This is a genomic window from Pseudomonas sp. NFACC42-2 (assembly GCF_900116055.1).
Taxonomy (GTDB): domain Bacteria; phylum Pseudomonadota; class Gammaproteobacteria; order Pseudomonadales; family Pseudomonadaceae; genus Aquipseudomonas; species Aquipseudomonas marginalis.
On record NZ_FOZO01000012.1, the window covers coordinates 115,059 to 162,003 of the forward strand.

The 46,945-nt window shown below is 62.0% G+C and carries 44 protein-coding genes (1 of these 44 running past the window's edge); 24 read left to right on the forward strand and 20 right to left on the reverse strand.

Going from position 1 to position 46,945, the window contains the following annotated elements; translation table 11 throughout:
* The 4 genes in view from BM416_RS20725 to BM416_RS20740 are tightly spaced (at most 25 nt apart) and all read left to right on the forward strand, a layout consistent with a single transcriptional unit that may run on beyond the window.
* Nucleotides 1-505, forward strand: partial view of a DUF1097 domain-containing protein gene (locus BM416_RS20725; protein ID WP_092489297.1) — the 3' portion only. The gene continues 5 nt to the left of window position 1, outside the view; only the last 505 of its 510 coding nucleotides appear in the window; its start codon lies beyond the left edge, outside the window; its stop codon occupies nt 503-505.
* Between the two features lie 25 nt (nt 506-530).
* Complete coding sequence (locus BM416_RS20730) at nt 531-1,427, forward strand: SDR family oxidoreductase (protein ID WP_092489298.1); 897 nt, start codon at nt 531-533, stop codon at nt 1,425-1,427.
* 17 nt (nt 1,428-1,444) lie between these two features.
* Nucleotides 1,445-1,900, forward strand: coding sequence for a DoxX family protein (locus tag BM416_RS20735; protein WP_256577566.1), 456 nt, complete (start codon nt 1,445-1,447; stop codon nt 1,898-1,900).
* Between the two features lie 2 nt (nt 1,901-1,902).
* Nucleotides 1,903-2,151 carry a hypothetical protein gene (locus BM416_RS20740; RefSeq protein ID WP_092489299.1) on the forward strand — a complete coding sequence of 83 codons (249 nt, stop codon included), beginning with the start codon at nt 1,903-1,905 and terminating at the stop codon, nt 2,149-2,151.
* 3 nt (nt 2,152-2,154) lie between these two features.
* On the opposite strand, the gene betT is transcribed toward BM416_RS20740, so the two are convergent.
* Together betT and epsC are read right to left on the reverse strand one after the other, a co-directional pair.
* Nucleotides 2,155-4,116, reverse strand: coding sequence for a choline transporter BetT (gene betT, locus BM416_RS20745; protein WP_175539087.1), 1,962 nt, complete (start codon nt 4,114-4,116; stop codon nt 2,155-2,157).
* Between the two features lie 392 nt (nt 4,117-4,508).
* Nucleotides 4,509-5,435: a serine O-acetyltransferase EpsC gene (epsC, locus tag BM416_RS20750; protein WP_092489301.1), complete on the reverse strand. Its 927-nt coding sequence runs from the start codon at nt 5,433-5,435 to the stop codon at nt 4,509-4,511.
* Between the two features lie 166 nt (nt 5,436-5,601).
* Between epsC and BM416_RS20755 the strand changes: the two genes are divergently transcribed.
* The 12 genes from BM416_RS20755 (at nt 5,602) to BM416_RS20810 (ending at nt 17,382) form a co-directional block, all read left to right on the forward strand.
* The gene (locus tag BM416_RS20755) at nt 5,602-6,597 is read left to right on the forward strand and encodes a D-cysteine desulfhydrase (protein ID WP_065948523.1); all 996 of its coding nucleotides are present in this window, start codon (nt 5,602-5,604) and stop codon (nt 6,595-6,597) included.
* 217 nt (nt 6,598-6,814) lie between these two features.
* Nucleotides 6,815-7,609, forward strand: a complete 795-nt coding sequence (gene tcyJ / locus BM416_RS20760; protein ID WP_027607832.1) for a cystine ABC transporter substrate-binding protein — start codon at nt 6,815-6,817, stop codon at nt 7,607-7,609.
* Nucleotides 7,609-8,274, forward strand: a complete 666-nt coding sequence (tcyL, locus tag BM416_RS20765; protein ID WP_032884921.1) for a cystine ABC transporter permease — start codon at nt 7,609-7,611, stop codon at nt 8,272-8,274. The genes tcyJ and tcyL overlap by 1 nt, the downstream gene beginning before the upstream one ends.
* Before the next feature lie 3 nt (nt 8,275-8,277).
* Complete coding sequence (tcyN, locus tag BM416_RS20770; RefSeq protein ID WP_027607834.1) at nt 8,278-9,024, forward strand: L-cystine ABC transporter ATP-binding protein TcyN; 747 nt, start codon at nt 8,278-8,280, stop codon at nt 9,022-9,024.
* 305 nt (nt 9,025-9,329) lie between these two features.
* A complete protein-coding gene (locus tag BM416_RS20775; protein ID WP_092489302.1) occupies nt 9,330-10,106 on the forward strand; it encodes a hypothetical protein in 777 nt (258 codons plus the stop codon).
* A gap of 187 nt (nt 10,107-10,293) precedes the next feature.
* On the forward strand, nt 10,294-11,535 hold the full coding sequence (locus tag BM416_RS20780) for an SfnB family sulfur acquisition oxidoreductase (RefSeq protein ID WP_092489303.1): 1,242 nt from the start codon (nt 10,294-10,296) through the stop codon (nt 11,533-11,535).
* A gap of 24 nt (nt 11,536-11,559) precedes the next feature.
* Complete coding sequence (locus BM416_RS20785) at nt 11,560-12,753, forward strand: SfnB family sulfur acquisition oxidoreductase (RefSeq protein WP_092489304.1); 1,194 nt, start codon at nt 11,560-11,562, stop codon at nt 12,751-12,753.
* Complete coding sequence (locus BM416_RS20790) at nt 12,753-14,105, forward strand: LLM class flavin-dependent oxidoreductase (protein ID WP_092489305.1); 1,353 nt, start codon at nt 12,753-12,755, stop codon at nt 14,103-14,105. Before BM416_RS20785 ends, BM416_RS20790 begins: the two co-directional genes overlap by 1 nt.
* Before the next feature lie 49 nt (nt 14,106-14,154).
* The gene (locus BM416_RS20795; protein WP_092489306.1) at nt 14,155-14,970 is read left to right on the forward strand and encodes a MetQ/NlpA family ABC transporter substrate-binding protein; all 816 of its coding nucleotides are present in this window, start codon (nt 14,155-14,157) and stop codon (nt 14,968-14,970) included.
* On the forward strand, nt 14,967-16,082 hold the full coding sequence (locus BM416_RS20800) for a methionine ABC transporter ATP-binding protein (RefSeq protein WP_092489307.1): 1,116 nt from the start codon (nt 14,967-14,969) through the stop codon (nt 16,080-16,082). Before BM416_RS20795 ends, BM416_RS20800 begins: the two co-directional genes overlap by 4 nt.
* Nucleotides 16,072-16,716 carry a methionine ABC transporter permease gene (locus BM416_RS20805; RefSeq protein WP_027607841.1) on the forward strand — a complete coding sequence of 215 codons (645 nt, stop codon included), beginning with the start codon at nt 16,072-16,074 and terminating at the stop codon, nt 16,714-16,716. The genes BM416_RS20800 and BM416_RS20805 overlap by 11 nt, the downstream gene beginning before the upstream one ends.
* Before the next feature lie 39 nt (nt 16,717-16,755).
* Nucleotides 16,756-17,382: a class I SAM-dependent methyltransferase gene (locus tag BM416_RS20810; protein WP_065941080.1), complete on the forward strand. Its 627-nt coding sequence runs from the start codon at nt 16,756-16,758 to the stop codon at nt 17,380-17,382.
* 71 nt (nt 17,383-17,453) lie between these two features.
* On the opposite strand, the gene BM416_RS20815 is transcribed toward BM416_RS20810, so the two are convergent.
* The 4 genes from BM416_RS20815 to BM416_RS20830 all read right to left on the reverse strand — a co-directional run bounded on the left by BM416_RS20815 (nt 17,454) and on the right by BM416_RS20830 (nt 24,998).
* Nucleotides 17,454-19,625 carry a glycoside hydrolase gene (locus BM416_RS20815; protein WP_092489308.1) on the reverse strand — a complete coding sequence of 724 codons (2,172 nt, stop codon included), beginning with the start codon at nt 19,623-19,625 and terminating at the stop codon, nt 17,454-17,456.
* A 161-nt stretch (nt 19,626-19,786) separates the two neighbouring features.
* Nucleotides 19,787-22,852: an efflux RND transporter permease subunit gene (locus tag BM416_RS20820; protein WP_092489309.1), complete on the reverse strand. Its 3,066-nt coding sequence runs from the start codon at nt 22,850-22,852 to the stop codon at nt 19,787-19,789.
* Nucleotides 22,849-23,919, reverse strand: coding sequence for an efflux RND transporter periplasmic adaptor subunit (locus BM416_RS20825; protein WP_092489310.1), 1,071 nt, complete (start codon nt 23,917-23,919; stop codon nt 22,849-22,851). Before BM416_RS20825 ends, BM416_RS20820 begins: the two co-directional genes overlap by 4 nt.
* Nucleotides 23,916-24,998 carry an efflux RND transporter periplasmic adaptor subunit gene (locus BM416_RS20830; protein ID WP_065948527.1) on the reverse strand — a complete coding sequence of 361 codons (1,083 nt, stop codon included), beginning with the start codon at nt 24,996-24,998 and terminating at the stop codon, nt 23,916-23,918. Before BM416_RS20830 ends, BM416_RS20825 begins: the two co-directional genes overlap by 4 nt.
* 239 nt (nt 24,999-25,237) lie before the next feature.
* Here BM416_RS20830 and BM416_RS20835 point away from each other — a divergent pair, with 239 nt between their 5' ends.
* Nucleotides 25,238-25,594: a hypothetical protein gene (locus BM416_RS20835; RefSeq protein ID WP_092489311.1), complete on the forward strand. Its 357-nt coding sequence runs from the start codon at nt 25,238-25,240 to the stop codon at nt 25,592-25,594.
* A 57-nt stretch (nt 25,595-25,651) separates the two neighbouring features.
* Here BM416_RS20835 and BM416_RS20840 read toward each other — a convergent pair whose 3' ends face one another.
* From BM416_RS20840 to BM416_RS20875, 8 genes are all read right to left on the reverse strand, one after another.
* Nucleotides 25,652-26,506: a transporter substrate-binding domain-containing protein gene (locus BM416_RS20840; RefSeq protein ID WP_092489312.1), complete on the reverse strand. Its 855-nt coding sequence runs from the start codon at nt 26,504-26,506 to the stop codon at nt 25,652-25,654.
* Nucleotides 26,503-27,279, reverse strand: coding sequence for an amino acid ABC transporter ATP-binding protein (locus tag BM416_RS20845; protein ID WP_092489313.1), 777 nt, complete (start codon nt 27,277-27,279; stop codon nt 26,503-26,505). The genes BM416_RS20840 and BM416_RS20845 overlap by 4 nt, the downstream gene beginning before the upstream one ends.
* A complete protein-coding gene (locus BM416_RS20850) occupies nt 27,276-27,935 on the reverse strand; it encodes an amino acid ABC transporter permease (RefSeq protein ID WP_027607849.1) in 660 nt (219 codons plus the stop codon). Before BM416_RS20850 ends, BM416_RS20845 begins: the two co-directional genes overlap by 4 nt.
* Nucleotides 27,916-28,581, reverse strand: a complete 666-nt coding sequence (locus tag BM416_RS20855) for an amino acid ABC transporter permease (RefSeq protein ID WP_065941074.1) — start codon at nt 28,579-28,581, stop codon at nt 27,916-27,918. Before BM416_RS20855 ends, BM416_RS20850 begins: the two co-directional genes overlap by 20 nt.
* 510 nt (nt 28,582-29,091) lie before the next feature.
* A complete protein-coding gene (locus BM416_RS20860; protein ID WP_027607851.1) occupies nt 29,092-29,874 on the reverse strand; it encodes a MetQ/NlpA family ABC transporter substrate-binding protein in 783 nt (260 codons plus the stop codon).
* A 149-nt stretch (nt 29,875-30,023) separates the two neighbouring features.
* Nucleotides 30,024-30,944 (reverse strand): sigma 54-interacting transcriptional regulator, encoded by a 921-nt coding sequence (locus BM416_RS20865; protein ID WP_139237767.1) that lies wholly within the window; start codon nt 30,942-30,944, stop codon nt 30,024-30,026.
* Nucleotides 30,945-30,993: 49 nt separating this feature from the next.
* Nucleotides 30,994-31,575 (reverse strand): alpha/beta hydrolase, encoded by a 582-nt coding sequence (locus tag BM416_RS20870; protein WP_024072766.1) that lies wholly within the window; start codon nt 31,573-31,575, stop codon nt 30,994-30,996.
* A 242-nt stretch (nt 31,576-31,817) separates the two neighbouring features.
* Entirely contained in the window at nt 31,818-32,066 is a 249-nt protein-coding gene (locus BM416_RS20875; RefSeq protein ID WP_090401127.1) for a hypothetical protein, read from the reverse strand.
* Nucleotides 32,067-32,525: 459 nt separating this feature from the next.
* Here BM416_RS20875 and BM416_RS30930 point away from each other — a divergent pair, with 459 nt between their 5' ends.
* The 3 genes from BM416_RS30930 to BM416_RS20890 all read left to right on the forward strand — a co-directional run bounded on the left by BM416_RS30930 (nt 32,526) and on the right by BM416_RS20890 (nt 34,997).
* Nucleotides 32,526-32,864: a hypothetical protein gene (locus BM416_RS30930; RefSeq protein WP_256577567.1), complete on the forward strand. Its 339-nt coding sequence runs from the start codon at nt 32,526-32,528 to the stop codon at nt 32,862-32,864.
* A 337-nt stretch (nt 32,865-33,201) separates the two neighbouring features.
* Nucleotides 33,202-34,050, forward strand: a complete 849-nt coding sequence (locus BM416_RS20885) for an EamA family transporter (protein WP_027607853.1) — start codon at nt 33,202-33,204, stop codon at nt 34,048-34,050.
* Complete coding sequence (locus BM416_RS20890) at nt 34,050-34,997, forward strand: LysR substrate-binding domain-containing protein (RefSeq protein ID WP_092489314.1); 948 nt, start codon at nt 34,050-34,052, stop codon at nt 34,995-34,997. Before BM416_RS20885 ends, BM416_RS20890 begins: the two co-directional genes overlap by 1 nt.
* A gap of 85 nt (nt 34,998-35,082) precedes the next feature.
* On the opposite strand, the gene BM416_RS20895 is transcribed toward BM416_RS20890, so the two are convergent.
* The 4 genes from BM416_RS20895 to BM416_RS20910 all read right to left on the reverse strand — a co-directional run bounded on the left by BM416_RS20895 (nt 35,083) and on the right by BM416_RS20910 (nt 38,166).
* Nucleotides 35,083-35,484 carry an ExbD/TolR family protein gene (locus BM416_RS20895; protein ID WP_010565408.1) on the reverse strand — a complete coding sequence of 134 codons (402 nt, stop codon included), beginning with the start codon at nt 35,482-35,484 and terminating at the stop codon, nt 35,083-35,085.
* Between the two features lies 1 nt (nt 35,485).
* A complete protein-coding gene (locus BM416_RS20900; protein ID WP_027607855.1) occupies nt 35,486-36,205 on the reverse strand; it encodes a MotA/TolQ/ExbB proton channel family protein in 720 nt (239 codons plus the stop codon).
* A gap of 54 nt (nt 36,206-36,259) precedes the next feature.
* Nucleotides 36,260-37,075 (reverse strand): energy transducer TonB, encoded by an 816-nt coding sequence (locus BM416_RS20905; protein WP_012721645.1) that lies wholly within the window; start codon nt 37,073-37,075, stop codon nt 36,260-36,262.
* Between the two features lie 224 nt (nt 37,076-37,299).
* The gene (locus tag BM416_RS20910) at nt 37,300-38,166 is read right to left on the reverse strand and encodes a LysR family transcriptional regulator (protein WP_092489323.1); all 867 of its coding nucleotides are present in this window, start codon (nt 38,164-38,166) and stop codon (nt 37,300-37,302) included.
* 108 nt (nt 38,167-38,274) lie between these two features.
* On the opposite strand from BM416_RS20910, the gene BM416_RS20915 reads away from it, so the two are divergent.
* Nucleotides 38,275-39,462, forward strand: coding sequence for a CynX/NimT family MFS transporter (locus tag BM416_RS20915; protein ID WP_092489315.1), 1,188 nt, complete (start codon nt 38,275-38,277; stop codon nt 39,460-39,462).
* On the opposite strand, the gene BM416_RS20920 is transcribed toward BM416_RS20915, so the two are convergent.
* A complete protein-coding gene (locus tag BM416_RS20920) occupies nt 39,433-41,748 on the reverse strand; it encodes a TonB-dependent receptor (protein WP_092489316.1) in 2,316 nt (771 codons plus the stop codon). The two genes, BM416_RS20915 and BM416_RS20920, sit on opposite strands and share 30 nt — an antisense overlap.
* A 155-nt stretch (nt 41,749-41,903) precedes the next feature.
* Here BM416_RS20920 and BM416_RS20925 point away from each other — a divergent pair, with 155 nt between their 5' ends.
* The gene (locus BM416_RS20925) at nt 41,904-42,848 is read left to right on the forward strand and encodes a LysR family transcriptional regulator (protein ID WP_092489317.1); all 945 of its coding nucleotides are present in this window, start codon (nt 41,904-41,906) and stop codon (nt 42,846-42,848) included.
* Between the two features lie 100 nt (nt 42,849-42,948).
* Complete coding sequence (locus tag BM416_RS20930; protein WP_092489318.1) at nt 42,949-44,556, forward strand: alkaline phosphatase family protein; 1,608 nt, start codon at nt 42,949-42,951, stop codon at nt 44,554-44,556.
* Between the two features lie 274 nt (nt 44,557-44,830).
* On the opposite strand, the gene BM416_RS20935 is transcribed toward BM416_RS20930, so the two are convergent.
* Nucleotides 44,831-45,736, reverse strand: a complete 906-nt coding sequence (locus BM416_RS20935; protein WP_065941064.1) for a TauD/TfdA dioxygenase family protein — start codon at nt 45,734-45,736, stop codon at nt 44,831-44,833.
* A gap of 179 nt (nt 45,737-45,915) precedes the next feature.
* Between BM416_RS20935 and BM416_RS20940 the strand changes: the two genes are divergently transcribed.
* Nucleotides 45,916-46,836, forward strand: coding sequence for a LysR family transcriptional regulator (locus BM416_RS20940; protein WP_092489319.1), 921 nt, complete (start codon nt 45,916-45,918; stop codon nt 46,834-46,836).
* The last annotated feature ends 109 nt before the right edge of the window (nt 46,837-46,945 follow it).

The window sequence follows — 46,945 nt, forward strand, 5'->3', positions numbered from 1 at the left end:
CTCACTCGACCGTACTAATCACACTCGCAGTCAATCCAAGTGGATGTTCAACCTGATAACAGCCATCGCGGCGACCACTGCCGCCGTGGCGGCAGGCACCAGCGGGATGCTGACCTTGCCCGTCTGGGCGATGTTTGTCGGCTGGGTCGCCTTCTTCAGTCGCGGCCTGACCCTGCGCGACGGCCTGGCCAACCTCGGCTGCGTATTGCTTGGGATTGTGTTCGGCATGTTGGCGGCCAGGAGCATCGCTGTCTTGGCTCCGATTCTCGGCGTATGGGCATTACCTGCCGTCGTGTTTGTCGTGGCCATGGTCGTGGTTTCCCTGAGGGCCGTACCGGTGATGAACAACCTCGTCAGCTACTTTCTCGGTCTGATCACCTACTTCGCCTCGCACCTCGAGCCATCGTTGGAAACCTTCGCCGAACTGGGCGGTGCCAGCAGCCTCGGGGCCCTCGCCGGCTGGTTCTCCCACGCCGTGCAGCAACGTTTCCACCGCCACGCCTAAGCCCACTTCCGACGAGGTCACCCCCATGAAATCGATCATCCTGATTACCGGTGCGTCCAGCGGTTTTGGCGCGCTCACCGCCCGCGCCTTGGCCGACGCCGGCCATACGGTCTACGCCAGCATGCGCGAAACCCTGGGGCGCAATGCGCCGCAGGTGGCCGAAGTGCAGCGCTATGCCCACACGCATCAGGTGGACTTGCGCAGTGTCGAGCTGGACGTGGCCTACAGCGATTCAGTGGAGGCCGGCGTTGCCAGGATTGTCGCGGACTGCGGACGCCTGGATGTGATCATCCACAACGCCGGACACATGTCGTTCGGCCCGGCCGAAGCCTTCACGCCGGAGCAATTCGCCCAGCTGTATGACATCAACGTATTGAGCACCCAGCGGGTCAACCGCGCCGCACTGCCGTATTTGCGCAAGCAGGGCAAAGGCCTGGTGATGTGGGTGTCGTCCAGCAGCGCTCGTGGTGGAACACCGCCGTTTCTGGCGCCGTACTTCGCGGCCAAGGCGGCGATGGACTCCTTGGCGGTGTCCTACGCCAGTGAGCTGACCCGCTGGGGCATCGAGACCTCGATCATCGTGCCCGGCGCATTCACCAAGGGCACCAACCACTTCGTCCACTCCGGCAAGCCCGCCGACCAGGCGCGGGTGAGTGAGTATGAAGACGGCCCTTATGCCGGTGTGGCGCAAGCTGCCCTGCACGGCCTGGCGGCGCTGGAGCCCGCGGATGCTGATGTGGCTGAAGTCGCCCAGGCCATCGTCGAGATCGTCGACTTGCCCTTCGGCACACGCCCTTTGCGTCGGCATATCGACCCGTCCGAAGACGGCTGCGAAATCGTCAACGGTGTGGCCGACCGGGTACGTGCCGAGTTGTTCTGGAAAGTCGGTCTGCAGGACCTGCTCAAGCCGGTCAACCACTGAAAACACGGAGGCTCGCCATGACCTTGTTGATCCCCGCACTCGCCCCGCTTTACCGCTTCGCCGAACCCCTGGCCTACACGCTGCTGCGCGCAGGCTTTGGGGTGATCATGGTCACCCACGGGCTGCCCAAATTGCTGGGCAACGCCCATGGTTCGATGGCAGACCCGATGGCGGCCTCCATCAACCTGATCCAGAACCGCCTGCACTTGCCGCAGGCGGAGCTGATCGGCCTGCTGGTGGCCTTGCTGGAAGCGGTCGGTGGATTGCTGTTGATCCTCGGCCTGGGCACACGGCTGGTCGCGGCCATGCTGACCGTGCAGATGTTGACCATTGCTTACTTGCTGGGGCCGACGTGGCCGTGGATCGACCGAGGCATCGAGTACCCGGTGCTGCTGGCGCTGCTATCGTTGTACCTGGTGTTTCGCGGTGCAGGCCGCTATTCCCTGGACAACGCGCTGGGCAAGGAGCTCTGAACATGCACACCACCCTGGTGATCACCGCGGGCTTGATGCTGCTGGCCCTGATGCTGTTGATCGGGCAGAAGCTTGGCGTCAGCCGACACATTCTGGCCTACAGCTTTGTGGCGATCTGGTTGGGGGTGGCAGTGATCAATGGCGCCGTGGGGATGGTCACTGCCGGCCAACCCCTGGTGTCGGAGCTGGTGATCGGCAGTGGCGTGTTTGGCGTGCCCTTGGTGTCACTGGCCCTGTACCTCAGGGCCTGAGCCTCAACGCACCAAGTGCAGGAACTGCAGGTGCCGCTCGTACTGGTCGAGGATATCGTTGATGATCTGCTCCTTGGTGTAGCCCACCAGGTCGTAGTCCTGGCTGCCCTCGCTCAAGTGCACTTCCGCGCGGTAGTAGCGGCGATTGTTGAGCTGCTTGGACCCCATGCCGCCGCGTGCAAATGAGGGCGTGAAATAGCCGCGCATCTGCACCTGGTACACGAACGGATGCTCTTCGCCGTGGCCGATTTCCAGGCTGACGCTGTCGTTGGACGGGTCCGGCTGGGTGACGACGTTGAGGCCTTTTTCGACAAACACCGCCGTCACTTCTTCGATCGCCGGACGCACCGTGGCCTCAAGGAAACGGTACACCTCGTCCCGCGACGGGAAATGCACGGCCTGGCTCAAACGCTGGCGCCAACCGCCGGTGCCCTTGCGGGAGCCCGACACCGGCGCCAACGAATGCAACTGCGCAATCTGCTTTTGCGACTCGAGGTAGAAGGCCTTGTGCAGCCCCCACATCATCAGCAACAGGATCAGCGAGAACGGCAGCGAGGTCAGCACCACCGCCGATTTCAGCGAATCGATGCTGCCGGCAAACAGCAAGGCACTGGTGACCAGCGCGGTCATCGCGCCCCAGAACACCCGCAGCCATTTCGGCCCGTCTTCGTCGGCGTTGCCGCCCTTGGACGACAGGGTCGAGAGCACCACGGTGCCGGAGTCGGCCGACGTGACGAAGAACACGAAGCTGATAAACACCGTGACCGCGATCACGGTTTTGCTCCACGGGTAGGTTTCCAGCAGCAGGTAGAGGCTCATCGACGGATCATCGATGGCCGACTGGCCGAGGGCGGCCATCCCGTGGTTGAGCACCTGGTCGATGGCGCTGTTGCCGAAAATCGACATCCACGCCAGGGTGAAGCCCAGCGGGATCAGCAGCACGCCGAACACGAATTCGCGGATGGTCCGGCCACGGGAAATGCGCGCGATAAACAGGCCTACGAATGGCGACCATGCAATCCACCAGGCCCAGTAGAACACCGTCCAGCCGCCGAGCCAGTCGCTCGGTTTGTCGTAGGCGTACACATCGAAACTCTTGGTCGGCAACGCGCCCAGGTAATCACCGATGTTCTGGATCAGGGTGTTGAGCAAGTGCTGGGTCGGCCCGGCGAACAACACGAACAGCAGCAGCGCGCAGGCCAGCAGCATGTTGATGTCGGACATCACCCGCACGCCCTTGTCGACGCCGGCCACGGCGACCAGGATCGCCGCGCCCATCATCAGGGTGATCAGGCCGACCTGGATCCACTGGGTGTGGGCAACGCCGAACAGGTAGTCGAGGCCGGAATTGAGGTGCAGCACGCCAAAGCCCATGTCGGCCCCCAGGCCGAACACCGTGGCAATGATGCCGAAGCCATCCACCGCATAGCCGATAGGGCCGTTGATGCGCTTGCCGATCAGCGGGTACAGCGCCGAGCGCAACGCCAGCGGCAGGTTATGCCGGTAGGCGAAATACGCCAGCGCCATGCCGACAAACGCAAACACGCCCCAGCCGTGCAGGCCCCAGTGCAGGAACAGCACCTGCATGGCCTGGCGCGCGGCGTCGGCATTCATGGCCTCGCCCTGGGGCGGTTGCACCAGGTGCGTCAGCGGCTCGGACACGCAGAAGAAGAACAACGTGATGCTGATCCCTGCGGCGAACAGCATGCCGGCCCAGGACAGGTAACTGAATTCGGGCTCGTCGTGGTCGGCACCGAGTTTTATCTTGCCGTAGCCCGATAGCGCGGTGACCACCACGAAGACCAGATACAGGGTCATCGCCAGCATGTAGTACCAGCCGACCGTGTTGGCCGCCCAGTTTTGCGCCGCCAGCAACCAGGCACCGGCCTGTTGCGGGATAGCGATGACAGTGATGCCGAACAGCAAGATGAAGGTGGCGGCAAAGTAGAAGACCGGCGCATTCATGCGCACCAGGCCGCTGGATGGGGTGGACGATGCACTCATGAACGATGCACCCCGAGGGTGAGGGATGTGGCTGTATAAAACGGACTCAGCAAAGGTAAGCCTCCTGTTGTGAGCGGGCAGCGAACCACCGGGTTTAACTTGAACGAACGTTCAAGTTAAACATGAATAGGCGGTTTGGGGCTAATCGCAGGGCTGAGTGGTATGACGGGTGAGCAAAGGAAATCGTTCAGCGACTGCTGACTGAAATACGGGCTCCGTGTGGAATGCCGTCAAAATGTGGGAGGGGGCTTGCCCCCGATGGCGGTGGTTCAGCCAATTCATTTTTGACTGACACTCCGCTATCGGGGGCAAGCCCCCTCCCACAGGGTTTTGTGTGATTTTTAAGACCGGCGCTATTTTTGCGCCCCATCATCATGCTGCAGATTCGCCTGCGTAATATTCGCCCCCGCCGGCACACTGCGGGTCAGCCACACATTGCCGCCAATGGTCGAACCCTTGCCGATGGTGATGCGCCCGAGGATCGTCGCCCCGGCATAGATCACCACGTCGTCCTCGACAATCGGGTGGCGCGCATGGCCCTTCTGCAACTGCCCATCTTCATCCGCCGGGAAGCGCTTGGCCCCCAAGGTGACGGCCTGATAAATGCGCACCCGCTCGCCGATGATCGCGGTTTCGCCGATCACCACGCCCGTGCCGTGGTCGATGAAGAAACTCGGGCCAATCTGCGCGCCGGGGTGGATATCGATGCCGGTGGCCGAGTGGGCGATTTCCGCGCTGATCCGTGCCAGCAGCGGCAAGCCGGCGCGGTACAGGTGGTGGGCCAGGCGATGGTGAATCACCGCGAGGATCCCCGGGTAGCACAGCAGCACTTCATCCACGCTGCGCGCGGCCGGGTCGCCGTGGTAGGCGGCGAGCACGTCGGTGTCCAACAGGCTGCGCAAGGACGGCAAGGCCAGGGCGAAATCCTGGATCAGCCGGATGGCATGGGCGTCGATCTGGCTGTCATCCTCGCCGCCCTGGCGCGCGGCATAGCGCAACTCCAGGCGCGCCTGGGCCAGCAAGGCATTCAGCGCAACGTCGAGGGTATGGCCGACGTAGAAATCTTCACTTTCTTCACGCAAGTCCGCCGGCCCCAGGCGCATCGGAAACAGCGCACCACACAGGGCTTCGAGAATCTGGGCAACGGCTTCACGGGACGGCAATTCGCGACCGCCATGCTCGCCGCTCAAGCGGCCATTGCGTGTTCGCCACTGGTCACGGGCGCTGCGCAGTTGGCTGACGATGGTCTGTAATTGCCAATGGCTGGAACGCTCACTCACGGTATTCACTCCTGACGTAATGGCCATCACTTTACGGTATCCACCCTGGCCGCCCTTAAGAACCAATGGTGCGATGCTAAGAACCATCAGGCATAAGCGATTGACGGTTGCCCGATGAAAAGTGCCTGCCTATAGTCGCTCCATCCCTTAGCCACCGTGCGTAGCCATGATCAAGCAACAGCTCGACCGTTTTAACCGCCTGGAACTGCTCGGCGGCGCCACCGCCCTGGAAAAACTCGAACGGCTGTCGACCTGGTTGGGACGCGACATCTACGTCAAGCGCGACGACACCACGCCACTGGCCATGGGCGGCAACAAGCTGCGCAAACTCGAATACCTGGCAGCCGATGCCATCGCCCAGGGCGCCGATACCCTGGTGACCGCCGGCGCGATCCAGTCCAACCACGTACGCCAGACCGCCGCCCTCGCCGCCAGGCTCGGCCTCGGCTGCGTCGCCCTGCTGGAAAACCCCACCGGCACCGAAGACCCCAACTACCTGGGCAACGGCAACCGCCTGCTGCTGGAGTTGTTCGACGCCAAGGTAGAGTTGGTGGAAAACCTCGACAACGTCGACGACCAACTCAACGCCCTTGCCGATCGCCTGCGCAGCAACGGCAAGAAGCCATACCTGGTTCCCATCGGCGGCTCCAATGCCCTCGGCGCCCTCGGCTACGTACGCGCCGGCCTGGAGCTGGCCGCACAGATCGAAGACAGCGGTATCGAATTCGCCGCCGTGGTGCTGGCCTCCGGCAGCGCCGGTACCCACAGTGGTCTGGCCCTGGCCTTGAGTGAAGTGCTGCCGCAACTGCCCGTGATCGGCATCACCGTATCGCGCACGGAAGAAGCGCAGTTCCCGAAAGTCCAGGGCCTGGCCGAGCGCACGGCCGAGTTGCTCGGCGTGGACATCCCCGACGCGTTCAAGGTGATCCTGTGGGACGAATATTTCGGCCCCCGTTATGGTGAACCGAACGCCGGCACCCTTTCGGCGGTCAAGCTATTGGCGAGCCAGGAAGGCCTGCTGCTGGACCCGGTCTACACTGGCAAGGCCATGGCCGGCTTGCTGGACGGTATCGGCCGCCAGCGCTTCGAAGATGGCCCGATTATTTTCCTGCATACCGGTGGGGCACCGGCGTTGTTTGCCTATGACTCGGTTTTCAACTGAATAAATGCGGGCTAAATGTGGGAGGGGGCCTGCCCCTCCCATATTAGACTCGCCAAATATTCCTAAATAGAATATCAAATAAGATTTATATTATTTTCAAGTCTTAAAACCCGGCTTTATCATCGCGCCGTAGGCGAAGACGCGCTACGCGCTTTAAGGCAGGATACGACTACCGCGTCACCTGCTTCGCTCAACATAAAAAACACAGGGGCTCTTCATGACTATTTCTGTATTGCGTCGCACGTTGCTCGTTGGCACTTTGGGTCTGGCGCTCGGTGCCGGTTGGCTGGGCCAGGCGGTTGCCGGCGAGCAACTGGGCAACATCAAAAAGGCCGGCGAGATCAAAATCGGCCTGGAAGGCACCTACCCGCCGTTCAGCTTCGTCGATGAAAGTGGCAAGCTCAGCGGCTTCGAAGTCGAGCTGTCCGAGGCCCTGGCCAAAGAGCTGGGCGTGAAGGTCAAGCTGCAAGCCACGCCATGGGACGGCATCCTCGCCGCCCTGGAATCCAAGCGCCTGGATGCGGTGGTCAACCAAGTCACCATCTCCGAAGAGCGCAAGAAGAAATACGACTTTTCCACGCCCTACACCGTGTCCGGTATCCAGGCGCTGGTGCTGAAAAAGAACGTCGACACCATCAAGACCGCCGACGACCTGGCCGGCAAGAAAGTCGGGGTAGGCCTGGGCACCAACTACGAACAATGGCTCAAGGACAACCAACCCAAAGCCATTATCAAGACCTATAACGATGACCCGACCAAGTTCCAGGACCTGCGCATCGGCCGTATCGACGCCATCCTGATCGACCGCCTGGCCGCCCTGGAATACGCCAAGAAAGCCCCGGACACCGCCGCTGCCGGCGACGCCTTCTCCCGCCAGGAAGCCGGTATCGCCCTGCGCAAAGGCGAGCCCGAGCTGCTTGAAGCGGTGAACAAGGCCCTCGACAAGCTGCGCGCCGACGGCACCTTGAAGAAGCTGTCCGAGAAGTACTTCAACGCTGACGTCACTCAATAATGGAAGCAGGTTTCCAACTCGCGCTAGACTCCGCGCCCTTTCTGCTCAAGGGCGCGTATTACACGGTGATTCTCAGCCTTGGCGGGATGTTTTTCGGCTTGCTGCTGGGCTTCGGCCTGGCCTTGATGCGGTTGTCGCGCTTCAAACTGCTGAGCTGGACAGCCCGCGTCTACGTGTCGTTCTTTCGCGGCACGCCCTTGCTGGTACAGCTGTTTCTGATCTACTACGGCTTGCCGCAAGTGGGCATCGAGCTGGATCCGATCCCGGCCGCCATGATCGGCTTTTCACTGAACATGGCCGCCTACGCCTGTGAAATCCTGCGGGCCGCCATCGCCTCCATCGAGCGTGGCCAATGGGAAGCCGCTGCCAGTATCGGCATGACCCGTGCACAGACCCTGCGCCGGGCCATCCTGCCACAGGCAATGCGCACCGCCCTGCCACCGTTGGGCAACAGCTTTATTTCGCTGGTCAAGGACACCGCGCTGGCCGCCACCATCCAGGTGCCAGAACTATTCCGCCAGGCTCAACTGGTGTCTGCGCGCACCTTCGAAATTTTCACCATGTATCTATCCGCCGCCCTGATCTACTGGGTGCTGGCCAGCATCCTGGCGCATTTCCAAAACCGCCTGGAAGACCGGGTCAACCGGCATGACCTGGAGTCTTGAAGCATGATCGTGGTTGAAAAACTGACCAAACAATTCAACGGTCAGGTGGTACTCAACGGCATCGACCTGGAGGTCAAGGAAGGCGAAGTCGTCGCCATCATCGGCCCCAGCGGTTCCGGCAAGACCACCTTCCTGCGCTGCCTGAATTTCCTCGAAGAACCCACCAGCGGCCGGATCAAGGTGGGCGACATCCAGATCGACGGCAGCAAACCGCTCAACCAGCAACAAGGCCTGGTGCGGCGCCTGCGCCAGCACGTGGGTTTTGTGTTCCAGAACTTCAACCTGTTCCCCCACCGCACAGCGCTGGAAAACGTCATCGAAGGGCCGACCGTGGTCAAGAAGATGCCCCGTGAAGCCGCTGTTGCCCTTGGGCGCAAGCTGCTGGCCAGGGTTGGCCTGGCGGGCAAGGAAGACGCCTACCCACGGCGCCTGTCCGGCGGCCAGCAACAGCGCGTGGCAATTGCCCGCGCGCTGGCCATGGAACCGGAAGTGATCCTGTTCGACGAACCCACCTCGGCGCTGGACCCGGAGCTGGTGGGCGAAGTGCTGGCGACCATCCGCAGCCTCGCCGAAGAAAACCGCACCATGGTCATCGTCACCCACGAAATGAGCTTTGCCCGCGATGTGGCCAACCGGGTGATCTTCTTCGACAAGGGCGTGATCGTGGAGCAAGGCGAAGCCAAGGCGTTGTTCGCCAACCCCAAGGAAGAACGCACCCGGCAGTTCCTGAGCAAGTTCCTCGCCCACTGATGTGGCGAGGGAGCTTGCTCCCTCACCACACAATCGGCTCCTACAGGAAATCCTCGCCATCCACGCGTAAACCCGCCGTCTCCCCGATCCAAAAATCCCCCGCCCAGTCAGACCCTTCTGAATCTGCTCCAACCCGCCGTTTAGCCTTTTGCCGCCATTGACGCTCCTTGGCCAACCCTCTTATCTAGCGTCCAGAGGATTGGATCCTATCCCGGCTACTCACTGAATCGTTCCTTTCAGCCCACCTGCGCACCCGCGCCGCGAGGCTGGAACGATTGCTGCTGGCTGCATCAAGGAGATTACTTATGACGCGCACTGCAACCCCGGCCCTGCTCACGGCCCCCACCTTGCCCCAGGCTAACCGGCACGGCATCAACGCACTGGCGGCCAGTCAACTGCAGGTGGACATCGCGCCTTACCCCGGCATGGATGAGGGCGACCTGATCGAACTGTTCTGGAACAACTGCTTTGCCGCCTCACGCAGGGTGAGCGCGTGCAAGGTCGGCTCGCCGACCCATCTGCGGGTGCCGGAAAGTTTTGTGCTGGACGGCCTGGCCCAGGTGCATTACCAGGTCATGCAAGTCGGTCGTGCACCTGCCCGCTCGGCCGTGAAAGGTGTGTGCGTAAAGACCCGATACCCCGGCGGCCAGCCCTCCCCCCTGTACAGCGACGAAAACCACAACCTCGCCCCCGTCGGTTTGCCCGAGACCATCCGTCGCTACGGCGTCAACGGTCGCCAGGTGCGACGGGGTATTCCGCTGACCATCGCGCCTTACCTGAACATGGCCACGGGCGATGCCATCACCCTGCGCTGGGGAGACGTACGCATGGACCTGCCCAGGATCCAGGCCAAAGCCGTCGGGGTGGTCGTGCAGGTGTGGGTGCCTTCGACGGTGATTGTCGAGGCCGGTGACGACAGCCGCCTGGAGGTGACGTACTGCATTCTCGATCGTGTCGGCAACAATTCGCGCTGGGCGCCCACGCGTACGCTGCGCATTGCCGCCTGCGCGCCGAGCCAGCCGGCCGGGACCGCGTGGGTCTACCAACCACGGCCCCTCGGCTCACCCTGTGAACCGGGGTGACAGACCTTCTATGCATATTCCCAAAAGTTAGTTTATTTAAATATTTAACACGCTTAGGGTATATACACCGGACCACCGGACATCTCTGATTTTTCTGTTTTTATTTCATTGAATGCGAGGTCGGTATGGTCAGAATTACCCCGGTGCATAACGCCAGGGCATTACGTGCAGCCAAGGAGCGGCGCTGATGTCTAACTTGGCTCTAACACCCCCCCAGAGTGATCTGGACGTTGCTCCCCTGCTGTTGCCGGCCACCGTGCTGCGCAACGATGCAGAGGCGCTGAAGGCTGCCCACGAACTGGCCCAGGCCGCGCGCCTGCACGCCGCCCAGCGTGACCAGCAACGCAAGCTGCCGTGGGCGCAGATCGAACAATTCACCCGCAGTGGGCTGGGCAGTATTTCCATCCCCCGCGAATACGGCGGCCCACAGGTGTCGTTCACCACCCTGGCCGAGGTGTTCGCGATCATCAGCGCGGCAGACCCTGCCCTCGGGCAGATCCCGCAGAACCATTTCGGCATCCTGCAGGTGTTGCAGGGCGCCGCCACCGAGCGCCAGAAAGAGCACCTGTTCCAGAGCGTCCTCGACGGCTGGCGCATCGGCAATGGCGGACCTGAACGCGGCACCAAAAACACCCTGGAGCTCAAGGCGCGCATCACCGCCCAGGGCGATGGTTACGTGATCAGCGGCCAGAAGTTCTACTCCACCGGCGCACTGTTTGCCCACTGGGTGGCGGTGAAGGCGCTGAACGACGACGGCAGGCAGGTCATGGCGTTTGTACGCCGTGGCACCGCAGGGCTGCGCATCGTGGATGACTGGTCGGGCTTCGGCCAACGCACCACCGCCAGCGGCACCGTCTTGCTTGATCGTGTCCCCGTGGATGCCGAGTTGGTCGTGGAAAACTGGCGCATCGGCGAAAGCCCGACTATCCAGGGCGCCGTTTCGCAACTGATCCAGGCCGCCATCGACGCCGGCATCGCCCGTGGCGCGCTGGATGACACCATCGCCTTCGTCCGTGAGCGTTCGCGCCCGTGGATCGACGCCAAGGTCGAGCGCGCCAGCGATGACCTCTACGTGATCGCCGATATCGGCAAGCTGAAGATCGAACTGCACGCCGCCGAAGCGCTGTTGCGCAAGGCCGGGCAAGTGCTGGACCAGGTCAGCGCCGCTCCGATCACCGCACAGTCCGCCGCGCGTGCGTCGATTGCCGTGGCCGAAGCGAAGGTGCTCACCACTGAAGTGTCGTTGCTGGTCAGCGAAAAGCTCTTCGAACTGGCCGGCAGCCGCGCCACCCTCGCCGAATTCAACCTCGACCGTCACTGGCGCAACGCCCGGGTGCACACCCTGCACGACCCGGTGCGCTGGAAGTATCACGCCGTCGGCGCCTATCGCTTGAACGGCACGTTGCCGGCTCGCCATTCCTGGATTTAACCGACCAGACCTCTGGAGAAACTCATGACCTTTTCTCACCGTGTCGCGGTTATCACCAGCGACGAACAGGCCCTTGTTGTCGCCAGCGACCTGGCCGAAGACTTGTGCCGCGACAGCGCCCAGCGCGACCGCGAACGCCGCCTGCCGCTGCCCGAGCTGGACGTGTTCTCGCGCTCCGGCCTGTGGGGCATTAGTGTGCCCAAGGCATTTGGCGGCGCCGGGGTGTCCAACGTCACCCTGGCCAAGGTCATTGCCCTGATCGCCCAGGCGGATGCCTCCCTGGGCCAGATTCCGCAAAACCATTTCTACGCCCTCGAAGTGCTGCGCGTGAATGGCAGCCCTGAACAGCAACAACGCCTGTACGCCGAAGTACTCGCCGGCCGGCGTTTCGGCAACGCCCTGGCGGAACTGGGCACCAGGACCGCCCATGATCGCGTCACCAAGATCACCCGCGACGGCGACGGCTTCCGCATCACCGGCCGCAAGTTCTACGCCACCGGCGCGATCTACGCCCAGCGCATTCCTACCTCGGTGGTGGATGAACACGGCATCCAGCAACTGGCCTTTGTCCCCCGTGACAGCGAAGGCCTGACGGTCATCGACGACTGGAGCGGCTTCGGCCAGCGCACCACCGGCAGCGGCTCGGTGGTGTTCGATAACGTGTGGGTTGCGGCGCAAGACGTGATCCCGTTCCAGAGCGCTTTCGAGCGCCCGACCACGGTCGGCCCGCTGGCGCAGATTCTTCACGCCGCCATCGACACCGGCATCGCCCGCGCCGCCTTTGAAGATGCGCTGCACTTTGTGCGCACCAAGACCCGCCCGTGGATCGACTCCGGCAACGACAAGGCCACCGAAGACCCGCTGACCCTGAAGAGCTTCGGCCACCTGAGCATTCGCCTGCACGCCGCTGAAGCCTTGCTGGAACGTGCCGGTGTTTACCTCGACCGCGCCCAGGCCGACAGCAATGCCGAGACCGTGGCGGCAGCGTCCATCGCCGTCGCTGAAGTCCGCGCCTTGAGCACCGAGATTTCCCTGGCCGCCGGCAGCACCCTGTTCGAGCTGGCCGGCAGCCAGGCCACCCTCGCCGAGCACGGCCTCGACCGCCACTGGCGCAACGCCCGCGTGCACACCCTGCACGACCCGGTGCGCTGGAAGTACCACGCGGTAGGCAATTACTACCTCAACGCTGAAAACCCGCCACTGCGGGGGACCATTTGATGGCAAAGAAAAAGATCCTGCTCAATGCCTTCAACATGAACTGCATCGGGCATATCAACCACGGTATGTGGACCCATCCACGGGACACGTCCACCCAGTACAAAAGCATCGAGTACTGGACCGACCTCGCGCAAACCCTGGAGCGCGGGCTGTTCGACGGTTTGTTCATCGCCGATATCGTCGGCGTGTATGACGTGTACCAGAACTCCATCGATGTGCCGCTCAAGGAGTCGATCCAGCTGCCGGTCAATGACCCGCTGCTGCTGGTTTCGGCGATGGCCGCCGTGACGCGGAACCTCGGCTTTGGCCTCACCGCCAACCTCACCTATGAGCCGCCGTATCTGTTCGCCCGGCGCATGTCCACGCTCGACCACCTGAGCCGTGGCAGGGTCGGCTGGAACATCGTCACCGGCTACCTCGACAGCGCCGCCAAGGCCATGGGCCTCACCGAACAGGTCGAGCATGACCGGCGCTACGACCAGGCCGATGAATACCTGGAGGTGCTCTACAAACTCTGGGAAGGCAGCTGGGAAGACGACGCGGTGCTCAACGATCCGCAGGCGCGGGTCTATGCGCAGCCGGGCAAGGTGCACAAGGTCGAGCACCATGGCGAGTTCTACCAGGTGGAGGGTTATCACCTGTGCGAGCCGTCGCCGCAGCGTACGCCGGTGCTGTTCCAGGCCGGCAGTTCGGACCGTGGCCTGTTGTTCGCCGGGCGCCATGCCGAGTGCGTATTCATCAGCGGCCAGAACAAGGCCGCGACCAAGGTGCAGGTGGACAAGGTGCGCGCCAGCGCGGTCGAGGCCGGGCGCAACCCGGATGACATCAAGGTGTTCATGGGGCTGAACGTGATCGTCGGCGCCACCGAAGAACTGGCCTGGGCCAAGCATGCCGAGTACCTGAGCTATGCCAGCGCAGAGGCCGGCGTCGCGCACTTTTCGGCGTCCACCGCGATTGATTTTGCCCAATACGAACTGGACGAACCGATCCAGTACGTGAAGAGCAACGCGATCCAGTCGGCCACCAAAAACCTGCAAAACAACGACTGGACCCGGCGCAAATTGCTCGAACAGCACGCCCTCGGCGGGCGCTATATCACCCTGGTCGGCTCCCCCGAACAGGTCGCTGACGAGCTGGAATCCTGGATCAGCGAAACCGGGCTGGATGGTTTCAACCTGACGCGCATTGTCACCCCGGAAAGCTATGTGGACTTTATCGACCTGGTAGTGCCGGAGTTGCAGAAGCGGGGGTCGTACAAGACTGAATATGAGAGCGGCACGCTGCGGGAAAAGGTCTTCCACGGCAGTGCTCGCCTACCTGAACAACACACCGGCTCGACCTACCGCCACTGAACAGAAATCTGCATTGTTTGCCCTAATACCTTATGACTGGAAATCCACTATGAAAAAGACATTCCTCAATAACCCAGTCAAAGCACTGGCCCTGGCCTTCGGGTTGTTCAGCTCGGCGGTGTTCGCTGCCGATGCACCGTTGAAAATCGGCACCACCGCCGCCTTCGCGATTCCCCTGGAAGCCGCCGTTGCCGAAGCCGGCAAGCAAGGCTTGAAAGTCGAGCTGGTGGAATTCACCGACTGGATCGCGCCCAACGTCAGCCTGGCCGCCGGCGATATTGACGTGAACTACTTCCAGCACATCCCGTTCCTGGAAAACGCCAAGGCCGCCGCCGGTTTTGACCTGGTGCCGTACGCGCCGGGCATCATCAACAACGTCGGGCTGTATTCGAAAAAGTACAAAAGCATCAACGACCTGCCCCAGGGCGCCAGCGTGGCGATTGCCAACGACCCGATCAACAGCGGTCGCGGCCTGCAACTGCTGGCCAAGGCCGGCTTGATCACCCTCAAGCCGGGCGTGGGCTACAAGGCCACCGAAGAAGACATCGTCAGCAACCCGAAGAAGATCAAGATCCTGCAAGTCGAGGCCGTGCAACTGGTGCGCGCCTATGACGACGCGGACCTGGTGCAGGGCTACCCGGCCTACATCCGCCTGTCCAAGACCTTCGATGCCGAGTCGGCGCTGCTGTTCGACGGCCTCGACCACCCGGAATACGTGATCCAGTTCGTGATCCAGCCAAAAAGCAAAACCGACCCGCGCGTGATCAAGTTCGTCGACATCTACCAGCACTCGCCGGTGGTGCGTGCCGCCCTGGATAAATCCCTCGGCAAGCTCTACCAAGTCGGTTGGGAAGATAAAAAATGACCGCCGCCCACGCTCGACTGCGCGACCTGGGCTCACCGCCCAGGGACGCCGAACAGACAGAACTGCATCCGGACCTGAACCGCGCGCACGTGCGCTTTATCAACCTGGGCAAGACCTACGACGGCGGCGTGCATGCCTTGCAAGGCATCGACCTGGCGATCCAGCGCGGTGAAGTGTTCGGCATTATCGGCCGCAGCGGCGCCGGCAAATCCTCGCTGATCCGCACCATCAACCGCCTGGAACAACCCAGCAGCGGGCGCGTGCTGATCGATCAGGTGGATATCGGCGACTTCGACGAAGACCACCTGGTGGCGCTGCGCCGGCGTATCGGCATGATCTTCCAGCACTTCAACCTGATGTCGGCCAAGACCGTGTGGCAGAACGTCGAATTGCCGCTGAAAGTCGCCGGCGTGCCCAAGCCCCAGCGTGAGCAAAAAGTGCGCGAGCTGCTGGAATTGGTCGGCTTGCAGGACAAGCACAAGGCCTACCCAGCGCAACTGTCCGGTGGGCAGAAACAGCGCGTGGGCATTGCCCGCTCGCTGGTGCACGACCCGCAGATCCTGCTGTGCGACGAAGCCACCTCGGCCCTCGACCCGGAGACCACCCAATCGATTCTCGGCCTGCTGCGCGAGATCAACCGGCGCCTGGGCCTGACCATCGTCTTGATCACCCATGAGATGGCGGTGATCCGCGACATCTGCGACCGCGTGGTGGTGCTGGAACACGGGCGCATCGTCGAGCAAGGTCCGGTGTGGCAAGTGTTTGGCAACCCACAGCACGAGGTCAGCCAGACCCTGCTGGCGCCGCTGCAACATGGGCTGCCGGAAGAACTGCAAAGCCGTTTGCACCCCCAGCCTGAATCGCCGGACGCCGCGCTGGTGCTGCGCTTGCAGTTCACCGGCAGCGCCAGCGATGAACCGGACCTGGCTGCGCTGTTCAGCGCCCTCGGCGGGCGGGTGCGTCTGCTGCAGGGCGGTGTCGAACGGATCCAGGGGCATGCCTTGGGGCAACTGCTGCTGGCGGTGAATGGCTCACCCCACGGCACTGAAGAACTGCGCAACCGCGCCGCGAACTGGGCACAACAGGTGGAGGTGCTGGGCTATGTGGTTTGATCGTTTAGTGCAGGGTGCCATCGACACTTTGTTGATGGTCGGCGTGTCGTCGTTGATCGCCTTGCTGGTGGGGATTCCGCTGGCGGTGTTTCTGGTGACCAGCGACAAGGGCGGCATCTACCAGGCGCCGACGCTGAACCGGGTGCTGGGGGCGTTCGTCAATCTGTTCCGCTCGATTCCGTTTTTGATCCTGATGGTGGCGTTGATCCCGTTCACGCGGCTGATCGTCGGCACCACCTATGGGGTGTGGGCGGCGGTCGTCCCGCTGACCATCGCCGCCACGCCGTTCTTCGCGCGGATCGCCGAAGTGAGTCTGCGCGAGGTCGACCACGGCCTGATCGAAGCCGCCCAGGCCATGGGTTGCCGGCGCTGGCACATCATCTGGCATGTGCTGTTGCCCGAGGCGCTGCCGGGGATTGTCGGCGGGTTCACCATCACCCTGGTGACCATGATCAACTCGTCGGCCATGGCCGGGGCGATCGGGGCCGGTGGCTTGGGCGACATTGCCTATCGCTACGGCTACCAGCGTTTCGATACGCAGATCATGCTCACAGTGATTGTGCTGCTGGTGATCCTGGTGGCGGTGATTCAACTCGGCGGCGATCGCCTGGCGCGAGTACTGAACAAGAGGTGAGGTATAGTCGGGCCATCTCAGCGCCCGGTATTCATCACCATGCCCCTCAAGCCCGACGACCTCGACCAGATCACGTCCACCACCCTCGGCCACTACAACAAGGTGGCCGAGGATTTCCGTGAAGGCACCCGCGATCACGATGTGAGCCAGAACATCGACGCGCTGCTGCGGCATATCCAGGGCTCGGCGCCCTTTACCGTGCTGGATTTCGGCTGCGGGCCGGGGCGGGACTTGCAGACCTTTACGCGCCTGGGGCATATCGCCGTCGGCCTGGATGGCTCCGAGCGGTTTGCGCAGATGGCGCGCGAAGACAGCGGCTGTGAGGTGTTGCAGCAGGACTTCCTCAAGTTGGATTTACCCGCCGAACGCTTTGACGGGATCTTTGCCAATGCGGTGCTGTTTCATATCCCCAAGCAGGAACTGCCCCGTGTGCTCAAGCAACTGCATGGGGCGTTGAAGCCCGGCGGTGTGCTGTTCAGTTCCAATCCACGGGGTGAGAACCAGGAAGGCTGGAACGGGCCGCGCTATGGTTCCTATCACGACCTCGAGGCGTGGCAGGCACTGCTCACCGCCGCCGGCTTCGTGGAACTGGAGCATTACTACCGACCCGCCGGGTTGCCTCGACCGCAGCAGCCCTGGTTGGCCAGCGTTTGGCGCAAGGCTTGAGTCAGCCCACATTTGGAATGCATGCCCCTGTGGGAGGGGGCTTGCCCCCGATGACGGACTGATACACACCCCTACTGCACCTGATACACCACCGATGTCCCATCCACCACCGCTGTCACACTCCTCGCCGCAAACCCCTCTCTCGCCCCCGTGGAAAAATTCGCCACCAACCGCGTGCCATCGGCAAACGTGGTTTCCTGCACCTGCCGATCCGCCGTCAGCCAGCGAAACCCGGTCATCGCCTGGGTGGCCAGGCGCTCATGCAGCGGTCGGAAAAATCGATCCTGGCGCTGGATCAGCGACAGCCGCGCCTTGAGCGTCGCAGCACTCAGGTGATACAGCGGCGGCACGTTGTAGAGCAGTTGGGTCAGCTCATTTTCAGCCCGTACATTGCTCAGCTTGAGGCTGTCGAACAGCCAGTGATGGGTGGTGATCACCGAGCCATGGAACACCGCCTGATACAGCGGCAGGCGCAGCGTCGGGTCGAAGTAGAGGGTGCGAAACGGCTCGTTCAGCGGCACCGATTTGAAGAACACCGCCGGTTGCTCCGGCGGGTACCAGTTGCCCACGTAGTAGGGCGACTGTTTGTCCTGGGTCATGTCGCGATCCCCCCAGCCCAGCACCGGGGTTTGCATGCCATGGGCGAACAGGATGCCCTGGGCGGTGATGGCGCTGCCGTCTTCGGAGCCGGTCGGCAATTGCAGTGTGGTGTTCAGCCAACGGGCTGCATCGATATTGCCTTCGGCGTTTTGCGCCTGGGTCATCGGTGCGTTGGTGCGGTAGCTGTCGAACAGCATGCTGGTGGCGTACGCATCGAGAAACCAGGCGTTGAAGCCGGCCTTGGCCTGCACGGCTTTCACCCGCGCCTCCAGCAGAGGCCGCACGCAGCGCGGGTCGGTGTAGTGGCCGGACTGCTGGAAGCCGGTCTTGAGCGTGCCGTCCTTCAACACGATGGCGCAGTCGCGGTAAGCCTGGCTGCCCAGGTGGGCGGTGGTCCAGTCGGGGTTTTCGGTGGCGGACAACGCGGTTTGGTAGGAATCGTAGGGCGCCATCAGGTAGCCGGCGTCGACACCGGCGCGGATGGTCTCGGGGTGCCAGAGGCCGCCTTCCCAGCCTTCGCCCAGGGTCAGCATCAAGCGTGGCAGCCCGGCGTCGCGCAGCGTCTGTACCACCTGGCTGCCCCAGGTGCCGGGGCTATCGCGCAGGGCACCGGCAAAGTCCACGGCCAATTCGCGACGCAACTCGCCGTAGCGGGCGGCAAGACGGGTCATATCGGGCTCGTCCACCTGCCAACTCTGCCGGGCCTTCCTGTTGATCGCGGCATTGAGGCCGCGTAACAGCACGCTTTGCTCGTAGCGATTCAAGGCGCGGGGCTGCGCCAGCACCGCTGCGGACTCCTTGTCCAACAGGCCTTTGAGTTCATGAGCGCGCAAGCGCTGGAGCAACAGCGGCCAATCACGCACATCCTCCGGCGCCAGCAGGTCATTGCCCCACAGGTAGACATGGCTGGCGCCCAGCAGCTTTTCAGCCCCAGGGGTTTGCCGCAGCTTGTCTGCCAGGGGCTCATAGCGACCCTGCGCGACCAACCATTGGCGATAGCGCTTGGCCCCGGCCAGCGGATCGCTTTCGCCCAGGTGCAACAGCAGTGTCATGGGGGCGGCAGGCCCGAGCGAGGTGAACTCATGGGCCAGCGACAACGCCTGGCCCCGCCAGCGCAGGCGGTTGTTATAGGGATTGGTCAGCAGCCAGTTGAGGGTAAAGGCGCCGTGATCGACGCCCCACAGCGGCAGGCTGAGGTCCTGGGTGGTGTTGATGTCACCCTGCGCCACCAGGAAAGCGTTCCACATGGCATTGCCGGCCGGCACGTAATGCCCCTCGGCCAACGGCCATATCAACCCTCGGCCCATGGCGCTCGGCGGTTGCAGAAGAATCGGCAGCTCACCGGCTTCCCGCGCCGTGATCGACAGCAGCAGGTCGCGCTGCTCAAGGCTGGCAGTCACGCGATAGGCACCGTCGTCCCATTGCCAACTGACCTGTTGCGCGTTTTGTGCGAGTTGACTGACGGCACGCGCCGCTACGCCGTTGGAGGCCTGCACCTGCGGCTGACCACTGGGTGTCACACGGATGGCGAGGGTGGCCGGGTCGAGTTCGACTCGCCACAACGGGTTTTCCAATACGGTGCCGGCAAAGGCCAGGGGCGACAGGAAGCAGCAGATCAGCAAGGTAAGACGCAGACGGTTCATGGCAGGCGACCGTTGAGAGGTGGAGGTCGAAGGGTAAAGCGCTCAACGGTTGGCCAGGGCAACAAGTGTCGCTTTCGGAAGTTTCCCACGGATCAAATGCCCAGCTGAGATCAAATTGTGGGAGGGCGGTGCGACGATTCGACTTGCCCCCTCCCACATTTTTAACCGTGTTGGTCCTGTTGTTCCTGCTTTGGTTCGCGGATCTTGTACCAGGCCACATACAGCGCCGGCAGGAACAACAACGTCAGTAAGGTGGCGATGATGATCCCGCCGATCATCGCGTAGGCCATCGGCCCCCAGAACACTTCCCGGGCAATCGGGATCATGCCCAGGCTCGCCGCCGCCGCCGTGAGCAGGATCGGCCGGCGCCGATGCTCGGTGGCTTCCACTACCGCGTCCCACGGCGTGTAGCCGGCCACTTCATATTCGTGGATCTGCGTCACCAGGATCACCGAGTTGCGGATGATGATGCCGATCAGCGCCAGGATGCCGAGGATCGCCACAAAGCCCATGGGCGTGCCCGTGGGGATCAGCGCCAGCACCACGCCGATCAGCCCCAGCGGCGCGACACTGGCCACCAGGAACATCTTCTGCACGCTGTGCAGCTGGATCATCAGGAACGTCGCCATCAGGAACAGCATCAACGGCACCACGCTGGCAATCGGGCCTTGGGCCTTGCCGCTTTCTTCCACGGTGCCGCCGGTGGCGACCTTGTAGCCCACCGGCAGGCCGGCGCTGAATCTGTCGATCTCCGGCTTGAGCTGCTTGACCAGGTCGGTCGGCTGCATCTCATCGCGCACCGAGGCCTTGATGGTGATGGTCGGCTTGCGGTCGCGACGCCACACCAGCGGCTGCTCCAGCTCATAGCGCACAGTGGCGAAGGCCAGCAGCGGGATCGAGGTGCCGTTGGGCGTGACGATCTGCAGGTTCTGCAAGGTTTCCGGCGTACCGCGTTCGGCGTCCTCGGCACGGCCGACCACGCTGATCAGGTAGATATCGTCGTGCACCTGGGTCACCGAGGCGCCGCTGACCACGCTGTTCATCAGTTGCGCCACGTCTTCGGAGGACAGCCCGAGCTGGCGCGCCTTGTCCTGGGCAATGTCGATGCGCAGCACTTTGCCCGGCTCGTTCCAGTCGTAGATGATCTCGCCCAGGTGGGTGTTTTTATCCAGCAGGGTCGCCAGTTCGATGGCGTGTTTACGCACCTGGTCGGTGTCTTTTCCGGATACGCGGTACTGGATCGGCCGCCCCACCGGCGGGCCCATTTCCAGCGGCTGCACGAAACTGCCGATCCCCACGAAGTCGTCGCGCAGGCGCTTTTGCAGGCGCGCAATCAGGGCGCCGCGCTCTTCCAGGCCTTTGCTGACGATCACCAATTGCGCGTAGTAGGGGTTTTCCAGTTGCTGATCGAGGGGCAGGTAGAACCGGATCGCACCCTGGCCAATATAAGTGCTCCAGCGCGTAATGTCCGGGTCGTCCTTGATGATCGCTTCGAGGCGGTCGACGGCCTTGCGCGTCTCGTTGATCGAGGCGTTTTGCGGCAGGTTGAGGTCGACGAGGATTTCCGGGCGGTCCGACGACGGGAAGAACTGGTTCTGCACAAACTGCATGGAGAACACCGACGCCACGAACAGGCCCACGGTGATGCCGATCGCCCACCAGCGGTTGCGCATGGCCCAGAGCATGCCGCCATTGAACGCGCGGCCGATGCGCCCCGGCTCGGCGCTGTGAGGTTTGACCTTGGCGCTGAGGATATGCACGCCGATCACCGGCGCAAACAGCACCGCCACCACCCACGACACCAGCATCGCCACGGCAATCACCGCGAACAGGGTAAAGGTGTACTCGCCTGCCGAACTGGCGTTGAGGCCAATCGGCACGAAACCCGCGACGGTCACCAAGGTACCGGTGAGCATCGGAAATGCCGTGGAGGTGTAGGCGTAGGTCGCCGCCTGCTCCTTGGTTTCGCCTTTTTCCAGGCGCGTGATCATCATCTCCACGGTGATCATCGCATCGTCCACCAACAGGCCGAGGGCGATGATCAACGCACCCAGCGACACACGCTGCATGGTGATACCGCTGTATTCCATGAACACGAATACCAGCGCCAGCACCAGTGGAATCGAGCACGCTACCACCAGCCCGGCGCGCATGCCGAGGCTGATAAAGCTCACCACCAGCACGATGATCACCGCTTCGAACAGTGCGCTGGTAAAACCGCCGACGGCCTCTTCCACCACTTCGGCCTGGTCGGAGACCTTATGCACACCGACGCCCACCGGCAGGTCGGCGGTCAGTTCGTCCATGCGCGTGTGCAGGGCCTTGCCGAACGATTGGATATTGCCGCCCTTCTGCATGGCGATGGCCAGGCCAATCGCCGGCTTGCCGTTGAAGCGGAACATCGGCCGCGCCGGGTCGACGTAGCCACGGCTGATCTCGGCGATATCCGCCAGGCGATAGAAGCGGTCATTGAGGCGCAGGTTGACGTTGGCCAGGTCTTTCTCCGAGGCGAACTGCCCCGAGGTACGCACCGAGATCCGCTCCGGCCCGGCCTCGATCACCCCGGCGGGGGTCACCGCGTTCTGCGATTGCAGGCTTTGCACCACCTGGCGCTGATCGATGCCCAGGGCCGCCAGTTTGCGCGTGGAGAAGTTCAGGTAAATCACTTCGTCCTGCTGGCCGATCATCTCGACCTTGCCCAGCCCCGGCACCGAACGGATCTCGGCGCGCACCTGCTCCACGTAGTCGCGCAACTGGCGCATCGACAGGCCGTCGCCGGTAAAGGCATACACCGAGCCGAACACATCGCCGAATTCGTCGTTGAACGACGGCCCCTGCAAGCCCTGGGGGAAGGTGCCGCGAATGTCGTCGATCTTCTTGCGGACCTGGTACCAGATCTCCGGAATCGCCTTGGCGCTGGTGGTGTCCTTGAGGAACACGAACACCGTGGATTCACCCGGTCGCGTATAGCTTTTCACATAGTCGAGGGCGTCGAGTTCCTCGAGCTTTTTCTCGATGCGGTCGGTGACCTGCCTGAGGGTTTCTTCCTGGGTCGCGCCCGGCCAGCGGGTCTGGATCACCATGGTCTTGATGGTGAACGAGGGGTCTTCCTCGCGGCCCAGGTTCATGTAGGAGAACACGCCCATCAGCAGCGCGACGAACATCAGGTACCAGACGAAGGACTGATGCTTGAGGGCCCAGTCGGATAAGTTGAAGCTGCCTTTCATCGCGGGCTGTCCTCGTCGATTTTGACTTTCTGCCCGGGCTTCAGGCTGTTCACCCCGGCGGTGACGATACGCTCGCCGGGTTTGACGCCGCCGTTGAGCACGGCGCTGTCAGCGTCACGGCTAAGCACCGTGATATCGCGCGGTTGCACGGTCTGGCTTTGGGTATCGAGGATCCAGATGCGGGTCTTGCCGTCGACTTCCTGCAAGGCGCTCAGGGGCAACTCGATGCGGGGGGCGATGGCCGAACTCAAGGTCACGCTGATCGCCGTGCCAAGGCGGAATGCGGGCGGCGTTTCAGCCAGGGTCAGGCGCGCGCGACGGGTGCGCGTGGCGCTTTGGGCCTGGGGTTCGATCTCGCGCACGGTGGCGGTGGTGTGGACGCTGGGGTCGAGTTGCCCGGCGACGAGGAACACCACGTCCGCCGGCAGGCGCTCTGCAAGACCGGCGGGCAGGTCGATCACCGCCTCCTTGATGTCCGGGCGCGCCAGGGTCACCACTTGCTGACCGGCGCTGACCACCTGGCCGGCCTCGGCATTCCAGGCGGTGACGATGCCGGCGTGGTCGGTGCGCAGCTCGGCGTAGTTGAGCTGGTCCCTGGCCTGGTTGACCGACGCCTGGGCCTGGTCGAGGGAGGCCTCGGTGGTTTTCAGGTCGGTCTGGGCCACGTCCAGTTGGGCCTGGGCACCGACGCCACGGTTGAACAGCTCCTGCTGGCGACGGGCATTGGCCTGGGCGTTGATGAACTGCGCCTGCACCCGCGCCAAATCGCCTTGGGCGGCGCGCAATTGGTTCTGTTGATCGGTCGGGTCGAGCACGGCGAGCAAGGCGCCCTTGTCCACTTCGGCACCCACATCCACGGCACGTCGGGCGATGCGACCGGGGACCCGGAAGCCCAAGTTGCTTTCGTAGCGCGCCTGGATGGTGCCGGCGAAACGGCCGAGGGTTTCCTGGTCCTCGGACTTCACTTCCATGGACAGCACCGGGCGCACGGGCTCGGGCGCCGGATCTTCCTTGGAGCAGGCCATCAGCAATAGGCTGGCGGCGAGTACAACCGTCAGGCGCTTCATGGCTGGGCTCCTGGCTGGGCGATCTCGACCAGCATGCCGGGGTGCAGCAATTGCCCACCGGCCACCACGACTTTTTCGCCGCCCTTGAGGCCGTCGCCAACAATCACTTTGCCTGTGAGGTAACGCGCCACCGTGACCTTGTGCAGTTGCGCCTTGCCCTCGCCGTCCACCAGCCATACGGCGGGCTCGCTGAGGTCTTTGGTCAACGCCGACCAGGGCAGCTCGATACTCGCCTTGGCCGGGCCATTGGCGGTGGCACTGACCACCGAACCAAGCCGCATGCCTTCGGGCAACGACTGCAGGGCGATCTTCACTTGCACCGTGCCGGTATTGGCGGCCACGGCAGGTGTGACTTCACGCACTTTACCCACGGCCTTGATGCTCGGGTTATCCAGCAGGCTGACGGTGATCGGCGCATCGGGCGGCGGCTCAACCAGCAGTGACTCATAGACGTTGAACACCGCATCGCGCTCGCCATCGCTGGCCAGGCTGAAAATCGGCACGGTGGCCTGCACCACCTGACCGACTTCGGCCTGGCGCGCGGTGATCACCCCCGGCGCATCCGCGATCAGCGCGGTATAGCCAAGTTGTTCACGGGCGTTGGCCAACTGCGCCTGCGCGGCGGCCAGGGCACTTTGGCTGCTGCGCAGCGCGGCCTGGGCGGAATCGTATTCGCTGCGGCTGGTGTAGCCCTTGGGCAGGAGCTTTTCCTGGCGCACAAACGCAGCGGCGGTTTGCTTGACCCGCGCCTGCTCGGCCACGACCTGGGCCTGGGCGGAATCGACGTTGGTCTGCAAATCCTTGGGATCGAGCCTGGCCAGCACCTGTCTGGCTTTGACGCGATCGCCTACATCCACCATGCGCTGGATGATCTTGCCGCCGACGCGGAAGGACAAATCGGTTTGCACGCGGGCCTGGATATCTCCGGTCAGCGTGACGGCCGCGGCGAAATCGGCGGGTTGTACGGTTTGAACAAAAACCCGCGAATGGGCCTTGGGCTCAGCTTTTTCCTGGCCACACGCGCTCAGCAACACCACTAAACCCAGACCGACGATACAGATGGAAATACGACCGCCCATGCAGACTCCTTGTGCGCGATGCGATGTGCCAGTGTGTATGCGACTGTGAGCTTAGTTCAGGGTTCCTTATCTGCATGGGGCTCCCGCACCCCGAGGCTTCGCAGGCCGGCCAGACCTGTGAGTTCTAACAGTAGACGGCCGCCGCCAACCCTCGTAAATATTGGCTCCCGTCTTGCTGCGCGGACATTCCCACGCGCTGCCGTGCAAGCACCTCACTTACCCGTACTGAGGTAGACCCAATGAGCAGCCAAAAGACAAAAAAACTTCCGCCCCTGCAAATCAAAGAGGCCAAACCACCGATTCCCCCCTCAGACTACTGGTTACTGTCTTTGAAGGATGTGCCCCCCGAGGGAGCAACCGCCGTCATTCAGCCTACCGACATAGGCACAAGCAATGATCGCCTGCAGATTTACATCGATGGCGAAGTCGTGGTGGACAAAGAGTTCAACAATAAGCCGCCGCGGGAGATTCAGGCATTCATTCCCAGGGATACATTGCTGAAGAACAGTGGCCAGCGGCAAATCCACTACATGATCCGGATCGGCCAGGGAAATGGCGAGATGGGCGACTCCGAAAAATTCCACATCACCCATTGAACAGGGGCCTGGATCATTGACGATCGTTCCCACGGAGTGGGAACGATCAGCTAGGAATCAGCCCTGCCACTTCCCGCCTTCAACGATCACGCTTTCAGGCTTGGTGTCATCGCTCAGCTCCTTGCGCACATATTGGTCATACAGCTTGAGCAGGAATTTCTCCTCACCCAGCTTCGCCAACTCGGCATTCACCCAGTCGCGCAGTTCGATATTGCCCTTCTTCACCGCCGGGGCAATCGGCGCTTCGTCACCGAGCTTCTGTTCCAGCACGCGGTAGCCCGGGTTCTGCTTGGCCCAGCTGAACAGCACCAGGTTGTCTTGCGCATAAGCATCGCCACGCCCGGCCGACAGCGCTTGCAGCGATTCGGAGTTTTTCTCGAACTTCAGCAGTTTCCAGTCCGGGTGGTTCTTGGTCAGCCAGATATCAGCAGTGGTGCCGGTGGTGACGATGGTGGTGCGGGTGGCCAGGTCATCCAGGCTTTTCACCGCGCTGTCCTGGGGCACCAGGGCCTGCACCGCGACTTTCAGGTTGGGGTTGGTGAAGTCCACTGCTTCCTTGCGCTCGGGCGTCACGGTCATGTTGGCGAGGATCAGGTCGACCTTGTCGCTTTGCAGGAACGGAATACGGCTGGCCGGCTCGACGGCGACGAATTCGACTTTGTTCTCATCGCCCAACAGGTCCTTGGCGAATTGGCGGCCGATGTCGGTATCGAAGCCGACATAGCGGCCCGCTTCGTTGACGAAGCCAAACGGTGGCTTGTCGGTAAACACGCCGACGATCAGCTTGTCCCGCGCCTTGATCTTGTCGAGGTAGCTCACGGCAGCGGCCGCAGGCTTGGTGGGCTCTTCGGCCTTTTTATCGCAGCCGGCCAGTAAGGCGACAGCCAACAGTGGCAGCAGTAACTTTTTCATAGCAGCTCCAGTTCCTTGGTTTTCTTGGGCAGTGTTGAGACAAAGGAGAACTTCTCCAGGAACTGCTGCGCGCGTGCGGTTTGCGGGTTCGTAAAGAATTCTTCGGGGGTGTTGTGTTCGAGGATGCGACCGGCCTCCATAAACACCACGCGGTCAGCAACGGCGCGGGCGAAGGCCATTTCGTGGGTGACGATCAGCAGGGTCATGCCATCGCGGGCCAGGCCCTGGATCACCTCCAGCACTTCCTTGACCATCTCCGGGTCGAGGGCGGCGGTGACCTCATCGAACAGCATGACCTGAGGGTTCATGCACAGCGAGCGGACGATGGCGATGCGTTGCTGCTGGCCGCCGGAGAGCTGGCGCGGGAAGGCGTCGCGCTTGTCCGCCAGGCCGACGCGCGCCAGCAGTTGCTCGGCCTGCGCGCGGGCTTCGCGCGGTTCGCGTTTTTGCACTTTCAGCGGGCCGAGCAGGATGTTGTCGAGCACGCTCATGTGCGGGAACAGGTGGTAGCTCTGGAACACCATGCCCACGTCCTGGCGCACCTGGCGCCAGTCGGTGGTTTTATCCAACAACTCTTTGCCGGCAAACCGCAGGCTGCCGCTATGGGCCACTTCCAGGCCGTTGAGGCAGCGCAGCAAGGTGCTTTTGCCGCAACCGCTGGGGCCGAGGATTACCACCACTTCGCCGCTTTGCACACTCAAGTCGATGCCCTTGAGCACCTGCTGGTCGCCGAAGAATTTGTTGAAACCCTGGAACTCGATCAATGCGCTCATGCTTGGGCCCAGCGCCGTTCCAGCACCTTGGAGGCGGCCGACAACGGGTAGCAGATAAAGAAGAAAAACAGGAACAGCGCGCCGTAGATCAACACCGACTCATAGGTGCGCTCGATGATTTGCTGGCCGACCTTGATCACGTCCACCACGCCGATCAGCACCGCCAGGGAACTGGTCTTGATGATGCGCGTGTAGACGTTGATGGTCGGCGGCGTCATGCGCTTGAGGGCCTGGGGCAGCAACACGTAGCCGTACAACTGCGGGTCGGACAAGCCAATCGACAGGCCGGCTTCGCGCTGGCCGCGGGGCAGCGAATGCAACGCGCCGCGTACCACTTCGCCCACTTCGCTGGCGCCCCACAGCGACAGCACCAGCACCGCGCACCAGAAACTGGGGATGCTCAGGCCAAAGAAGATCGGCAGGCCAAAGAACAGCAGATACAACCACACCAGCACCGGAATCGCCCGGAACAGCTCCAGGTAAACCCGCAGCACCGCGTTGACCAGCCTGTTGTTCAAGGTGCGCAGCACGCCATACAACACGCCGCCGACCGTACTGAAGGCGATGCTCAACAACGAAATCGACAGGGTCTGCGCAGCGCCCTTGCCCAATTGCGGCAACGACACCCACAACAACTCAAGACCCGAACTGGCCATGCTGGAGCCTCCTTTCCAGGCGGCTGAGCAGCAGCGACAACGGCAAGAACAGCAGCACGCAAATCAGCGTCAGCACGGCGAGCATTTCGTAGGTCTTGTAGTAGAGGGCGATGTAGCTCTTGGTGGTGTAGAGAATCTCCGGCACCGCCACGGCAGAGACCACGGTGGTCTCCTTGAGCAGGAAGATGAAATTGGCGAACAACGCCGGCAGGCTGAGGATGCCGGCCTGGGGCAGGATCACGTGGCGCAGCAGCTGCCAGTCCGACAGGCCGATGGACTTGCCCGACTCGATCTGCGCCAGCGGCACCGCTTCCACACCGGCGCGCAGCACTTCGGTGAGGTAGGCACCGCCGAGGAACGTCATGGTGATGATCGCCGCCCAGAACCCGGAGATATTCAAACCCAGCGCCGGCAAGGCGAAGTACACGAAGAACAGCTGGATCAGCAGCGGTGTATTGCGCGCCAGTTCCACATAGAGCGCCACCAGGCGCGACAGGTACGGCGTGCGAAACACCAGCAGTGCGGCGTTGATCAGCGCCACCAGCAACGAGGTGGCAATGGCGATCAGGCCCACTTGCAGCGTAACGCCCACGGCATTCAAAAACGCCGGCAGGGTGCTGAGGATAAAAGCGAAATCGAAGGTCATTGTGAGTCCATGACGCCGCAGGGGTAATGCGGCGAGCGTCGTCCGATCCGGCGTGGGTAACGCCGGGTAGCGCGAACTTTAAAGGTATAAAAAGTAAAATTTAAATACCGAAAAAGCATATTGATATCACCCAAAAAGATAACCGACGGATTCGCGGGTTTTCCAGGTGACGGCTATGGTTGGGGGGTCTGTGTTTCGAGGGAATGAACAATGAACAAAGCGAAACCGATTGATCCGCAGGAGCTGGTGAAATGGTTGGTGGCGTTGCGCAGGGCGATCAATAGCCGCGCGCTCTGATACGCTGAAAATCCACTGTGAGATGAAGATCAAATGTGGGAGGGGGCTTGCCCCCGATAGCGGTATGTCAGTCACAGATGCATTGACTGAACCACTGCTATCGGGGGCAAGCCCCCTCCCACATTTTGATTGCATTCCAGATTCCACACATAAAAAACGCCGACGCTATGTGAGCCGTCGGCGTTGAAACCTTGAAGGGGGTTTTGGCTTACATCAGAACGCGGGCACGACTGCACCGTTGTACTTCTTCTCGATGAAGGCTTTGACTTCCGGGCTGGTCAGGGCCTTGGACAGTTTCTGGATAGCGTCGCTGTCCTTGTTGTCCGGGCGCGCCACCAGGAAGTTCACGTACGGCGACTTGGCATCTTCGATGATCAGCGCGTCCTTGGCTGGGTTCAAGCCAGCTTCCAGGGCGTAGTTGGTGTTGATCAAGTCCAGGTCAACCTGGTCCAGGACCCGTGGCAGCAGGGCCGATTCCAGCTCCTTGAACTTCAGGTTCTTCGGGTTGCTGGCAATGTCTTTCGGCGTGGCCAGGGCGTTGGTCGGGTCTTTCAGGGTGATCACACCGGCTTTCTGCAGCAGCAACAGGGCGCGGCCGCTGTTGGAACCTTCGTTCGGGATGGCCACGGTGGCGCCATCCTTGAGCTCGGAAATATTCTTGATCTTTTTCGAGTAACCGCCGAAGGGTTCAACGTGCACGCCAACCACGGTGACCAGGTTGGTGCCCTTGCCCTTGTTGAAGTTTTCCAGGTACGGCAGGGTCTGGAAGTAGTTGGCGTCCAGGCGTTTCTCGGCAACCTGTACGTTTGGCTGTACGTAGTCGGTGAAGACTTTGATTTCCAGGTCCACACCTTCTTTGGCGAGGGTTGGCTTGACCAGCTCAAGGATCTCGGCGTGCGGGATCGGGGTGGCGGCCACCACCAGTTTCTCGTTGGCCTGGGCGAAGCTCGCAGTCAGGGCAGCCGCCAATGCGGTAAACAACAGAACCTTTTTCATGCAGTGTCCTTATCGAAATTCCGGGGCGTCTCTGACGACCGTTTTTTATGTGGTGTGCCAGCGAAGTGCTATCGCGGCGTGGAATGGACAATACCTAGATTTTTTATTCCCGAACAATATCTTTTATTCACGTTGATATTCCATTTTGCTCATGTAGCGGCTTGTTCCTGTAAAAAGCTGCGCAAGGTTTCCCGCTCAGCCGGGCTGGCATTGGCGAAGATGCGCTGCACTTGCTCCAAGGGCGACCCCGCCACCGGCAGGTTCAGGTGTTCGGGCAGAATTTCGTCGCCGCTGCTCACCAGCAAGGCGAAGTGGATGACGTTCTCCAGCTCGCGGGTATTACCCGGCCAGCTGTGGTGTTCGAGGACGCGCTGGGCCGCATCGCTGATCAGCGGCACCGGCAGGTCCAGGCGCTGGCTGTAGATGCCGAGGAAGTATTCGGCCAACGACAGGATGTCCCCCACCCGCTCACGCAACGCCGGCAGATCCAGCTGGCCTTCGCTCAGGTAATGGAACAGCCGCTCATGAAACTTGCCGGCGGCCACGGCCTGGGCCAGGTCGATGCTGGTGGCGGCCACCAGGCGCACGTCCACCGGGCTCGGCTGGTGGGCGCCCACGCGGGTGACTTCATGGTTTTCCAGGGCCGCCAGCAGTTTCACCTGGATCGGCAGCGGCAAGTCGCCGATCTCATCCAGATACAAAGTGCCGCCATTCGCCGAGCCAAACCACCCGGCCCGGCTGCTGGCCGCGCCACTGTGGGCGCCGGCGGCGTAGCCGAACAGTTCGGCGTCGGCGTAGGTTGGGCTGATGGCGCCGCAATTGACCGAGACAAACAAACCGGAGCGGTCGCTGCCCCGGTGAATATGCCGCGCCAGCAACTCTTTACCGCTGCCGGTCTCACCCCGAATCAATACAGGCAAGGCGCGCGGGGCCAGGTTTTCAAGGTCTTCGCGCAGCTTGCGCGAGCGCGGGTCGACAAACACCAGCGCCTTGGCGCGGATGCTCAGCGGGCTTTTTTCGGCGTCGGGGAAGGTCAGCAGTGGCTGACCGAAGGTTTCATGCAGACTCATGGCAGGCTCCCGCCCCAAATCCACTCAGGGACGGGGCGTTGAAAAAATATCAGGCGGTGCGCCGGGCGTGATGCTCGAGGCGGCTTTGCAGGCGATACAGGTAGGCGAACCCCTGCTCCCAGCGCTGGTGACCGGACTTCACGTTGATATGCCCGGCCCCCGACAGGATGCCGGCTTCGGCCCCCCAATTACGCGCCAGCTCCAGGGCCCGGGGGGCGCTGACGGCGCTGTCGTTATCGGAACTGACCACCTGGCTGGGAAACGGCAGCAGGTCGGTCGGGATCGGCGCAAAGTTGCGCAACGCCGGCGAGCAGGCTGGCCGTTCAACGTCCGCCGGAGCCACCAGCAAGGCCCCGCGCACCTGCCGCAGGAACTGCACGGGTGCGGTGGCAGCCCAATGGGCCACGGTGATGCAGCCCAGGCTATGGGCGATCAGAATTACCGGGGTGCTGTCGGCGGCAATCGCCTCGGCCAGTGCAGCCACCCAGTCCTCGCGGCGCGGCGTCAGCCAATCGGCCTGCTCCACCCGTGCGCTGTTGGGCAGGCTGTTCTGCCAGTGACTTTGCCAATGATCTTCTGGCGATCCTTGCCAGCCCGGCACGATCAGATAACGAATCAACTCGCTGTGCATGGGTGTGCCCTCCTGCAGCGTTTAACGTTGTAGGACAGTATAGGGACGAGGGTTATATTCGTTAAGGAATAAGAAGCTATTTATTAATAACCAAAAACTCAAGCATTCATGAAATTCAAATGTGGGAGGGGGCTTGCCCCCGATGGCGGTGGGTCAGTGACATATTTATCAACTGACCCACTGCTATCGAGGGCAAGCCCCCTCCCACATTGACTCGATTTCACATTCAATTTGCAGTGGTTTTAGATGACGTGATTGGTACGAGGCATGCAGTCGATGGTGCGATCCACCACGGTCTTGGCCATTTCCAGCAAATGCCACACCGCATGGACTTTCGCGCGGTCGTGCGGCTGCAGGTGCTCACAACAGTCCCATACGGTGGCCGATGCGCTGTGGATCAGGTGAGCGATATAAAGTTGGGCGTCTTCGAAACTGAGGTTTTCGTTGGCGACAAGGCAGTCAACGGGTGGGTCGGGAAGTGCTTTGGTCATGGTGTAACTCCTATTGAACACGGGAGCGACCACTAACACTGCTAAACGATAGGTGGCAGCTGTACGCGGGTTAGCAGACTGGCCAATAGGAACACCAGCGCACCCGAGGGTGCCCCACGCACAGCCACCATAAACGCGGATGTGAACCGTGTGCCTATTGAACTCAGGCTGCTAAACCCGATCGCTGAAAACCAGCGACGGGCCGAAGACTAGCCATCCATTCCAACAGTCACAAGGCGGCGGGGATTGTCTCGGAAACGTCCTGCAATTTAAAGGGACACGGCTGGCTGGCCCTTTACAAACCATGACGAAATGCCAGCATCGATCACCTGATGAACTTTCTTGTAGGAAATATCTTCCATGACGGTTTTTTATGGCTCCGCTGACGACTTTTCGCTTTTCCGGAGAGTGGTGAGGTTAGTTAAATATTGACTCCAACCAACCCCGTAAAAAATCGCAATGAATATAAGTACTTTCCACCACGAAACTTCTAAAGTCAGGCTTTCTAAAACCGCATTCAACGAACTACTGAGCGCAAAAGCCAGCTCCGAACCGGATGATCAAACTAATCGATTCGATGCAAAGCCTGCTTACATCGCCCCCCATCACTCGCAGACCCTCAGCGCAGAACTGCGCAATATACGAAAAATCGTTGATCACGAAAAACACGTCCTTATCCTAGATGGATTTAAAGTCGATGATCTTGCAGGTTTCAAATCTTTTATATGGACGTTCGGCTCTTTGCTGGGAGCGCCAATGGTGCAGAACCATCTTGGCCATAGGGTTATTGAGGTGTAGGTACTTCCGCGTCTATATCGAATGGGCCCACATCAAAGCGGGAGCGCCATTAACCCTGGCGCAAATACATGCATTGGATTTTCTAGATACAGTCCTTTCAATCTTCAGTTCAACATCGAGTGCTGCTTGAACCAGGGCAGGTTCTTATTTCAGCTGACAACAAGTTTCTCCATACCCGAACGCATTTCATCGATAAGAGCGCTCCGCGCTTAGAGATTGATGACGCAGTCTCTTTGAAAGATCTCAATCGATACATGTTACGAATGTGGTTGCGCAAACGATGATCCCTCGCCGGCCATAAGGCACAACTTCATATTCCCATCACAAGCCGAGCCCCATGGACAACTCCAACATCGCGATCACCCTTGTTTTGATCTCCGCCTTCATGCACGCCACCTGGAACGCGGTCGTCCGGGCGGGGAGCAGTCGCTTCATGACCTTGGCCATGGTCGATGGTACGGCGTTGCTGATCTGCCTGGCGGCGCTGCCGCAGGTGAATACGCCAAGCCTGCAGGTGTGGGGCTACGTGCTGGTTTCCGTGGTGCTCAACACGGCCTATCGATTGTTTCTGATCAAAGCGTATGAAACCGGCGACTTTGGGCAGGTCTACCCGGTCATGCGCGGGGTGCCACCGGTTCTAGTCGCGCTGTTTTCCTATTTCCTGCTGCACGAGCAGCTATCGTTTCATGCCATGGCGGGGGTGTTGCTGATTTGCGTAGGCATTATCAGCCTGACATTCGTGCGCAGGATGTCCGCGCGTATGTTCAAACCAATTCTGATGGCGGTGTGCGCAGGTGCTTTCATCGCGTCCTACACAGTAGTGGATGCCAAAGGTGTCAGAGCCAGTGAGACGGTGCTGCAATACATCATCTATCTGACGGTATTCCAGAGCATTCCGATTCCGGCGCTGGCGTTTTTCAAGAAACGTCTGGAATTCGCAGAGGCCATTCGCAACCATTGGAAAGTCGGCGTAATGGGCGGCGTTTTTTACCTCACTTCCTACGGCCTGGTGCTGTTCGCGCTGTCGCTGGATGCGGTGGCCAAGGTCTCAGCGTTGCGGGAAACCAGTGTTATTATCGGCGCCATTATTGCCGCGCTGTTTTTTCACGAGCGGTTCGGCTGGCGGCGGATGCTTTCGGCGTTCGTCATTGTTTGCGGGATCATCCTGATCAAAGTGAGCACCTGATGGGCCAACGTCCGCCACCTACACCCATGCTGCAAGCCTTTGTCAGTGCTGCACGAACAGGCAGTTTCGCCCGCGCAGCATCAGAGTTGAGCCTCACCGCCAGTGCCATCAGTCATCAGATCGCAGGTCTGGAAGAGTGGTGGGGCGTTCAGTTGTTCGAGCGCCATTCGCGGGGCGTCAACCTCACAACCGCCGGGCAGGCTTTGTTGCCGGTGACCGATGATTTTTTCAAAACCCTTGAGACGGTGTTGCACTCGCTGAATCCGCGCAAATCTCAGCCCCTTTATCTTTCGTGCACTTCGTCCCTGTGTTCGACCTGGCTAATCCCCAGAATGCATGGTTCCCACACCGACACTTCATTCAATCTCGACCTGGTATTGACCAGTGCGGATATGAATAGCGCCAATCTCGGTGCCCATCAATTCGATGTTGCGATTGTGATGGGGTACGGCGACTACCCGGATCATCATGCCGAGCTTCTGATGCGCGATGCCGTGTTCCCGGTTTGCTCACCGGAGTTTCAACGCATGAATGGCGATATTTCGCTGACGGATATCGCGCGGTATCCACTCATTCACCGTGTGGACGATCAAGTGTGTCCAGGGTGGGAAAGCTGGTTTGCGTTCCAGGGCCTGGCAGCTGCGCCTTATCACCATGGGCCGCGCTTTCCGGACTCAAGCCTGGCAATCAGTCTGGCGGTGAAGGGTGGCGGGATTGCGCTGGCCAGGACAGCGTTGGTGTATGACCAGTTGGAAGAAGGTGCATTAGTCACCCTAGGCGGCCCGCTGATGATGTCGCCGGCGGCGTACTACGTTATTTGTAGGAATGGGCGGCAGTCGGAACCTGATATCGCTCGGTTGATTGACTGGCTTAAAGAGAGCGCTAGAAAGTTTCAGCAAGAAGTTGAAATCCGGTATCCGCAAATCGCTGGGGTTGGCGCACTTTGATCGTGTGATGTTACTGAAACGGAGGCAAAAAAAAGGCCGCACCCTGCCAAGGAAAACGGCCAAAAAATTGTCGAGGCTTTTGCAACTAACGTGCGGTAATCACCGACAGCTTGGTAATCCCCGCGCGCTCGATAGACGCCATGGCTCGCGCCACTTCGCCGTAGTTCACACCATCGTCAGCCTGCAGTTGTACCCGCACATCGGGGTCCTTGGCCTTGGCCGCCTGCAGGTTGAATTCCAGCAGGTCCGGCTGGATTTCGTCCTTGTTGATAAACAGTTTGCCGGCGCCGTCGATGCTCACCACCAGCGGGTCCTTCTGCTCCACCGGGGCTACGGCCTCGGTCTTGGGCAGGTTGATCGGGATCGCATTGGTCAACAGCGGCGCGGTGACGATAAACACCACCAGCAGCACCAGCATCACGTCCACCAGCGGCGTGACGTTGATCTCGCTCAGTACCTCATCACTGTCTTGCGTGGAGAAGGCCATTTCAGGACGCCTCCTTCACTTTTTGCGGGTTGCCCGGCGCATGTTTAGTCAGGGCAGGATGCAGCAGCACACGGAAGGAGTTTTTCTGCGCCAGGCTGTAGAAGTCGTGGGCAAAGTCATCCAGGTCAGCCGCCGTGAGCTTGAGGCGACGCAGGAAGTAGTTGTAGACCAGCACCGCCGGCACCGCGACGGCGATCCCCACGCCCGTGGCGACCAGGGCGGCACCGATGGGGCCGGCCACGGTTTCGAGGCTGGCGGAGCCGGCGGCGCTGATGCCCTTGAGCGCTTCCATGATCCCCCACACGGTACCGAACAGGCCGATAAACGGCGAGGTGCTGCCGATACTGGCGACCACGGCCAGGCCGGTTTCCAGGGAGCGGCGCTCACGTACGATCTGCTGGCGCAGGGCACGCTCGAGGCGGTCCTGGTGGTTGATCGCCTGGCTCAGGTCGGCCGCATGCGGCGCTTCCCCGACCTGGATCGCGGCGTAACCGGCCTGGGCCACACGGGCAGCGGCGCCGGGCTGGGTTTCGGCCAGCTCGGCGGCCGAGTCGAGACTCGACGCCGCCCAGAACTGTTTGTGGAACTTGCGATCCTGCGCTTTAAGGCGACCGAACTGCACGCCCTTGAGCAGGGCTAGGCCCCAGGTGGCGACCGAAAAGACCACCAGCAGCCAGATCACCGCGCTTTCGATGGATTCAAGTGGAGATGCTAATGCCATGATGTTTTCCCTCTGTACTAGTCGCGGCGTGTGCTGCACACCGCAGCGCAATAGTTAGTGAATCTTGAAGTCGATCGGTACGCTGACCCAGCCGTCCTGGGCCACATCGCCCTGCTTGGCCGGCACGAAGCTCCACCGCTTCACGGCGGTCAGTGCGGCGTCGTCGAGTTGCTGGCGACCGCTGCTTTTCTGGACCTGGATTTCGCCCGGCTTACCGCTGGCCAGTACATGCACCCGCAATAAAACCGTGCCTTCCCAACCGCGACGCTGCGCCAGTGACGGGTACTCCGGCGCCGGGTTCTTGAGGTACGCGGCGTTGGCCGAAGCCGGTGTCACCGGGGCTGGCGCGGGCGGAGCGGGCGCGGGGGCCGGTGGCGCCGGTTGCGGTGGCGTGGGCGCCTGCTCGACCGGTTTCGGTGCGGGCTTGGGCTCAGGCTTTGGCACCGGCTTGGGCTTGGGTTTTGGAATCGGCTTGGGCGGCGCCGGCTTGGCGGCCAGCTCATCCACCACCGGCGGCGGTGGCTCGACAACAGGCGGTGGCGGTGGTGGCGGCACAGGCGGTGGCGGTTCCACCACGGGCGGTGCCGGCTGGGAAAATTCGATGGTCATCGGCGGAATTTCCGGCGGCACAATCGGCAGCACCGGCGTGGGTTTCTGGCTGACCCAATAAATCACTGCACCGTGCAGGGCCAGTACCAACAAACCGAGCAGGATCCCTTCGCGGCGGCTGGAGAAGCGCTTCGGGGTTTGCTGCGTCCGCAATTGCCCCAACGGCGCGCGGTGCGGCCGGCCAAGGTCGACCAACTCACCACTCGGTGCCTGGCGCCATTGCGCCTCGGGTGCACTGGCGGCGGTCTGGACATTGCCCATTGATTGACTCCCTACGGTTTCGAAACAAAAAAACCGACGGGCCTGCGTGGAAGGCCGTCGAGGGCTGAATCATCGGGGCCAGACGCTTATCTCTTAAAGTAATCTTTGAAGTTATAGATAGATCAATTTTGAATAAACGAATACTCTGCAAACGCCAAAGCCCCGGCCCACGTGGCCTGGCGCCGAGGTGGTTTTTTTTGATGCTTTTCAGGCATACAAAATATTCACTTAAGGCATGGCTCAACGGGGCTGTTTGCACACAAATCGAACAGCTCAGCCTGCAAGCACTGCCCCGCGGCACTCAGGCCATGACGGGCATACAACGCCAGGCGCACGCCCTGCACCACGGGCAAACCGCTGTCCGGCCCCAGTTCCACATGCCCTGGCTGCACGACCCGGCGCGGCAACAGACTCACACCCAACCCCGCCGCAACCGCCGAACACACGCTGGCCAGGCTGGCACTGGAATAACCGATACGCCAGCGCCAGCCGCCTACTTCCAGGTGGTGCAGCATTTCATTGCGGTACAGGCCGCCCACCGGGAATGCCACCAACGGCAGAGGGTCGCGCCCCAGGCACGGCGTGCTGCGGCTGTCGACCCAACACAGCGGCTCGGGCCACGAGGCCAGGCAGTCATCGCTGCTGCCCATCTGCTTGACCAGCAACACGTCGAATTCACCACCGCGGTATTGACGCTGCAACTCGGGGCCGAGACCGCTGGTGACCTCCAGGCGCACCCGTGGATACGCCAGCACAAATGCCGACAGCAACGGCATCAGGCGCTCGGCGGCAAAGTCTTCCGGCACCCCCAGGCGCAGCACGCCGTCGCTCTGTTGGTTGATCAACACATCGGTGGCTTCTTCATGCAGCGCGAGGATGCGCCGCGCATAGGCCAGCAAGCGTTCGCCCTCGGCGGTGGCGACCACGCGGCGCTGGTCGCGGTCCAGCAACTGGCACGCCACCGCCTCTTCCAGGCGGCGGATCTGCTGGCTCACGGTGGACTGGGTCAAGTGCAGGCGCTCGGCGGCGCGGGTGAAGTTGCCGCAGTCCACCACGGCGACAAAGCTGCGCAACAACACGGGATCGAACATCAGCGTCACCATTCTCTTTGCCACTGGTTGGCATGGTTATATTTAATTTCAGAATACATTGGGTGCTGGCCATACTCACGCTTCATTTGCCGACTGCAAGAGCGTTGTATGACCCTGAACAAATCCCTCGCCGGCTGGGGCCTGCTGGTGGTGCTCGGCCTGAACCTGCGGCCGATCCTCAGTTCCATCAGCCCGTTGCTCGGCGAGATCCGCCAGGCCACCGGCCTGAGTTTCCAGAGCAGCGCCCTGCTGACCAGCCTGCCGGCGGTGTGCATGGGGCTGGTGGCGCTGGTGGGCGTGCGCGTGGAAGCCCGCCTCGGCGAACGGCGCGGCATCGCCCTGGGCCTGATGATGATCCTGCTGGCGTGCCTGGCACGCTGGCTGATGGGCCAGGCGTCGGCGCTGCTGGTCACGGCGTTGCTCGGCGGTGCGGGGGTGGCGCTGATCCAGGCCTTGGTGCCGGCGATGATCAAGCGCGAATTCCGTCATCGCGTGCCGGTGGCGATGGGTGTGTACTCGGCCTCACTGATGGCCGGCGGCGGGCTGGCAGCGCTGCTCAGCCCGCTGGTGGCCACGCATTTCCAGGAATGGCAGGCGGGGTTGGGGGTGTGGCTGCTGCCGGCGCTGGGTGCCTTGCTGCTGTGGGCCTGGCTGCCACTGGGCGCGGCCAGAAATCCACAGGTGGTGCCGGCCTTCAAGGACCTGCGCAATCGCCGCGCCTGGTTGCTGGCACTGTATTTCGGCCTGGTCAATTGCGGCTACATGAGCCTGGTGGCGTGGCTGCCGGCCTACTATCAGCAACTGGGCTGGGGCGTGCTGCCCAGCGGTTCGCTGCTGGCGTTCATGACCATCTTCCAGGTGATCGCCGCGCTGTTGATGCCGGTGCTGGCGCAGCGCGGTATCGACCGTCGGCCGCTGCTGGGCATCGCCCTGCTGGCCCAGACCGTGGGTTACCTCGGCCTGATCGTCGCACCGCAGGAATATCCGCACCTCTGGGTGGCGTTGTGCGGCTTCGGCCTGGGCGCGTGTTTCGCCCTGAGCCTGCTGCTGACCCTCGACCACCATCGCGACCCACGCCAGGCCGGGCAACTGGCGGCCTTTGTGCAAGGCGTGGGCTTCTTGATCAATGCGGTGTCGCCGTGGCTGACCGGCTGGCTGCGCGGGCTGACCGGCAACTTTGTCAGCGCCTGGGTGGTGCTGACGGTCACGGCGGTGGCGATGCTGGTGGTGACGCGCGTGTTCAGCCCGGCCACCTATCGCACGGGGCTAGAAGTCATAGCGCCCGGTCACCCCTAGCGTGCGCGGCGTACCGAGCAGGCCTTCGTAGCCGCCGTTCCCCCCCGTCCACAGCGTGGTGTAGTAGGTCTTGTCGAAGGCGTTTTTCAGCCATAACGACACGTCCCACTGTCCCTGCTCATAGTTGCCGCGCAGGCCGGTGGACAGGTTGACCACGGCGTAGGCAGGAATCTGTCCATAGTCGGAGTCCTCCACCGTGCCCACGGCCTTGGAGCGGAACGCATAGCTGGCGGTGACGTAGGGTTCGAAGCCGTTATCCAGGTTCCACTTGTATTCGCCGTTGGCGTTGGCGATCCACTTCGACGCCCCCACCACTTGATGCCCGCTCAGGTCGCAGGAGGCCGGCGCACCGGGACGCAGACTGACTTCCGGCGGGCACGGCGCATCCTTGTAAGACAGGTAACTCACATCGTTGAACGAGCCGTTGAGGTTCAGCGTCAGGCCCTTGATCGGCACCAGGGTGCTTTCCACCTCGACGCCCCGCGAGCGCACCGAACCGGCGTTGGTCAGGTACTGCACACGGTTGTCCTGGTCATAGGCATTGGTCTGGTAGCCGTTGACCTGGGTCCAGAACAGGTTGGCATTGAGCTGCAGCCGCCGGTCCCACAGGGTGCTTTTGAAACCCAGTTCGGCGTTATTGGCGCGCTCGGTGCCGATCAACAGCGAGTCGGCCCCGGCCGTCGGTGCCGAGCCTACCGCCAGGTTGACCCCGCCGGACTTCTCGCCATGGGACAACGTCGCGTAGCCCAGCAGGTTTTCGTTAAAGCGGTAGCTCAGGTTGAGCAAACCCGAGGGGCTGGTGCTGTATTGCGTGAGGTCACCGGAATCGTACGCCCCCGCGCGGCCGCGTCGAGCCGTCGCGGCAGCACCGGTGACCGCCGCACCCCCAAGGGGAGTGTTACGCGTGACCCAGGCACTTTTTTCTTCGTAGGTGCCGCGCAGGCCGGCGGTGAAATCCAGGCGCTCGGTGAGGTGCCAGGTGCCCTGGGCAAACAGTGCAAAACTGTCGGTGCGAATGTGCCCGTTGCCGACGCTGCTGACGTTGGCCAGTGCGCCGGCTGGCGTGCCGTTCCAGATGTCGGCCTGGGGCCCGTAATAGGCGAAGGACTTGTTATCCAGAGAGTTGCCGAAGTAGTAGGCACCGAGCACGTAATCGAAGAAACCGCCGGTGGGCGACGCCAGCCGGAATTCCTGGGACCACTGCTTATCTTCCACCGACACCCCGGCGTTGTACGACGCCGGCACGTTAAGGCCGTCGTCGTTACGCGGGGTGAAATTCCAGAAGCGATAGGAACTGACCGAGGTCAGGGTGAAATCACTCGGCAACGTCCAGTTGGCCTCCAGCGACGTACCGCCCTGGAACACGGTGACGTGCTGGTCGCTGTCCAGGTTGACCTTGCGGTGGGTGCCATCGACCAGGGTCGCGCCTGCCGCGTTGGCCCGCGACTGGTAGAGGTTGGTGCCGTTGATGGTCGGCCCGGTGCTGTACAGCACCCGGGTGCCGGCGCTGGAATCCTCTTCGTTGTAATCGCCGATCCAGCGCAGGTTGAACACCTCGCTGGGCTTGTACAGCAGTTGCCCGCGAAAGCCCTGGCGCGAGCCGCCGTTGAGGTCATGGCCGTTGTATTCGTTCTTGATGTCGCCGTCGCTGCGGGTGCGATAGGCCGAGAAACGCCCCGCCAGGTCATCGGTGAGCGGGCCGGAAATCGTGCCCTTGGTCTGGAAGTAGCCGTCCTCGCCCAGCGAGGTTTCAATGCTGCGCTCCGGGGTAAAACTCGGCGCGCGCGTGCTGATGTTGATCACCCCGGCGGTGGTGTTTTTGCCGAACAAGGTGCCTTGCGGGCCGCGCAAGACTTCAAGCTGCTCGATGTCCATCAGGTCGAACACCGCCATGCCCGGCCGCCCCAGGTACACGTTGTCGATATACAGCCCTACGCTGCCTTCCAGGCCGTCGCTGGCCGGGTTGTTGCCAAGCCCACGGATCGACACGCTGGACTGGCGTGCATGCATATAGGCGACGTTGACGCTGGGCACCAGTTGCTGCAGATCCTGAATCCGATACACCCGCTGGCTCTCCAGCGCCTGGCCGCCGATCACGCTCATGGGCGTCGGCACTGCCTGAGCGCTTTCGGTGCGCCGCCGGGCGGTGACGGTGACCGTCTCCAACTCGCCGCCGGCGCTCTCGCCCTTGCTTACCGGCGCGGGCGTTTCGGCGGCCTGGGTCGGCGACCAACTGGAACTGCCGGCCACCAGAATGGCCAGGGGCAAGGACTTCAACAGACTCATAAGCGGCTCCGGAACCCGGAAATATCCATCGAGAGATATTCCTTTAGGTTATTTATTTATGTTTTTACGAACATTTACTGCATAAGAGATAGCCTTTATAAGGAGTCGACCTAATGCATAGCCAATGCATTTCCCGGATATTTTTGATGTGAAAAATGCATATCGATCTGCGCCAGCTTCGTCACTTCATCGCCCTTGCCGAACAACGCAGTTTTGTCGCCGCCGCGTTGACGGTGAACCTGTCGCAATCGGCGTTCAGTCGCAGTATCCAGGCCCTGGAACACAGCGCCGGTTGCCAGCTGATTGACCGTGGCCGCAAAGACCTGGCGCCGACCAAACAAGGCCAGGTATTGCTGGAGCACGCCCGGCGCCTGGTCAGCGGCGCACAGCAACTGGCCAATGAGATCAGCCAGTTCAATGGCCTGGAGGCGGGGGAATTGCGTTTCGGTTGCGGTCCGGCACCGGCCGGCGGCCTGATCCCCCGCGCCATCGGCAGTTTTATCGGGCGCTACCCCAAGGCACGGGTGCAGTACCAGGTGGACGACTGGCAAAGCCTGAGCAAACGTCTGCTCAGTGAAGAGTTCGAGTTTTTCGTCGCCGACACCCGCCACTTCGAAGCCAACCCGGACTATCACACCCACCGCCTGCGCCCGCGCCGCTGGTATTTCTGCTGCCGCGCCGGCCACCCGCTGGCCCTGCGCGACAGCGTGAGCGCCGCCGAGCTGATGAGTTACCCACTGGCCGTGACCATCCGCCCGCCCAACCTGCGCAAGGTCATCGTCGACCTCAGCGGCCGGCCCGATTTCCTGCCCAATGTCGAATGCGAGAACGGCTATAGCCTGATGGGCGTGGTGCTGCGCTCCGACGCCATCGGCATCGTCAGCGCCAACAGCGATGTGCTGCACATGGCCCGGGGCGAACTGGTGTGCTTGACGATCGAGGGCCTGGCGGAGGATCTGGAGGAGCGTTACACCCGCTACGGCATCGTCAGCCGTGCGGGGTATCGCTTGTCGCCGCTGGCGGAAGCGATGATCGAGCAGATCAAGCAGGTCGATGAGTTGGATGAAGAGGTGTACGCGCTGGAGAACGTCGCGGTCTAGGCCATGCATCCACTGCATCAAAGCCAGTCCCCAAATGCACTTGCCAGCCCCCCACCCGAACGGCGAAAAACCTCACCTGTCCTCCGTCTGGTGAAGCCCCATGTCCCACCCCCAACCCGTGCGTAACGTGCTGTACATCATGTGCGACCAACTGCGCCGCGATTACCTGTCGTGCTACGGCCACGCCCACTTGCACACGCCGAACATCGATCGCCTGGCCGCCGCCGGTGTGCGCTTCAGCCGCGCCTATACCCAAGGCACCATCTGCGGGCCCTCGCGCATGTCGGCCTATACCGGGCGCTACGTGAGCAGCCACCAGGTGGCGTGGAACGCGGTGCCGTTGCCCCTGGAAGAACTGACCCTCGGCGACTACCTGCGCCCCCACGGCATCCGCACGGCGCTGGTCGGCAAGACCCACGCCACGCCCAATGTGGACGCCTTGCAACGCCTGAATATCGACCCTGACAGCAAGCAGGCCGAGCCGTTGAACGAAGTCGGCTTCGAGGCGTACCTGCGTCACGACGGCATCTACCCCGACAGCCCGCTGTTCGAGGATAAACGCGAGTCCGCGCCCTACACCCATTACCTGCGCGAGCAGGGCTACAGCGGCGCCAACCCGTGGCACGAATGGGCCAATGCAGCAGCCGGTGAAAACGGCGAAGTGCTCAGCGGTTGGCACATGCGCAATGCAGGCCGCCCCGCGCGCGTGGCCGAAGAACATTCGGAAACCGTCTACACCACCGACCGCGCCATCGACTTTATCCGTGAGCAGGCCGAACAACCGTGGTGCCTGCACCTGTCCTATATCAAGCCACACTGGCCCTACATCGCACCGGCGCCCTATCACGCGCTGTATGGCGCCGAGCATATCCAGGCACCGATCCAGCCAGGGGAAACCAGCGATCACCCGGTGTACCAGGCGTTCCGCCAGCACCAGGAGAGCCTGAACTTTTCCCGTGACGAGGTGCGGCTCACGGTGATTCCCACCTACATGGGCTTGATCAAACAGGTCGACGACCAACTCGGGCGCCTGTTCGATTTCCTGCAAGGCAACGGCCGTTGGGACGACACCCTGATCGTGTTCACCAGCGACCACGGCGATTTCCTCGGCGATCACTTCCTCGGCGAAAAAGAGTTTTTGCTGGAACCTGCGGTGGGCATTCCGCTGATCGTGCGCGACCCACGCGCCGCCGCCGATACCCGCCGTGGCACGGTGGACGCGCATCTGGTGGAAACCATCGATGCGCTGCCGACCTTCCTCGACGCCCTGGGTTTGCCAGCGGCCGAGCATCGCCTGGAAGGCCGCTCGCTGATCCCGCTGCTGCACGGTCAGGAAACCAACTGGCGCCGCTACGCCATCGCCGAGTACGACTACGCCTTCCAGGCCCCGGCCCGCGAACGCCTGGCGCAACCCATCGACCGTTGCCGGATGACCATGGTGCGCAGCGACCGCTGGAAATACCTGGCGTATGACGGCTTTCGCGCACAGCTGTTCGACCTGGAAAACGACCCGCAGGAACTGCACGACCTGGGCAACGACCCGGCCTATGCCGAAGTGCGCGAAACCCATTTGGGGTATCTGTTCGAATGGCTGCGCGGGCTGAAGCGGCGCACCACCATCAGCCACGCAGAGATCGATCTGCGTGGCCAACGGTTTCGTTACGGTGAGCCGGAAGCGGAGAAAGTGGTGCAGATCGGCGTCTGGTAAACCACCCATCGGATGTGGGGGTCCCACTGCCTCTTCGAAGTAGCGCTCTCGCGCAGCAAACGGGTACCTCTGTGGTGAGCGGGCTTGCCCCGCGTTGGGCTGCGCAGCAGCCCCAGAACCAGGCGCAGAGGAGTGCCTGATACACCGCATTCGTCTTCATCAGGGGCGCTTCGCACCCCAACGCGGGGCAAGCCCGCTCACCACAGGTACGGTGTTCGCCCTTAACTAACTGGCCTTGGGACTTGCCCCCTCCCACATTTGAAGCGTTGTCAGCTCAGAGACCTTTGGTGGTCTGGCTGCGCTGCCCGTGCACGCCCACCGGCACATCGCCTTTGAGCGTCACCCGGCGCACGATGCGTTCCTGGGTGCCGTAGTCGTCCACGGCGTAATGCTGGGTGGCGCGGTTGTCCCAGATCGCCACGTCGCCGGTGTTCCAGCGCCAGCGCACGGTGTTTTCCAGGCGGGTGACGTGGCTTTGCAGCAGGTTGAACAGCTGGGTCGAGTCCGCCTGGGAATAACCTTTCAGGCGCTTGACGAAGTGCCCCAGCAGCAGGGTTTTCTCGCCACTGACCGGATGCACGCGCACCACCGGGTGCTCGGTCTCGTACACCGTCGAGGTGAACACCTTGCGGTATGCCTCAAGCCGCTCGGCCGACACATCCGGCTTGAGCGCGGCGTAGTCGTATTCGTTGCTGTGCACCGCCCACAAGTTATCCGCCAGGGCGCGCAGTTCGACGCTGAGGTCGTTGTAGGCGCTTGAGGTGTTGGCCCAGACCGTGTCGCCACCGGACTTGGGCGCCAGTACCGAACGCAGCACCGAGGCTTTCGGGTAGGCATCGACGAAGGTCACGTCGGTGTGCCAGGAATTGGCGCGCTGCCCACGGGTGCCGTCCAGCTCCATGAGGAAGCGCGTGCCGTCGCGCACCGGCACCGTCGGGTGGGCAATCGGCTCGCCGAGCAGATGGGCGAAGGCTTCCTGGCTCTGGTCATCGAGGTGAGTCTGCTCGCGAAAGAAGATCACCTTGTACTGCACCAGCGCCTGCTGGATGGCTTCGACCGTGGCGGCATCCAGATCGCCGGACAGTGTGATGCCGCGGATCTCGGCGCCGATGCGGCCGGCGACCGGGTGAATATCCAGCGCCTGGGCGACGGGTTGAACAGCTAATGCGGCGTTGCTCATGGTGGTGACCCTCTTGTGCCTGCTGATGGGGACGCTTTCCGACAACGCTCTATCCATATGCAATTTAGGTCTAGCAAATGAACTAATGCTTCATTGACGGAATAAGAGCTTGCATTTAAAACCTCTGCTCCCGTGGTCGCAAATGCCTTCGACCTATTTTTAAGATGCAGGGAAAGCATATGGATCTTCGCCAACTGCGCTACTTCATCGCCCTCAACGAACACCGCAGTTTCGTGCGTGCGGCGGACGCCATGGGCATCACCCAACCGGCGTTCAGCCGCAGCATCCAGGGGCTGGAACAGGAGTTCGGCTGCGTGCTGGTCGACCGTGGCCATAAGGACCTGCGCCCCACGCCGGAGGGCCAAGTGGTGCTGCAACATGCCCTGTCCCTGGTGCACGGCGCCGCGTTGCTGAGCAGTGAAGTGACGCGCATGACCAAGCTCGACGCCGGCGACCTGCGCTTCGGCTGCGGCCCGGCACCGGCGGTGAAACTGGTGCCGGACGCGGTGGCGCGCTTTATCAGCGCCCACCCGAAAATCCGCACCAGTTTCCAGGTGGATAACTGGGAAAAACTCAGTCGTGCCCTGAGCCGTGAAGAGATCGAATTCTTTATCGCCGACATCCGCCAATTCGAAGCCGACCCGAATTTCCAGACCCGCGCGCTGACCCCCAAGCGCGGGGTATTTTTTTGCCGACCGGGGCACCCGTTGCTGGCCAAGGACAGCCTGTCGACCAACGACATGTTCGACTACCCGCTGGCGTCGCCGCTGATCTCACAGGGCATTCGCAAACTGTTGGCGAACCTGAGCGGGCGCATGGATTTTTCCCCGAGCATCCAGACCGAACATTTCCCGGCGCTGGTGAAGATCGTGCTGCAGTCCAATGCCATCGGCGTGGGCACCGAGGAGGCATTCGCCGAAGACATCGCCCACGGCACGCTGAAGCTGCTGCACTGGCGCAACCTGCCGCAGAACATGGAGACCATGAGTGCCCGCTGCGGGATTGTCAGCCGCACCGGTTCGCGGTTGTCGCCGGCGGCGAAGGCGATGATCGAGACGTTGGTGGAGGTGGACAGGCAGGAGGTGAGTGTGGCGGTTTGACGGGCCTCATCGGGGGCAAGCCCCGATGGCCATGAGTATCTACACAACTTCAATAGAATAGTGCGTAGCAGCTGTCGAGCCCCGGCCAGGCTACGTCGGCCGCGACTCG

Bases quoted from the DNA above. Each gene is read 5' to 3' on its own strand.
- BM416_RS20730 (WP_092489298.1), top strand. From the start codon at position 531: ATGAAATCGATCATCCTGATTACCGGTGCGTCCAGCGGTTTTGGCGCG.
- BM416_RS20735 (WP_256577566.1), top strand. From the start codon at position 1,445: ATGACCTTGTTGATCCCCGCACTCGCCCCGCTTTACCGCTTCGCCGAA.
- BM416_RS20740 (WP_092489299.1), top strand. From the start codon at position 1,903: ATGCACACCACCCTGGTGATCACCGCGGGCTTGATGCTGCTGGCCCTG.
- betT (WP_175539087.1), bottom strand. From the start codon at position 4,116: ATGAATGCGCCGGTCTTCTACTTTGCCGCCACCTTCATCTTGCTGTTC.
- BM416_RS20755 (WP_065948523.1), top strand. From the start codon at position 5,602: ATGATCAAGCAACAGCTCGACCGTTTTAACCGCCTGGAACTGCTCGGC.
- tcyJ (WP_027607832.1), top strand. From the start codon at position 6,815: ATGACTATTTCTGTATTGCGTCGCACGTTGCTCGTTGGCACTTTGGGT.
- tcyL (WP_032884921.1), top strand. From the start codon at position 7,609: ATGGAAGCAGGTTTCCAACTCGCGCTAGACTCCGCGCCCTTTCTGCTC.
- tcyN (WP_027607834.1), top strand. From the start codon at position 8,278: ATGATCGTGGTTGAAAAACTGACCAAACAATTCAACGGTCAGGTGGTA.
- BM416_RS20775 (WP_092489302.1), top strand. From the start codon at position 9,330: ATGACGCGCACTGCAACCCCGGCCCTGCTCACGGCCCCCACCTTGCCC.
- BM416_RS20780 (WP_092489303.1), top strand. From the start codon at position 10,294: ATGTCTAACTTGGCTCTAACACCCCCCCAGAGTGATCTGGACGTTGCT.
- BM416_RS20785 (WP_092489304.1), top strand. From the start codon at position 11,560: ATGACCTTTTCTCACCGTGTCGCGGTTATCACCAGCGACGAACAGGCC.
- BM416_RS20790 (WP_092489305.1), top strand. From the start codon at position 12,753: ATGGCAAAGAAAAAGATCCTGCTCAATGCCTTCAACATGAACTGCATC.
- BM416_RS20795 (WP_092489306.1), top strand. From the start codon at position 14,155: ATGAAAAAGACATTCCTCAATAACCCAGTCAAAGCACTGGCCCTGGCC.
- BM416_RS20800 (WP_092489307.1), top strand. From the start codon at position 14,967: ATGACCGCCGCCCACGCTCGACTGCGCGACCTGGGCTCACCGCCCAGG.
- BM416_RS20805 (WP_027607841.1), top strand. From the start codon at position 16,072: ATGTGGTTTGATCGTTTAGTGCAGGGTGCCATCGACACTTTGTTGATG.
- BM416_RS20810 (WP_065941080.1), top strand. From the start codon at position 16,756: ATGCCCCTCAAGCCCGACGACCTCGACCAGATCACGTCCACCACCCTC.
- BM416_RS20815 (WP_092489308.1), bottom strand. From the start codon at position 19,625: ATGAACCGTCTGCGTCTTACCTTGCTGATCTGCTGCTTCCTGTCGCCC.
- BM416_RS20820 (WP_092489309.1), bottom strand. From the start codon at position 22,852: ATGAAAGGCAGCTTCAACTTATCCGACTGGGCCCTCAAGCATCAGTCC.
- BM416_RS20825 (WP_092489310.1), bottom strand. From the start codon at position 23,919: ATGAAGCGCCTGACGGTTGTACTCGCCGCCAGCCTATTGCTGATGGCC.
- BM416_RS20830 (WP_065948527.1), bottom strand. From the start codon at position 24,998: ATGGGCGGTCGTATTTCCATCTGTATCGTCGGTCTGGGTTTAGTGGTG.
- BM416_RS20835 (WP_092489311.1), top strand. From the start codon at position 25,238: ATGAGCAGCCAAAAGACAAAAAAACTTCCGCCCCTGCAAATCAAAGAG.
- BM416_RS20840 (WP_092489312.1), bottom strand. From the start codon at position 26,506: ATGAAAAAGTTACTGCTGCCACTGTTGGCTGTCGCCTTACTGGCCGGC.
- BM416_RS20845 (WP_092489313.1), bottom strand. From the start codon at position 27,279: ATGAGCGCATTGATCGAGTTCCAGGGTTTCAACAAATTCTTCGGCGAC.
- BM416_RS20850 (WP_027607849.1), bottom strand. From the start codon at position 27,935: ATGGCCAGTTCGGGTCTTGAGTTGTTGTGGGTGTCGTTGCCGCAATTG.
- BM416_RS20855 (WP_065941074.1), bottom strand. From the start codon at position 28,581: ATGACCTTCGATTTCGCTTTTATCCTCAGCACCCTGCCGGCGTTTTTG.
- BM416_RS20860 (WP_027607851.1), bottom strand. From the start codon at position 29,874: ATGAAAAAGGTTCTGTTGTTTACCGCATTGGCGGCTGCCCTGACTGCG.
- BM416_RS20865 (WP_139237767.1), bottom strand. From the start codon at position 30,944: ATGAGTCTGCATGAAACCTTCGGTCAGCCACTGCTGACCTTCCCCGAC.
- BM416_RS20870 (WP_024072766.1), bottom strand. From the start codon at position 31,575: ATGCACAGCGAGTTGATTCGTTATCTGATCGTGCCGGGCTGGCAAGGA.
- BM416_RS20875 (WP_090401127.1), bottom strand. From the start codon at position 32,066: ATGACCAAAGCACTTCCCGACCCACCCGTTGACTGCCTTGTCGCCAAC.
- BM416_RS30930 (WP_256577567.1), top strand. From the start codon at position 32,526: ATGAATATAAGTACTTTCCACCACGAAACTTCTAAAGTCAGGCTTTCT.
- BM416_RS20885 (WP_027607853.1), top strand. From the start codon at position 33,202: ATGGACAACTCCAACATCGCGATCACCCTTGTTTTGATCTCCGCCTTC.
- BM416_RS20890 (WP_092489314.1), top strand. From the start codon at position 34,050: ATGGGCCAACGTCCGCCACCTACACCCATGCTGCAAGCCTTTGTCAGT.
- BM416_RS20895 (WP_010565408.1), bottom strand. From the start codon at position 35,484: ATGGCCTTCTCCACGCAAGACAGTGATGAGGTACTGAGCGAGATCAAC.
- BM416_RS20900 (WP_027607855.1), bottom strand. From the start codon at position 36,205: ATGGCATTAGCATCTCCACTTGAATCCATCGAAAGCGCGGTGATCTGG.
- BM416_RS20905 (WP_012721645.1), bottom strand. From the start codon at position 37,075: ATGGGCAATGTCCAGACCGCCGCCAGTGCACCCGAGGCGCAATGGCGC.
- BM416_RS20910 (WP_092489323.1), bottom strand. From the start codon at position 38,166: ATGTTCGATCCCGTGTTGTTGCGCAGCTTTGTCGCCGTGGTGGACTGC.
- BM416_RS20915 (WP_092489315.1), top strand. From the start codon at position 38,275: ATGACCCTGAACAAATCCCTCGCCGGCTGGGGCCTGCTGGTGGTGCTC.
- BM416_RS20920 (WP_092489316.1), bottom strand. From the start codon at position 41,748: ATGAGTCTGTTGAAGTCCTTGCCCCTGGCCATTCTGGTGGCCGGCAGT.
- BM416_RS20925 (WP_092489317.1), top strand. From the start codon at position 41,904: ATGCATATCGATCTGCGCCAGCTTCGTCACTTCATCGCCCTTGCCGAA.
- BM416_RS20930 (WP_092489318.1), top strand. From the start codon at position 42,949: ATGTCCCACCCCCAACCCGTGCGTAACGTGCTGTACATCATGTGCGAC.
- BM416_RS20935 (WP_065941064.1), bottom strand. From the start codon at position 45,736: ATGAGCAACGCCGCATTAGCTGTTCAACCCGTCGCCCAGGCGCTGGAT.
- BM416_RS20940 (WP_092489319.1), top strand. From the start codon at position 45,916: ATGGATCTTCGCCAACTGCGCTACTTCATCGCCCTCAACGAACACCGC.